This window comes from Sinorhizobium alkalisoli (assembly GCF_008932245.1).
Taxonomy (GTDB): Bacteria; Pseudomonadota; Alphaproteobacteria; order Rhizobiales; family Rhizobiaceae; genus Sinorhizobium; species Sinorhizobium alkalisoli.
Window position 1 is genome coordinate 3370870 of record NZ_CP034909.1, and the last position, 44131, is coordinate 3415000.

Genomic DNA, 44131 nt, shown 5'->3' on the forward strand with positions numbered 1-44131 from the left:
CGCGTCGCCTCGCACATCCGCACTATGCTCACCCGGTCGGCACAGGCCGCGATGTGATTGCGCGCCTCCTCGATCAATGGCGCAAGATGCGGCGCTCGTCCAAGCATCGCCTTGTTGAAGAAGGCGGAATCCGCCTTCGGCTTGCCGCCGCCGTTGAAGAACAGCTTCAGCAGTCGGGCGAAGCGCTCTTCCGCATCATCGAGCCCGCAAATGGCCTTCAACCCTTCGGCGATCTCGATGGCCTTGACGCCGCCAAACTCGAGCGCCAGCGCGACATACTGATCGAGTGTCGCGCCGTTGAGGCCGGCGAGCGGCCAGACTTTGGCCATGACGCTTCTGGTCGTCTCGCCCGGCGCAACCCCGAGGGCGCTGCGAAGAGCCGCTTCAATTCCGCCCTCATCGGAAGCGCGGTCGAGAAAGCCGCGGATCTGCGTGCGATTGGCAATGATCGCCTCGAGCAGCTTCTCAAGACCGGTATCGTCGGCAAGGTCGAGCGCGGTGGCGAAGGCCGCCGCGAGCGCCGCCTCGCCCGGCCTGGCGGTGGCCGCCAGAAGCGCGCGCCGCGCATCGGCAAGCAGGACCGCGGCGGCGCGCTCGTCGAGCACGGAAAAGTGCCCCGCGACGTTTGCCTCCAGCGGGAACTGGTGCAGCAGCGCCTCGCAGAACGCGTGGATCGTCTGGATCTTCAGGCCACCGGGCGTTTCCAATGCCTTGGCGAAGAGCCGCCGCGCCTCCTGCATTTTTGCGAGCGTCGGCCGCGTTCCCTCGATCGCCGCGATCCGCTGTTCCAGCGTTGCGTCGTCGAGCGTCGCCCATTCGGCAAGCCGCTCGAAGATGCGGTTCGACATTTCGGAAGCCGCCGCCTTCGTATAGGTGAGGCAGAGGATGGCGGAAGGCCGGCAGCCGGCAAGCAGGAGCCGGATGACGCGCTGCGTCAGGACATGCGTTTTGCCCGAACCGGCATTTGCGGAGACCCAGGCCGAGCGGACCGGGTCCGAGGCGAGCGCCTGCTGTCCGGTCGTCCAGTCGATCCACGCTTTGGGCGTCCCGTCGGCGGGTCCGAAACGGTCACTCCTCATCGTCGTCCTCGCCGTCCGCCGTCGCCCATTCGGCGACGCGCGCCAGATGGTCGTATTCGCCGCCGTAGTCCCGCTCCTTCTGCACGATCAGCCGCGAGGCAAAGCCGTATCGGCCGCTTAACAGCGCGCCGAGAAGCTTTCGCAGTTCGGCGAGCGATTCCTCTGCAAGCTGGTCGGCCGTCTTCGTGTCCCTCGCCTTGCTGCTCTCGTTGTTGACCGTATCGACTGCAAAGCGGCTGCCGGGCTTCAGCCGCACATAGCTTAACGAATGGGGCGTTTCCGGACCGAGCGCTCCGAAAGCGCCAGCCTTGAGAGCGGCTGCTTCCAACGCCAGTTGCGGGTCGAGGAGGGCTCGCGCTTCCTTCGCCGAGGGGCTGGAACCGGTCTTGTAATCGATGATGTCGACAGTGCCGTTTCTCAACCGGTCCAGCCGGTCGGCTATGCCCGTCAGCATTATGTCGGCAAGGCCGATATCCATTGCCGCCGCAACCTCGGTAAAAGACTTGGCGATGCCGGGGCGGCGCTCCCGCTCCCAGAACAGGAACGCCCGCGCGACCGCTTCGAAGCGCGGCCGCCAGACCGTATCAATATGGGCGGGCAGCCTTTCCTCGTCGAAAGCTTCCTTGATCAGGCGGGCCATCGCCTCTTCCCCCTGGGGGGAAGAGGCATCGAACCCGCCCTTCACGAATCGCTCGACGATCCGGTGATAGAGCGAGCCGCGTTCGGCCGCGTCCGGATCGCAGTTGAACGGATCGAGCGGCGTAAGCCGCAAAATGCGGCGGGCATAGATCGAATAGGGGTCGCGGCGCAGGCGCGACACTTCGCTGAAGGAGTATTTGCGCGGCTGCAGATCGGCCGGAGGCTTTGGCTGCGGCCGTTCGGCAAGCGGCTGGCGCGAGCCCTCGTCGAGCATGCGCATCCATTGCAGATAGCTGGCGCCATTCGCCCTGAGCCGGCTCGCCAGCGCCTCGCCGCCGAGCGCCTGCAGGCGCTGCAGCCATCTGGAGGCCACCGTCGGTGCCGCGCCTTGGCGCATCGCGCGGGAGAAGATCAGCCGGCGGGTGCCGCAGGCCATCTGGAAGTCATGGGCGAGTTGGCCGATCCGCCGTTCTGGGGGTTCCAGGCCGATGCCGGATTTCATCGTGCGCGACAGGAAGGGGTCGTTCGAGGTCTGGCCCGGCCAACTGCCCTCGTTCATGCCGCCGAGCACGACGAGATCGACGCTTTGCAGGCGGGATTCCAGGGCGCCGAAGATGAAGACACGGGGATTGCGCATCGACCGTGGCTTCACTGCTTCGCTTGCGGCAAGCGCTTCGACGATGTCGCACCATTGCGATCCGTCCGCCTCCATCTGTCCCTCAGTCCCAATGATGCCGCTCAACAGCGCTGCCAATGCTTCGCCGGCTTCCGGTCCCCAAAGTTCGGCCAGGCTGCCGCGTTCGTCGATGACGACGGCTTCGAGCGCCCGGCCCGTCCGCTCGGCCCAATCGGCCAATGTCAGCGTCATGGAGCGCGGTCGGCCCTCGACAGGACGCGAGGTCAATGCGCCCGTCAGTGGAGCGACGGCGGAGGCAATCCGTCGGGCGAGAGCGCGTGCCAGGGCGATTTCATCGCCGCCCATTCCCGCTCGCCAGGGCGGTGGATGACGGTCGACGGTGTGTTGCGCAAGCGCCTTGTCGAGCACTTCTTCCAGCGCTGAAATCTCGGCGACTGCGGTGCTGCCGCGCAGTGCCAGGAGTTCCAGAGTGTCGGCGGCGCGGCGCGCCTCCTCTACGGCGTAGCCGAAGCGCGCCAGCGGGTGCTTGAGAAGGCCGACGAGCGGCACGGGATCATTCGGCCTGAGCGTCGCCTCTATCAGCAGGCGGGTAAGCGTGCCCGCCTGGGTCGCCGAAAGCGGGACGCCGGCGGAATCGTCGGCTTCGATGCCGAAACGGGCAAGCTCTGCGCCCACACGGCGTGCCAACCCGCGGTCCGGCGTGATAAGCGCCGCCTGGCTGTCCTCGTCGCCTTCGAGCGCGAGCCTGAGCGCAATGGCGATTGCCGTTGCCTCCTCGCGCTCGTTCGCGGCCTCGATCAGCGCTACGTCGGCAAAGGCCGCAAGAAGCCTCTCGCGGTCGAACTCATCGCGCGTCTCAGTCCAGCTGTCGGTAGCCTTCGCCGGCAGCAGCGCCCGTGAGAGGATGGCACTGCGATCATCGAGATCGCGAGCGACGTTCCCGAGCACCGGCACCTGGCGGCGCTCTGTCGCCATGCGCTGCAAAAGGCGCTGCAGTCCGTATTGGGGATGGGTGCGGCTGGCCGGATCTGTCGTGATGGAGCGATCTCCGGCAATCAGCCCCCATTCCTCGTCGCTCATCGCCTGGTCGAGACCGGGAAGCACGATGGTGCCGTTCGGCAGCGCCTTGACGGCCGCAATCAAGGAGGCAGTCGCGGGAATGGAGCCGGTCGAGCCGGCGATGATGATCGGTCCGGTTACCATTCCGGCGGCCATGCGCTGCGTTTCGGCCTTAAGCACCGCATTCCTGTGGCGCGCCGGCGAGGAATGCTTGATCTCCGCAAGCCGGTCCGGCCAGTAGGTTCGGGCGATCTTCAGGAAGGCGAGCGTCAACTGCCACCAGAGCGCATGTTCGCCGGCGTCGAGCCCGTCCAGCGCCTCCCAGTCGAGCTCCTCCGTTTCGATCGAGTCGATCAGTTCGGCAAGGTTGCGCGCCAGCCAGATGGCGTCGGCAGGGCTTGCCGGCGCGATCAGCGGACTTTCTGCATGGATCTCGAGCACCACCTGGGGCAGGCGATTGCGCCAGGCAAGGATCAGCCGTCCGAGTTCGATCAGCCGCGCCGTGCCGGAGAGCGGCGGCGCAAGATCGAGGATCGCCGGCACGTCCGCGTCGAAGAAGCCGCTGTCGTCATCCGTTTCGCCGAGAGCACGGATCGTCGGCAGGATTGCAGAGCGGCCGCCGAGCAGGTCCACGAATTCCGAGCGCAGCACGCGTGCCGCGCGCCGGGTGGGCAGAAAGATCGTCACGCCGGCAAGGCCGAGCGGGTTTGCTGGATCATACGCGAAATCCGGCATGAGCGTGCCGTCCAGGAGCGTTTCCGCCAGCGTTTTCAGAAAGGGCAGTCCGGGAGGAATCGTGTAGACGTTTGGTTCGCGTCCGGACACCCTATCCTCCAGGATGGAAGCGCCGGACGATCGCCTCGGCGTCCGCGATCGCCTCGGGCGTTCCGACGGTCATCCATTGGCCGTCGAGCATCAGACCGAAGAGGCGCCCCTTCGCGATGGCCCGGTCGAAATAGATGTTCAGGTTGAAGGCCTCTTCGGGCGCGTCGGCGAGTAGCCGCGAATCCATCGCGATCGCACCCGCGTAGATGACGGGCCGTTCCATGCCTTCCTCGTAACGCCTGAGCCTGCCCTCCGCGGTCAGCGAGAAATCCTTCTTGCCATTGTGGCCGGTCGTGTCCTCGATGCGCACACAGAGCAGCGCCATGTCCATGTGCTCCGGATCGTAGAATTCGGCGAGCCGCTGCAGGTTGCTCGGCCCCCCCGCTCTCTCGCCAACCCAGAAGAGATCGGCATTCATGACGAGGACCGGTCCGTCGTCGAGCAGCCTCAGCCCCTTGGCGAGCCCACCGCCGGAATTCATCAGCGCATCACGCTCGTCGGAAATCAGGATGCGCGGTATCGCCCGGCGCCTGAGATGCGCTTCCATCTGGTCGGCGAAGTGATGCACGTTCACCGCGGCCGTCGTGACGCCGGCGGCGGCGAGCAGGTCCAGCACGTAGTCGATCATCGGCTTGCCCGCGATCGGGACGAGTGGCTTCGGCAGCGCATTTGTGATCGGCCTGAGGCGTGTGCCCAGTCCGGCTGCAAGCACCATGGCATTGGTGATGGGCATCGTGTCCTAGTTGGCTGATTCGGGTGCCAGGATTCCAGCCTTAATGCACCATTCGCGCAAGGGTGTCAGCACCTCATGTCCGAGCGCCTGCTGTAGATAGGTGAAGGTGCGCGGCATGTGCTTCATATAGCCGGGCTTGCCGTCGCGCTGCATCAGCCGCACCCATATTCCCGCAAGCTTGCAATTGCGTTGCGCCGCCATCAGGTGCCAGTCGCGAAGGAACGCCGTTTCGTCGAAGGACCCGAGAACCTTGCGTTCGCTCATATAGCCGTCCATGAGGCGAGCGGCGAGATCGGTATCGATCGTCACGCGGGCATCCTGGACGAGCGAGGCGACGTCGTAGGCCGTCGGCCCGATCATCGCGTCCTGGAAGTCGATGAGGCCGATCCGGTCGAGTCCGCCGCGATCCCCCCGCCAGAGAACGTTCGGCGAGTGGAAATCGCGCAGCAGCAGGTTCTTCTCGCCGCCGCAAAGAATGTCGACGAGCTGGTCCCAGATGGCGAAATATTCACTGCGCTCTGTTTCGGATGCGGGCGCGCCGCGCTGCCACGGCAGATACCAGTCGATGAGCAGGCTCGTTTCGATCTTGATCGCCGTGCGGTCGAATTCGGGAATGTGATGGACGATGCCTTCCGCGATCGCAACCGCGCGCTCGGTCGGCTGCGCGTGAAGATGGGCGAGCAAGCGGGCGCTTTCGAGATAGCGCTCCGCGATCGGCCGGCCCTCGGCGTCGAGAATGCCTTCCGAACCCAGGTCTTCGATCAGGAGCAGGCCCTGGTCTAGATCGCGCGCAAAAATCGCCGGGGCGACGAACCCGCGCCGGCGCAGGAGCTCGGAAACGGCAACGAACGGAACCGCGTCCTCGGCGATATGGGCGAGCTGCTGGTAATATTTGCCGCCCTGGAGAATGGCCCCGGGCCTGTGCCTTGGCGCGTCCATCAGGATCGTTGTCGGCGCATTCTGCGCATGTATGCGCTCATAGGCCCGCACGGAAGCATCGCCGCTCAGGTGCCGCCGCCGCGCGTGCGGACGCCCGGCATCGGCCAGGAAGGCACGGATTGCGAGCGAGCGCGTGATCCGCTCGAAGGCCCCTGCGGGCGCCGATATCCGCACGCGGCGGCCGTCGCCCTCATGCGCGAGGGTCAGGGTTATGCGGTCGGCCGGCAGCGCACCCTCCGCCTTTTCGGGCCATTCGACGAGGCAAATACCCTCCGAGAGGGCTTCGTCGAATCCGAGCTCGGTGAGTTCGGAGGCATCGCCAAGTCGGTAGAGATCGAAATGGGCGACGGGAACACGAAGCTCGTAGCTCTGGACCAACGTGAAGGTCGGACTCGGCACCTCGAGTGCCGTGTCGTCCGCCATCGCCCTCAGGAAGGCGCGCGCAAAGGTCGATTTCCCGGCTCCGAGATCGCCCGAGAGGCCGACGCAGTCGCCGGCCTTCAGCGCCAGCGCCAGGTCTTCGCCGAGCTCGATCGTGGCCGCTTCGTCCTTCAGCAGGCGGTCGAGGGATCTCATCTATTCCGCCGCGATGATCTTCGGCATTTCGGCAGACGGAATGCGGCAGGTGACCTCCGTGCCTTCGCCCTCCTTGCTGCGAATGGAAACGGTGCCGTGATGCAGGCTGACGAAGCTTTCGACGATCGAGAGCCCGAGACCGGCGCCGCCGCGCTGGCCGTGGCTCTCGAAGCGGTTGAACACGGTGTTCAGAACGTCCTGAGGAATGCCGGGCCCGGTATCCGTGACCGAGAACATGAAGTCGCTGCCGTCGCGCCGGCATGTGAGGCCGACGACGCTCCCGTCGGGCGCGAAGTTGGCGGCATTGGTCAGAAGCTTGATGAAGATCTGCTTCAGCCGTTGCTGGTCGGCGACGATGCCGCCGAGATTGTCCGGCGCGTCGATCCGGAGCGTGATACCGCTTTCGACGAGGCGCTCGGCCATCTGCTGCGCCACGTCGTCGAGCAGGTCGAGTAGCTTCACCTCGGTGAGGTCCAGTTCGACGATGCCGGCGTCGACTGTCGCCAGGTCGAGGATGTCGTTGACGATCGTCAGGAGCAGCGACGAGGATGTGGCGATGTGGTCGACATATTCCGCCTGGCGCGAATTGAGCTCGCCGAAAGCCGGCGTCCTCAGGAGATCGGCGAAGCCGATGATGTTGGTCAGCGGCGAACGCAGCTCGTAGGAGACGTGGTGGACGAAGTCGTTCTTCAGCGCATCGGCCTTGCGCAAGGCGTCGTTTTTCTCCGTCAGCGCGCGTTCGACGCGTACGCTGTCGGTAATGTTGACGAAAGTCAGCATCGTCTGCGCGTTGGGAAGCGGAATCACCGCATAATCGAGGATGAGACCGGTACGCAGCTCCAGTATGCCTCGGCTTGACGGCCGCTCGTCGTCGAAGCTGGTGATGATGTGGGCGAAGCGCTTCCAGCCGTCCGGCTGGTCATAGGAGGGCAGGCATGCCTGCTCGACCGCGCGGATATGAGTGCCGGGCTTGGCCTCCGCTTCGCTGACGCCCCAGAGCGCCCGAAAGGCCGGATTGGACAGCCGGATGCGGCCATCCGGCCCGAACACGGCCACGCCTTCGGCGAGATGGTCGATGGTCTCGCCCTGGACCTGCACCAGCGTGTTGTAGCGGGTTTCGAGATCGACCTTTTCCGTAAGGTTCTCGAAGACCCAGGTCGCGCCGCCCTGCGGCCGTGCCGTGGCGAAGACGCGCAGCGTCTGGCCGTTTGGCAGGTGCCAAAGGTCGCTCTGGGTATCCGGCGCCTGGTAGACCGAAAGCGCATTGGCTTTCCATTGTTTCCAGTTGAGCTGTTCCGGCAGTTTCGCGCTGGCTCTCAGCCGGTCGAACAATTCGCCATTGTCGGGCTTGCGCTCCAGGAAGCCCATGTCGAGGTCCCAGAGGCGCTGGAAGGCCTGGTTGTAGAACTGCAGGCGCTGATGGCCGTCGAAGATCGCGACGGGCGTCGCCAGATGGTCGAGGGTTTCGGCGTGGCTCTTCAGCGTGCGTGCGAGTTCCTCGCGCACGGCCTCGATGCCGGAGACGTCGATCGCCATGCCCGCCGAGCCAGCAGGGCTGCGGGCGTCGACCACGTCGAAGAAGGTACGGTTGCCGCGCACCACGGTCGACACCTTGTCGCGGAACGGCGTGTCGAAGGTGGAGACGGAGCGGATCTTTTCGCGCGCCGCGGTCGCCAGCAGCTCGCGCCCTTCCGCCGTGGCCGCGGCGGGGCTGCGGGCCTCGACCGCCTCGGCATAGGCCTCGTTCACCCATTCGAGCTTGCCGTCGGGACTGCGCTGCCAGACGGGAAGATCGACCGCGTCAAGCAGGGTGCGGAAGGTGGAAAGCGAGGTATGCAGCCGGTCGCGTTCGAGCTTCAGCTCGGCAAGTTCGGCTCTCAGATTGTTGAGCGCGATGAAGCGCACGAAGGCCCGGCCGCCCGAAACGCGGCCCTGGGCTTCGAGGACCTCGTTGCGTTGCGTCTCGAGCACGAGATCGAAGCTTTGCGCATGCGCCCTTAGCATTTCGATCGCCTTTTCGAGATCGCTTGCCGATTGCGGCTTGATCCAGCGTCCGAAGGCAAGAAAATCGCGATCCTCCTGTGGCGCGCCGGTCTCGATGGGAAGCTGCCCAAGGAATTCCGGCCGTTCGGCAAGCCCGTCCCAGATGACGATGCGCCGGCTCTTGTCGGCAATCAGCGCCTGGAAACGGGAAATCCGCTGGTTGGCATCCGAGAGGTCCGACCGCAGCTGGCGGTTCTCCGCTTCGATATTCCCCCGCTGCCGGATAAGCCAGATCGCCGAAATCATCGCGGCGGAGATGACACCGATCAGCACGGAGAAGGTGACGACCTCGGACGAGCCGAAGATGGTTCTGGCCACCGGGGTCGACACCTCGGCCGCGGCATCGCTCGCCGCGAACAGCGCCGTGCAGGCGAGCAGCCGGAGCACCAGCCGCGGAGCCCCCTGCCACGCGGCTTTGGTCATGGATCGTTGCGTGATCATCGCGCCGCCGTCCTCAGGACGCCCGGCGAATTGGTTTTCAGCGCAATTGTGCGAAAAAGGGTTCGCGTCCGTTCCGTTTGCATCCCCGGTCTGTCTCCGTCTGTTTGCCGCATGTCCGACAAGACATCCCCACGCGCAACGCCGAGGACGGAACGGGAAGAAGTGCCATGCGGTCAAGTTTGACCGCCTTCACTTCTCGCGAACTAAGGCCGCACCAGCGTCACGAATCAATGAGTTAACCATACTTCTTTGACGATTCGGCGGAAAGTCTACGGTCCAAAAAAGCGGCCGCGATCTCTTGTCAAGATCGCGGCCACAAGATGTTGTGGATCGCCCGGGTAATGATTAGTACCGGTAGTGTTCGGCTTTGAACGGACCCTGGGACTTCACGCCGATATAGGCGGCCTGCTCCTCCGAGAGCTGGGTGAGCCTGGCGCCCAGCTTGGCGAGATGCAGGCGTGCGACCTTCTCGTCGAGCTGCTTCGGCAGCACGTAGACTTCGTTCTTGTAGTTCTCGCCCTTGGAGAAGAGCTCGATCTGTGCCAGGACCTGGTTGGAGAAGGAGGCGGACATCACGAAGGACGGATGGCCGGTGGCGTTGCCGAGGTTGAGCAGGCGGCCTTCCGAGAGCAGGATCATGCGATTGCCCTTCGGGAATTCGATCATGTCGACCTGCGGCTTGATGTTCGTCCACTTCAGGTTCCGAAGCGCGGAAACCTGGATCTCGTTGTCGAAGTGGCCGATATTGCCGACGATCGCCATGTCCTTCATCTCGCGCATGTGCTCGATGCGGATGACGTCCTTGTTGCCGGTCGTGGTGATGAAGATGTCGGCGGTGGAGACGACGTCTTCGAGTTGCACCACCTCGTAACCGTCCATGGCGGCCTGCAGGGCGCAGATCGGGTCGATTTCGGTTACCTTGACGCGGGCGCCGGCTCCCTTGAGCGAGGCGGCCGAGCCCTTGCCGACATCGCCATAGCCGCAAACGACAGCAACCTTGCCGGCCATCATTACGTCGGTGCCGCGGCGGATGCCGTCGACGAGCGACTCCTTGCAGCCATACTTGTTGTCGAATTTCGACTTGGTGACGCTGTCATTGACATTGATCGCCGGGAAGGGCAGCAGGCCTTTCGCCTGGAGCTGATAAAGCCGGTTGACGCCGGTGGTCGTCTCTTCCGTCACGCCCTTGATGGCATCGCGCTGCCTGGTGAACCAGCCGGGCGTTGCGGCAAGCCGCTTCCTGATCTGCGCGAAGAGGATTTCCTCCTCTTCCGAGCCGGGGTTCGACAGCACGTCCTCACCCGCTTCAGCGCGGGCCCCGAGCAGGATGTACATGGTCGCGTCGCCGCCATCGTCGAGAATCATGTTGGATACGCCGCCATCGGTCCACTGGAAGATCTTGTCCGTATAGGACCAGTAGTCCTCGAGCGTTTCGCCCTTGACCGCAAAGACCGGAATGCCGCGCGCGGCGATCGCAGCGGCGGCATGGTCCTGGGTCGAGAAGATATTGCAGGAGGCCCAACGCACTTCCGCGCCGAGCGCAACCAGCGTCTCGATCAGCACCGCGGTCTGGATCGTCATGTGCAGAGAGCCGGTGATGCGGGCGCCTTTGAGTGGCTGCGACGGACCGAACTCCTCGCGGCAGGCCATCAGACCCGGCATTTCCGTTTCGGCGATCGCAATTTCCTTGCGGCCGAAATCGGCAAGCCCGATGTCGGCGACGATATAGTCCTGAGTGGCGGTCATGGAGTTCTCCAGGCTGATCTTTTCGGCCGCACCGGCGGACGGGCCGTTTGGCGGCGTGGCATTGCGCCCCGCATTCAGGCGGGGAGCGTCCGTTTGGTCTATCAGGAATCGCCTGGCAGGGCAATGGTCATATAAAGAGGTCTTTATATGTTTATATCGGCGGCGGGCAGCATTCCAGAAGCCGAAGTCTTACATTTCCTCGCCGAACTTGTCGCGCACCAGCGCATCGAGGGCGTTGAGGGCCTCTTCCGCCTGCGAACCGCTGGCGCTGACGCAGACGCTGCAGCCGGTGCTCGCGGCAAGCATCATCAAACCCATGATCGACGTTCCGCCAACGGTCATGCCGTCTTTGGAAACGGTAATCTCGGCGTCATAGGCCTCGACCGTCTGGACGAACTTCGCCGAGGCGCGTGCATGCAGGCCGCGCTTGTTGATGATGAGCAGCTCGCGCGTCAATACCGTATCGGAAAGATGGTCCATCATTTTCCACTCAGCACGCGGCTGGCGACATTGATGTATTTTCGCCCCGCTTCCGAGGCTTCGACAAGAGCCTTGTCCATGTCGCTTTCGCCGCGCACGCCGGCGAGCTTGATCAGCATCGGCAGGTTGGCGCCGGCGATCACCTCGACGCTGCCGCTACGCATGACCGAAATGGCGAGATTGGAGGGCGTACCGCCGAACATGTCCGTCAGGATGATGACGCCGTCGCCCTCATTGGCGCTGTCGACGGCGTTGATGATGTCCTGACGCCGCTGGTCCATGTCGTCCTCGGGGCCGATGCACACCGTCTCGATTGCTTTTTGCGGACCGACGACATGTTCCAAGGCATGCCTAAACTCATCCGCCAGCTTGCCATGGGTGACAAGCACAAGTCCGATCATGGGTATCTTTGCTCCAACTGAATCCGCAACTCGTCGATGGGTGAGATATCGCAATGCAGCAATTTCGTCCACCTGTTGGGGCGGCCATCTTGGCAAGGAAAAGGCGAAGTGCAAGCCTAAAATGCCGAAAAAGCAGCCGTTTTGCTGTCGCATAGGGCTAAATGCCTAATTTTTCGGGCAGTATCGCGAGCAGCGCGTCGAGCGGCGAGAGAGGGCCTTCAACGGGAAGGCGTATCATTGGCAGGCCATTGCCAACTTGTAGATGCAATCGCTCCTGCTCCGGCGGCAGGCGGGGGTCATGCGGTGCCTTCACCGGCAGGATAGCCCAGTCGAGAATGCAGGCCGGGACGATGTCCACTGCGGCGATGCCGGCGCCGCGAATTTCGATCAGGCCGCGAATGGCGGCCGGGCAACGCGCCACGACGCGGCCGTTCTCCAGCGACAGGTCGACCCGGTCGTCGGCAACAAGTGCCGCAAAGCGCCCGCGGCGCCGCACCTGCGAAATCAAGGAGAGCGCCAGCGCCGACTTTCCCGAGCCGGAAGCGCCGGTCAAGAGAAAGCCGGTCGTGCCAAGCACGATCGCCGTCGCATGGATGTTGCAGCCGGCCGTCACGCGCTCTGCTCTGCAGGTAGCGACAAGACGAAGCGGGCACCAGTCACGCGACCGTCCTTGCCGACGATGTTCTCGGCCTTCAACGCGCCCCCGTGGGCCTCGGCAATCTGGCGCGAGATAGACAGGCCCAGGCCGGAGTTCTGGCCGAAATCCTCGCCCTCCGGCCGGTCGGTGTAGAATCGCTCGAAGATGCGGTCGATGTCCTCCGCCTGGATGCCGGGTCCGTTGTCCTCGACCGTGACGATGCAGCGCGACCGCGAGCGGCTCAGCCGCAGGATGATGCGACCGTTCGGCGTGGGCACGAAGGAGCGCGCATTCTCGATGAGATTGGTGATGATCTGGCTGATGCGCAGCTCATAGCCGCTGACGAAGAAATTCGCCTTCGGATTGTCCTTTCGGTCGATGACGAAGTCGAGCAGTACCGCTTTCTTGCTGCCGCGGACCTGCCGCGAGATGTCGACGAGGTCGCCGAGGAGTTTTTCCAGGTCGATCTTCTTCGCATCGCTCCGGGCAAGCTCGGCGTCGAGCCGGGAAGCGTCGGAAATGTCGCTGATCAGGCGGTCGAGGCGCCTGACATCGTGCTGGATGATGTCGAGCAGCCGCTTCTTGGAATCCTCGGTGCGCGCGAGCGGCAGGGTCTCCACCGCGCTACGCAGCGAGGTCAGCGGATTCTTCAGCTCATGGCTGACATCGGCGGCAAAATTCTCGATCGCGGCGATGCGGTCGTAAAGTGCCGTCGTCATTTCCCGCAGTGCAATCGAGAGATTGCCGATCTCGTCCTGGCGGGAGGAGAAGTCCGGGATTTCCTCGCGTTCCTTGGCGCCGCGGCGCACGCGGATGGCTGCCGCCGCCAGCCGTCGCAGCGGATTGGCGATGGTCGAAGAGAGGAGCAGCGAAAGGATGACGTTGACGAGTGCGGCAACGCCGAACACGCGGATGATCGCCAGGCGCTCGGCGTGCACGATCTTGTCGATGTCGCCCGCCTGGGTGGAGAGCAGCAGCACGCCGAGCACCGCACGGAAACGCTGCACCGGTACCGCCACGGATACGATCAGTTCGCCCTTTTCGGTGACGCGCACGACCGCGCCGCGCACGCCGGTCAGCGCGTTCATCACTTCCGGATAGACCGAGCCGTTGCCGCCGGGCGGCTCCTTGTAGAGCGGCAGGTTGCTCGGCTGCAAGAGCCGGTTGAACCAGGTACTGATTGTCTCCGTGATGCCGGGCGTTTCCGGATCGACGGGCGGCAGATCGAAGCGAAGCACCTGGCCACCGCTATAGAGATGGCGCGAGTCGAGTAGCAGATCGGCATCGGCGTCGAAGAGACGGGCGCGCGTGCGCGTCGGCGAGATGAGCCTTCGGAGAACCGGCGCGACCCGGTCCTGGATAATCGGGAATTCCAGGTCCTCGTCACTCGGCAGCGGCGTGATGCTCTCGCCGGCCTGAAGTTCCAGCAGCTTTTCCGGATCGATGGTGATCGAGTTCGTGTCGACCGATGCCGATGCGGAAATCGCGCCGGCGATGATTTCGCCCTGTGTCAGCAGGCTTTCCACGCGGGCGTCGATGAGCCCCTCGCGAAACTGGTTGAGATACATGATCCCGCCGACCAGCACGATGAGCGCGACGAGGTTGAAGAAGACGATTCGCCGCGTCAGACTCGAAAAGACGGCGTTGCCGAACAGGCGGCGGATCAGCGTGAAGGGGTGCGCCCAACGACGCTGTCCGCGCAACGCAGAGGGCCTCCCGTCCGAGTCGTCGATCTCGCCCCGCAAGACTTCTACCAAGCCTTCTGCTCCCGCGACGAAACCTTCGTCGCTTTTGTTCCTCTTCGCCGGCCAGTGGGCCACGATGTCGTTTGCGCGGTCCGACCTTCTCCAACAACCGCGGCGGCCGGATTTCTGCACATTTTCCGCGGGCCGAATCCGACCCGCGGCACGCCAGTGATTCAGGCGCTGTAGCGACCTTCGCTTGCGGCCGCAGGGGTCGGAGTGCGGCATGAACCGCTGACCTGCGCCTTTTGCCGCGCCCACGGCCCGGCGGCGGTTTCGCACCGCGGCAATCTGCGCCCCGCCTCTCAATGCGCCACAATCGGTGTGATGGCAAGTCCTGCCTGGAGCGCGAGAACTCTTGGGGTCAGGCCGTCTCGCGGAAGCGGTAGCCGACGCCGTAGAGCGTTTCGATCATGTCGAACTCGTTGTCGACCATCTTGAACTTCTTGCGGAGCCGCTTGATATGGCTGTCGATCGTCCGATCGTCGACATAGACCTGCTCGTCATAGGCGGCGTCCATCAGCGCGTCGCGGCTTTTGACGACGCCAGGGCGCTGCGCCAGCGAGTGCAGGATCAGGAATTCCGTTACCGTCAGCGTCACTGGCTCGTTCTTCCAGGTGCAGGTGTGACGCTCCTGGTCCATGACGAGCTGACCGCGTTCCAGCGAGCGGGCGGGCGTGTCGCCGTTCTTCGGCGTGCCGGCGGCGCCGGCAGCCACGATCTCGCGGTTGGCCGCGCGACGCAGGATCGCTTTCACTCGCTCCACCAGCAGCCGCTGGGAAAAGGGCTTGGTGATGAAATCGTCCGCGCCCATCTTGAGTCCGAAGAGCTCGTCGATCTCCTCGTCCTTGGAGGTCAGGAAGATCACGGGCAGATCCGATTTCTGTCTCAGCCGGCGCAACAGCTCCATGCCGTCCATGCGCGGCATCTTGATGTCGAAGATCGCGAGCTGCGGCGGGCGTGCCAGCAGGCCCTCGAGCGCGGATGCGCCGTCGGTGTAGGTTTCGACCTTGTACCCCTCGGCTTCCAGCGCGATGGACACGGATGTCAGGATGTTGCGGTCGTCATCGACAAGCGCGATGGTCTGCATCGTATTCAACTCCGTCTTTTGATGTCCGGTGGCCGGAACCGCTCGAAACGGCGGCAACCGCGAGTCACGGTCGCGTTACATGAGTATAAAGGTGGAACAAATTGTGGCGAAGTGCAAAAGCCATTGCTCCGTCGCTCCCGCGGCGGGGCGGAAACACGACGCAGAATGGCGCGATTTAACCGATTAAAAAAACACAAAATTTCTTTAAATCGATTAATATACTGAAATCATTACTCTTTTCGGATAGGCTATCTTGTTTTCAGAATTCCGGATCAGTATGTTCCGGCCAAATTCAACGCCGTCGGCAAACACGAAGGAAGCTTGACCATGGAGCAGCTTGGCAGCCGCAACCCCTCGAACGGTCTCGAAACGATCGGCTTTTCCGACCTCGCGGTCGTTCGCTACAACTTCGAGGCAGCGGAGCTTTACGAAGAAGCCCTTCGCCGCGGCGAGGCGCAGCTGACGGCTGAGGGGGCGCTCTGCGCGCGCACCGGCCAACACACCGGCCGATCGCCGAAGGACAAGTACATCGTGCGCGATGCGGCGACCGCCGGTGAGATCTGGTGGGACAACAACAGCGCCATGACGCCGGAAAACTTCGATCGCCTGCACCAGGACATGCTGGCGCATGCCAAGGGCATGTCGCTCTATGTGCAGGATCTGATCGGCGGTGCCGATCCGGAGAACGAACTGCCGACGCGCGTCGTCACGGAATTCGCCTGGCACTCCCTGTTCATCCGCAACCTTCTGATCCGGCCCGAGCGCGAAGCGCTTGCGAGCTTTGCACCCCAGCTTACGATCATCGACCTGCCGAGCTTCAAGGCTGATCCGGAGCGCCACGGTTGCCGCAGCGAAACCATAATCGCCTGCGATTTCACCAAGGGTCTGGTGCTGATCGGTGGCACCTCCTATGCCGGCGAGATGAAGAAGTCGGTCTTTACCGTGCTCAACTACCTGCTGCCGAAGAAAGCGGTAATGCCGATGCACTGTTCGGCCAATGTCGGCCCCGACGGCGATACGGCCGTCTTCTTCGGCCTCTCCGGCACCGGCAAGACGACGCTGTCCGCCGATCAGAGCCGGACGCTGATTGGTGACGACGAGCACGGCTGGGGCGACAAGGGCGTCTTCAACTTCGAAGGCGGCTGCTACGCCAAGGCGATCCGCCTGTCGGAATCCGCCGAGCCTGAAATTTTCTCGACGACGAGGCGCTTCGGCACCGTCATGGAAAACGTCGTCCTTGACGCTCGGCGCATGCCGGATTTCGATGACGGCTCGCTGACGGAGAACACCCGCATCGCCTACCCGCTGCATTTCATTCCCAATGCGAGCAGGACCGGCACGGCGCCGCAGCCGCGCACCATCATCATGCTGACGGCGGACGCCTTCGGCGTGATGCCGCCGATTGCCAAGCTGACGCCGGAACAGGCAATGTACCACTTCCTCTCCGGATACACCGCCAAGGTTGCCGGTACGGAAAAGGGGGTGACGGAGCCGGAGGCGACTTTCTCGACCTGCTTCGGTGCACCCTTCATGCCGCGCCATCCGTCCGAATACGGCAATCTTCTCAAGGAGCTGATCGCCAAGAACGGCGTTACCTGCTGGCTCGTCAACACCGGCTGGACCGGCGGGGCCTACGGCACGGGCAGCCGCATGCCGATCAAGGTCACGCGTGCCCTTCTGGCGGCGGCGCTCGATGGCTCCTTGAACAGTGCCGCATTCCGCACCGATGCGAACTTCGGCTTCGCGGTACCGGTGTCGGTCCCGGGCGTCGACGACCGTATTCTCGATCCGCGCTCCACCTGGGCGGACGGCAAAGCCTATGACGTCCAGGCGCGGCGGCTGGTAGACATGTTCATCGCCAACTTTGGGAAGTTCGAGAGCCATGTCGACGGCAGCGTGCGCGACGCCGCCCCCGGCCCCCGGCTCGCTGCCGAATAGGTTCGAGCCCCTGATTCACGTGAAACCCGGCTCTACAGCGCCGCGCGTCTTACGAGACGCGCGGCGCTGTAGCACTTTGAAGTGCTGCATGTCTTTGTCCTTAAATCCAGGTCGATTAAAGGAGACATGCAGTAGCGGCCGGGTATTCCATGGCGCTGGGACGCCGCAAGCTCCCTCCTATCCGGTGCCGGCTTCCTGCCGCGCCCATCAGGTCGCAACGGCGAGAGGATGAATAGGCGAACGGAAAGTTGCTTCACACGTTTCCCTCCTTCGTGCGATAGGGGGCCATGGCAAGCGAACCGCTTTACATCAATGAGACGATCGTGATCGCCGGCTGGGAGCTGACGGAGCAATTCGTGCTGGCCGGCGGCCCGGGTGGTCAGAACGTCAACAAGGTGTCGTCGGCCGTTCAGTTGTTCTTCGACGTCGCGGCGTCCCCGTCGTTGCCGGAGCGCATCAAGACGAACGCGCTGAAGCTTGCCGGCCGCCGCGCCTCTAAAGACGGCGTGCTGATGATCGAGGCCAATCGCTTCCGCAGCCAGGAGCGCAATCGCGAGGATGCCCGCGAAAGGCTGAAGGAACTTATAACGAAGGCGGCCGAGCCGCCGCCTCCGCCGCGCAAGAAGACAAAGCCGACGCGCGGGTCAGTCGAGAGACGGCTGAAAGAGAAATCCGGCCGCGCCGAGATCAAGAGGCTGCGTACGCGGCCGGAAGGCGACTGAGGCGCCGATGCTGTTTCGGGTGGTCGCGCGCGGCGCCGGGCGCTACTCCCCTTGAATTGTTTCCACACTTCGTCGTCTTTTGTGTCGAAGACGCGCGACAATCCAGTGCGACCCCGGGGTCGGGGCAATGCGACACGGTTCGTGCAAGACGCGCGCGTTGGTCCAGGCCCACAGGAGAGACCCCGATGCAGGTGCTGCCGAATGGCGTCAGGCATATTCCCGGCTTTCTCGACCGGAGCCGGCAGGAGCAACTGGTCGAAGCGATTCGCGACGTCGTCGCCGAAGCGCCGCTTTATGTGCCGCAAATGCCAAGGACAGGTAAGCCCCTGTCGGTGCGGATGACCAATTGCGGTGCGCTCGGCTGGGTGACGGATCGCCAAGGCGGCTATCGCTATCAGGAGAGACATCCGCTGACCGGACGCCCTTGGCCACCGATGCCGGACCAGCTCCTGGAGATCTGGCGCGCAGTTTCGGCAAGCGACAAGGCGCCCGAAGCCTGCCTCGTCAACTTCTATTCGGCCGACGCCCGCATGGGCCTGCACCAGGATCGGGACGAACTCGACCTCGAGACTGCGGTCGTGTCGATCTCGCTCGGCGACAGCTGCATTTTCCGGGTGGGTGGGACGAGCCGTGGCGGCCAGACCATGTCCTTCAGGCTCGAAAGCGGCGATGTCGTCGTGCTCGGCGGCGATGGCCGGCTCGCCTTCCATGGCGTCGACCGCATCCATCCGAATACTTCGACCTTGCTCAGGGACGGCGGCCGGCTGAACCTGACGCTGCGGCGGGTCAATCCTTGAGAAGCGGACGGCAAGTCCGCTGCCGAGATCACGTTTTTGGACGACTCAGGCCCCTCCTCAACCCCTCCTCACAAGGGGGAGGGGCCTCCCCAAGCCGCACCGCGCGTGCCCCATCTTGTGCTTCAGCGAAAGGCATAAAGAATTGAAGTTGCAGACGATTACCGCGAGCGCCAAGCCCCTCACCATTGTGGGGAGGGTATTTTCCGCAACACGTGGGAGGATTACCTTCGGGCGGCTCAGAGCTTCCTCAGCGCCACCGTTTCAGTGAGGTGATTGGGGCCCTTCTGCAGGATGAGGTCGGCGCGCGGTCGCGTCGGAAGGATGTTCTGGTGAAGGTTCTTCAGGTTGATGTTGTGCCAGAGCCCTTCTGCGATCGCCAAGGCCGCCTGCTCGCTGATCGTCGCATAGCGGTGGAAGAAGGATTGCGGGTTCTGGAAGGCCGTTTCGCGCAGGCGCATGAAGCGGCTCACATACCAGCTGTGGATGAGGCTTTCCTCAGCGTCGATATAGATGGAAAAATCGAAGAAGTCGGAAACCATCGGCACGATCTTGCCATCGGCGGGCAGGTCGCGCGACTGCAGCACGTTGATCCCCTCGAAGATCAGGATGTCCGGCCGGTCGATGATCTGGAACTGGTCGGGAATGACGTCATAGGTCAGATGCGAATAGGTCGGCGCCATGACGTTCGGCCGTCCGGCCTTGATCGCGGAGAGGAAGCGAAGTAGCGCTCCGATGTCGTAGCTCTCCGGGAAGCCCTTGCGGTCCATCAGGCTTTCCCGCTGCAGGATCGCGTTGGGGTAGAGAAAGCCGTCGGTGGTGATGAGATCGACCTTGGGGCTCGACGGCCAGCGGGCGAGCAGTTCGGCAAGAATGCGGGCGGTCGTCGATTTGCCGACGGCGACGGAACCGGCAATACCGATGACGAACGGGGTCTTCGTTTCGTCCGACATGCTGAGGAAGCGCTTGCGTTGCTGAAACAGGATCTGCGACGCCTCGACATGGGCGGAAAGAAGCCGCGACAGCGACAGATAGATGCGGCGCACTTCGCCGAGATCGACCGGATCGTTGAGCGAGCGCAGCCGCTGTACCTCGTCGGCCGTCAGCGTCAGGGGCGTATCGGCGCGAAAGCGCGACCATTCCTCGGCGGAGAAGACGTGATAGGGCGAATACTCGCCCCCCTGTAGAATGCCCGGAATTTCCGCCGGCTCGGTATCGTTCGCGGCGATGCTCATGGATTCTGCCGGTTTGCCTTTTCCTGCAAGCCGGATTGCCCGGTCCGGCGCGCAAGTTCACTCATCACATCCTGCAACGGGACGGCGGCGATATTCAATACGACCATAAGATGATAGAGGAGATCGGCACTCTCATCGACGAGATTCTTGCGGTCGTCGGTCAACGCCGCGATGACCGTTTCGACCGCTTCTTCCCCGAGCTTCTTTGCCGCCTTTTGCTGGCCGGCGGCGACCAGTTTGGCGGTCCAGGAGTCCTCCGGCGCCGCCCTGGCGCGGGTCGCGACGATCCGTTCGAGGTCGGAGAGCGTGAATTCGGTCATGACGGGCTCCCTCTGGCTTGGTCGAGCCGCATGGCGACGCCGTGTTCGGCCATATAGTGCTTGGCTTCGCCGATGCTGTAGGTACCGAAGTGAAAGATGGACGCCGCAAGCACGGCGGTCGCGTGGCCGTCTCGTATGCCTTCGACGAGATGGTCGAGCGTGCCGACGCCGCCCGAGGCGATGACCGGCGCACGCACGGCGTCCGCTATCGCCCGCGTCAGCGGGATGTCGTAACCGGCCTTCGTACCGTCGCGATCCATCGAGGTCAGGAGGATTTCGCCGGCGCCGAGATCGACGACCCTGCGCGCGAATTCGATCGCGTCGATGCCCGTCGGCTGACGACCGCCATGGGTAAAGATTTCCCAACGATCTTCCTCGTTTGGCGCCGAGACCTTTTTTGCGTCGATGGCGACGACGATGCACTGGTTGCCGAACTTGTCGGCGGCCTCGGCGACGAAATCCGGGTTCTTCACCGCCGCCGTGTTGATCGATACCTTGTCGGCGCCGGCAAGCAGCAGCTTGCGGATATCGGCCACCTGGCGCACGCCGCCGCCGACGGTGAGCGGCATGAAGCATTGCTCGGCAGTGCGGGCGACGACGTCGAAGATCGTCTCGCGATTGTCCGACGAGGCGGTGATGTCGAGGAAGCAGAGCTCGTCGGCACCGGCCGCATCATAGGCTCTCGCCGCCTCGACCGGATCGCCGGCATCGATGAGGTCGACGAAATTGACACCCTTGACGACGCGGCCGTCCTTGACGTCGAGGCAGGGAATTACGCGGGCTTTCAAGGTCATGGGTTCATCCCTCTTCGCGCTTTGCGGATCAAGGCCAGCGCCTCCTTCGGGTCGATCCGCCCGTCGTAGAGGGCCCGCCCGGTGATCGCCCCTTCGAGCTTGTGCGCATCCGGCTCCGTCATCCGACGGATGTCGTCCATCGAGGCAAGACCGCCGGAGGCAATGACCGGAATGGAAACGGCGTTGGCGAGCTTGAGGGTCGAGTCCCAGTTGATGCCGGTCAGGATGCCGTCGCGATCGATATCCGTATAGACGATCGCCGCAACGCCTGCCCCCTCGAACTTCTTCGCCAGCTCGATCACGCCGAGTTCGGAGGCCTCCGCCCAGCCCTCGACGGCCACCTTGCCGCCCTTGGCATCGATGCCGACCGCAACCCGGCCCGGGAACTTGTGGCAGGCCTCGATCACCAGCGCGGGGTTGCGAACGGCAATCGTGCCGAGGATGACGCGGGCGAGCCCCCGCGAGAGCCAGTTCTCGATGTGGCCGAGCGTGCGGATGCCGCCGCCGAGCTGCACCGGATTGTGCGTGGCCCCGAGGATGGCATCGACCGCAGCGCCGTTCATCGTCTCTCCGGCAAAGGCGCCGTTCAGGTCCACGACATGCAGCCATTCGAAGCCTTGCTCCTCGAAGGTGCGCGCCTGGGCGGCCGGATCGGTGTTGTAGACGGTCGCCTGGTCCATGTCGCCGAGCTTCAGACGCACGCATTGGCCGTCTTTGAGGTCGATGGCGGGAAAGAGAATCATGAATTCGTCCGATCAGAAGGGGCGCAGGCGAAGCGTCACGGCTTCCAGCGCAGGAAGTTCGAGATGAGGGAGAGGCCGAGCGCCTGGCTCTTTTCCGGATGGAATTGCGCGCCCGCCTTGTTGCCGTTGGCAACGAAGGCCGTTACCGGTCCGCCATAGTCCGTGACGGCAACCACATCCGCCCCGCGCGCGGCGGCCAGGTGGTAGGAATGCACGAAATAGGCATGCAGACCGTTTGCGCCGGTCGGAATGCCTTCGAAGAGGGCATGCGGCCGGGTAAGCTGCAACGTGTTCCAGCCAATCTGCGGGATCTTCAGTGACGGATCGCCGGGCTGCATTTCGACGACATCGCCCGGGATCCAGCCGAAGCCTTGGGTGATCGTCTTTTCGAGCCCGCGCGAGGACATGAGCTGCATGCCGACGCAGATGCCGAGGAAGGGCCGCCCGGCCGTCTCGACCGCCTGCGTCAAAGCCTCCTCCATGCCGGTGACGGCTGCGAGGCCCCGGCGGCAATCCGCATAGGCGCCGACGCCCGGCAGCACAATGCGATCGGCCGAGGCGACCCGTTCCGGCCGGTTCGTCAGGTCGATCTCCGCGGCAATGCCGGCTTCCCGTGCAGCCCGCTCGAAGGCCTTGGTGGCCGAGCGCAGGTTGCCCGATCCATAGTCAATGATGGCGACCCGCATCAGCGCTCTCCATAGGATTCGAAGAAGTCGGGCCCGGTGGAATTCCCCGTCCGTCTCCTGCCGGACCACTCGACAGACTGCAACGGCGTTGCTTTTTCGGGTTGACCGGTCGCGCTCGAATAATAGATCCGCTCCGCCGTCTCGAGGTCTTGCGCAGGAACGATCCTGCGCAGCGTCCAGTCTTTGGCCGAGAGCAGCCAAGCTACAACAAGCGGGCCCTCGAGTGAGACCAGCAGGCTAAGCGCAAGGTGCATGAGGAACGCGGGGACGAAGCCGCCGGGGAAGGTCGAGAGGGAGATTAACAGAACTTGCAAGACAGCAACCGGAATTCCGAGGAGCCATGCCCGCTTGGCGAACAGCCAGAGCGCGGGAAAGAAGAAGGCGGTCCAGGAAAAGCCGTCCGCGACGAAACGCGCCCTTTCGTCGTCGGCGGCGGCACCCGGCGGGGTCATGATGAGATAGGAGGCCATAGGTCTTCAAGCCAGTATTTAGCCGGCTCAGGCGAGCGTCCCCTTGGTCGAGGGAACGCGTCCAGCCTGGCGCGGGTCGATTTCGGTTGCCGTGCGAAGCGCGCGGGCGACGGATTTGAAGCAGGTCTCGGCGACGTGGTGGTTGTTTGCGCCGTAGATGTTCTGCACATGCAGCGTGATGCCGGCATTCTGGGCAAGCGCCTGGAAGAACTCGCGTACGAGCTCCGTGTCGAAGGTGCCGATCTTCGGCGACGAGAAAGGGACGTTCCAGACGAGGAACGGCCGTCCCGAGACATCGACGGCGGCGCGCGTCATCGTCTCGTCCATGGCGAGGTCGATCGAGGCGTAGCGCGCAATGCCGCGACGGTCGCCGAGCGCCTTGGCAATCGCCTGGCCGATGGCAATGCCCGTATCCTCGACGGTGTGGTGGTCGTCGACATGCAGGTCGCCCTCTGTGCTGATTTCCATGTCGATCAGCGAATGGCGTGCGAGCTGATCCAGCATATGATCGAAGAAGCCGATCCCGGTGGCGATCTTCGATAGGCCAGTTCCGTCGATATTGACGGAGACGGAGACGTCCGTTTCGTTCGTCTTTCGCGAAACCTGGCCGGTTCGGCTGGGCATGACGTCTGCCATCAGGCTCTCCTGTCTGCGCGCGACCTCGGAACTGCACCGAGGCAAGGGAGCGCTATTCAATACTTGCGGGTCGGAAAGCGGGGGTAAAGCGCTTACATAGTGCCCGTTCCGTCTTCTGCATGTCTTCTTCGATCGATCTCGATTCAAGGAAGAAACATGCAGCCAATCAAAGTGCTACAGCGACCTTTGCGCGTCTGACGAGAGGCGCGGCGGCTATAAGAGCCGCTCCATATCAGGCGGGACGCGAAATATCCAGAACTGCAACGGAAATTCGCTCGGTCCGGCCGGCAAGCGAAGCCACGGAGGTGATGACGGCAGCGGCGCATTTGCAATTGTGGCGAGCCGACTTACATAGGCGCCAAGCAACCAGGCTCGTGTCGGGCCGCAACGCCTCGGATCCGCGGGGCCAACAGGTAGTTTCTCATGAGCGAACACAATCCCTACGGAACGATGCACGCGACCACCATCATCACGGTTCGCAAGGGCGGCAAGGTGGTGATGGCCGGCGACGGCCAGGTCAGCCTTGGCCAGACGATCATGAAGGGCAATGCGCGCAAGGTCCGGCGTCTGTCGAAGGGCGACGTGATCGCCGGCTTCGCCGGCGCAACGGCGGATGCCTTCACGCTTCTCGAACGCCTCGAAGCCAAGCTTGAACAATATCCCGACCAGCTGATGCGCGCGGCCGTGGAACTGGCGAAGGATTGGCGCACCAACAAGTATCTGCGCAACCTCGAGGCCATGATGCTGGTTGCCGACAGGACGGTGACGCTGGCGATCACCGGCAATGGCGATGTGCTCGAGCCGGAGCACGGGACGATCGCCATCGGTTCCGGCGGGAATTACGCGCTTGCGGCCGCGCGCGCCCTGATGGACAGTGACAAGTCCGCGGAAGAGGTTGCCCGGCGTGCGCTGGAAATCGCCGGCGACATCTGTGTCTATACCAACCACAGCATCGTTGTGGAGACACTGGATGCCGACTGACCTGGCAGAGTTGAGTTTCGAGCCGGTGGCCGAGCGCCACCTGCCGATGCTCCTTGCCTGGCTGTCGGAGCCGCATGTCCGCCAATGGTGGGGCAACCCGGATGTGGAACTCGGATCGATCCGCGACGGTTGCGAGAGTGGCGACATCGATGGTTTCATCTTCCATGTCGCAGGTGAGCCGGCCGGATACATCCAATCCTGGATGCCCTCGCAATATGACGAGGAACCCTGGGCAAAGGAATTGTCGGCCGACACGCCCGGCGTCGACATTCTCGTCGGCCCGCCCGAAATGACCGGCAAGGGCGTCGCAGCGCTCGCGCTCCGATCCTTCGCGGCAAGGCTGTTCGAGAAGGGTGCCAGGCGGATCGTCATCGATCCGGATGCCGGCAATCACCGCGCGGTCAGAGCCTATACGAAGGCTGGTTTCGTGCCCTTCGGCGAATGGATAGACGAGTCCGGCCGGACACTCCTGATGGAGCTGACGCGGACCGAGTTTGAGAGGAATTGATGACCAACTTTTCACCCAGAGAAATCGTGTCGGAGCTCGACCGCTACATCATCGGCCAGAAGGACGCGAAGCGCGCGGTGGCGATCGCCCTGCGCAACCGCTGGCGCCGTCAGCAGCTCAGCGATGAGCTGCGCGACGAAGTCATGCCGAAGAATATCCTGATGATCGGCCCGACCGGCGTCGGCAAGACGGAGATTTCCCGTCGCCTCGCCAAGCTCGCCGGCGCTCCTTTTATCAAGGTGGAGGCCACCAAGTTCACCGAAGTCGGTTATGTCGGTCGCGACGTCGAGCAGATCGTGCGCGATCTTGTGGAGGTCGGCATCGCGCTCGTGCGCGAGAAGAAGCGCGCCGAGGTGAAGACCAAGGCGCATCAGAATGCGGAAGAGCGGGTGCTGGATGCACTCGTCGGCGCGACGGCTTCTCCGGCAACGCGCGAGTCCTTCCGCAAGAAGCTGCGCGCCAACGAGCTCGACGACAAGGAGATCGAGATCGACATCGCCGAAGCGGGCATGCCGGGCACGTTGGAAATCCCGGGCATGCCGGGTGCCAATATCGGCGTATTGAACCTATCGGAAATGTTCGGCAAGGCGCTCGGCGGCAGGACGAAGAAGGTCAAGACGACGGTCAAGGAGTCCTACGGGATTCTGATCAACGACGAGTCCGACAAGCTGCTCGACAACGAACAGATTCAGCGCGAGGCGGTTGCCGCCGCCGAAAACGACGGCATCGTCTTCCTCGACGAGGTCGACAAGATCGCGGCCCGCGAGGGCGGCTTCGGCGCCGGCGTTTCACGCGAAGGGGTCCAGCGGGACCTGCTGCCGCTGGTCGAAGGCACGACGGTCGCGACGAAATACGGGCCGGTGAAGACGGACCATATCCTCTTCATCGCGTCCGGCGCCTTCCATGTGTCGAAACCGTCGGATCTGCTGCCTGAGCTGCAGGGCCGTCTGCCGATCCGGGTCGAACTGCGCGCTTTGACCAAGGAGGACTTCCGCCGCATCCTGACGGAGACAGAGGCCAGTCTCATCCGCCAGTACAAGGCGCTGCTCGAGACGGAGGGCGTGGTCCTGGACTTCACCGAGGATGCGATCGATGCGCTCGCGGAAGTCGCCGTCCAGCTGAACGCCAACGTCGAGAATATCGGCGCCCGGCGACTGCAGACGGTGATGGAGCGCGTCCTCGACGACATCTCCTTCGACGCGCCGGATCGCAGCGGGCATACGATGATGATCGATGCGGAATATGTCCGAAAACACGTGGGCGACCTTGCCGCCAATACCGACCTGTCGCGCTACATCCTGTGACCTTTCTGCCGGTTTTCAGGGAAAAGCCGCGCATCGCTCGATCGTACAGGCGCCCGTCACTCGACAGGCGCCTCCATTTTTTCTAGAGCGGAGGCGATCAGCTGAAACGGGCATGATTCCGACATGATTCTGCCTTACGGGCCCGCGCCGACCCGGATCGGGTCCGTCCGGGAAAGAAGTTCACAGGAATACAGATGGTGCGTCTCACCGCTTGTCTTTTCGTCATCGCCACGCTCTGCCTCGCCGTCGCCAGACCGGCTGCGGCCGAGATCCGCATGGTGCCCGAGGGCAACCGGCACGCCGAGCAGCCGAACGTTCCCGGCGCCTCCGTTCGCCGCACCAAGGCCGGCCGAACTTCTTTCGACGCAAAATACGAGAAGGTGCGCGATCTCCTCGCATCCGACCGCATCCTGATTGCCAAGATCAAACAGGTTTCGGCCGCCTACGGCATAGAGCCTATTCACATGATTGGTGCCATCGTCGGCGAGCACACTTATAATGTCGACGCCTATGATCGCCTCCAGGCCTACTACGTCAAGGCGGCCGCCTATGCCGGCAACAGCTTTCGCTTCGGCTACAACGACGAGTCGGTCGGGGAATTCGTCCAGCGCCCGCAATTCCATTCCTGCGCAGGCGAGAAGACGTCCTACGCTCTGTGGAACTGCCGCGAGCGGGTGTGGGAACGCGAGTTCCGTGGCCGCGTCGTCGGAGGCAAGGCCTTCCCGAACAATCGCTTCGGCGCGGTGTTCTTCCAGCCCTTCTTTGCCGGCCAGACCTTCGGCCTCGGTCAAATCAATCCGCTGACGGCGTTGATGATGACGGATATGGTGTCACGCATCTCCGGCTATTCCCGGCTCGACGAAAACAATGCGGCCGGCGTCTATGCAGCAATCATGGATCCCGACGTCTCGCTCGCCTACATGGCCGCGACCATCCGCCATTCCATCGACGCCTATCGCACCATCGCCGGCGTGGATATCTCCAACAATCCGGGGATCACGGCAACGCTCTACAATGTTGGCAATCCTGATCGGCGGGCCGCTGCGCTTGCGGCAAGGAATGCGGGCGGCGAGATCTACTGGCCGGAGGAAAACTACTACGGCTGGCTCGTCAACGACCGGCGCGCGGAGCTCGAAGCGCTGCTCTGAACCGGCCGGCGCGATCGGCGTGCTTCACGTGAAACCTGCCCTTGATTGCGCTGCCAAAAGCTGAAACGCTGTTGCATGAGATCAGCAAAGGCACCTCGTCATGGACACGCGACCGGAGCCCTTCGAACCGCCCGCGCCCGTCCCGCGGACCGGCATTCCTTCGCGGCTGCAGATCATCCGCACCGTGCTTCGAAACCCGCTTGAGCTCTGGGGCGAACCATCCTACACGCTGCCCTGGATCGAGACGAAATTCATTAATCAGCGCACGCTGATCGTCAACGATCCCGGCCTCATCCGCTATATCCTCGTCGAGAACGCCGCCAATTATGAAATGTCGGAAGTGCGGCGGCTGATCCTGCGGCCGATCCTGCGCGACGGGCTCCTGACGGCGGAAGGGGAGGTCTGGAGGCGGTCGCGCAAGGCCATGGCGCCGGTCTTCACGCCGCGCCACGCCAACGGCTTTGCCGGCCAGATGCTGCGGGTCTGCGATGCCTTCGTCGAGCGCTACCAGCGCGCCGCGTCGGAGCCCTTCGTCAGCAATATCGCCGTCGACATGACGGAGCTCACGTTCGAGATCCTCGCCGAGACACTTTTTTCCGGCGAGATCGCCGTCGCGAAGGAGGGTTTCGCCGCCAATGTCGAAGAATTGCTGCAGCGGATGGGCCGTGTCGATCCGATGGACCTCCTCGTTGCTCCTAAATGGGTGCCGCGGCTGACCCGGATCGGTGGGCGCAAGGTGCTCGACCGCTTCCGCGGCGTCGTCTCCGAAACGATGGCGCAGCGTCGGCGGCGGATGGCGGAGGAGCCGGAAAGGGTCCCGAACGATTTCCTGACGCTGCTTTTACAGCTCGAAGGTCCGGAAGGGCTTTCGACCGACGAGATCGAGGACAATATCCTGACCTTCATCGGCGCCGGCCATGAGACGACGGCTCGCGCGCTCGCCTGGTGTCTCTATTGCATCGCCAATACGCCGGACTATCGCGAGGTCATGGAGCGGGAGATCGATGCGGTGCTCGCAAGCGGAGCCGATCCCGTCGATTGGCTTGGGCGCATGCCGCACGTGCTCGCCGCCTTCGAGGAGGCGCTTAGGCTCTATCCGCCGGCACCGTCGATCAACCGCGCCGCAATCGAGGAGGACGAGTGGACCTCGCCCGAGGGCGAGCATGTAGCGATCCGCAAGGGCATCTCGGTGCTTATCATGCCCTGGACGCTGCACCGTCACGCGCTTTACTGGAAAAAGCCCCGCGCATTCATGCCCGAGCGCTTCCTTCCGGAAAATCGCGAGAAGATCAACCGCTTCCAATACCTGCCATTCGGAGCGGGACCGCGCGTCTGCATCGGTGCGACCTTCGCGCTGCAGGAGGCGATCATCGCCCTTGCCGTGCTCATGCGCCGCTTCCGCTTCGATCCGACCGCGGCGACCGATCCCTGGCCGGTGCAGCGGCTGACGACCCAGCCGAAAGGCGGCCTGCCGATGCAGGTGTCGCTTCGCGCGAGATAATCCCCGCGTACCTGCGACGGCGGATGTCCATCACGCGATGGCCAATTCCGGCAATTTGTCCTATCACCGGCGATCTCTTTACTTCCGGGAATGTCCCCGCTCTCAACATGGACTGAGCAGAAATTGACCGCGCATCTCCTTCTCGGCATCGACACCGGCGGCACCTATACCGATGCCGTTCTCTTCAGCGAAGCAACGGGCGTAATCGCCAAGGCCAAGGCGCTGACGACCCGGCATGATCTTTCCGTCGGCATATCCGGAGCGGTCGAGGCCGTTCTGCAAAAGGCGCAGGTGCCGGTTTCGGCGATCAGCCTCGTCTCGCTTTCGACGACGCTGGCAACCAACGCCCTGGTGGAGGGCCAAGGCGGCCGCGCCGGCCTCATCATGATCGGTTTCGGGCCGGAAGACCTGAAACGCGATGGCCTGATCGAGGCGCTCGGCTCGGATCCGGTTCTGTTTCTGCCGGGTGGTCACAATGTCCATGGCGGTGAGACGCCGCTCGACATGCGCGCACTTGACGAGGCGCTGCCGGAACTCGGGCGGCAGGTATCGTCCTTTGCGATCGCGGGCTATTTCGCCGTGCGCAACCCGGACCACGAGAAGCGGGTGCGCGAGCGCATCCGCGAGGTCTCGCACCTGCCGGTGACCTGCAGTCACGAACTGTCCTCGAAGCTCGGCGGCCCGCGCCGGGCGCTGACGACGCTGCTCAACGCGCGCCTCGTCTCGATGATCGATCGGCTGATCGGCTCCTGCGAGGATTTCCTGAAGGGCCGCGGCATCGACGTGCCGATGATGGTGGTGCGCGGCGATGGCGCCCTCATTTCCGCCGCCGAAGCGAGGCTGCGGCCGATCGAGACGATTCTCTCCGGCCCGGCGGCGAGCCTGGTCGGCGCCAGGCATTTGACCGGTCTCGAAAACGCCGTCGTTTCCGACATCGGCGGCACGACGACCGATGTCGCCGTTCTCGAGGGGGGCCGTCCGCGGCTCGATGCGGACGGTGCCGTCGTTGGCGGCTTCCGCACCATGGTCGAGGCGGTTGCCATGCGAACCTTCGGGCTCGGCGGCGATTCGGAAGTGCGAATCGACGATCGCGGCCTGAAAGCAAAATTCGAGCTTGGGCCCCGCCGTTTCCTGCCCTTGAGCCTCGCCGCCCATCTCCATGGCGAGGCGGTTCTCTCCGTGCTGGAGAAACAATTGCGCTCGCCCCATGCCGGCCGCCATGACGGCCGCTTTGCCGTGCGCACGGGCCTGCCCGATCATCTGGCAAGCGGCCTCCAGCCGCAGGAACAAGCGCTTTACGATCGGATCCGGCTGGTGCCGGTGGCGCTCGCCGACCTGCTCGTCACCACGGCGCAGCGGGCTACCCTTGACCGGCTTGTCGCACGCGGGCTGGTGCATATCTCCGGCCTGACGCCATCCGATGCCATGCATGTGCTCGGGCGCCAGTCGCAATGGAACGCCGAGGCCGCCCGTCTCGGTCTCGAGCTTGCCGCGCGCGGCAGGGACGGATCGGGCCAGCCGATCGCGATCTCGGCCAAGTTGCTCGCCGAAATGGTCGTGGACCGGCTGACGCGGCAGTCCTCGGAGGTGATCCTGCAGGCCTGTCTTCATGAGGACGGGGCCGGGGCGATTGATCCGGCCGCGTCGCTTGCCGTCGACCGGGCGTTGAAGCGCGAGCCGGGCATCGTCCGCTTCTCGATCGGCCTCGACCGGCCGCTTGTCGGGCTTGGCGCCTCGGCCCCCGTCTATTATCCGGTCATCGCCGACATGCTCGGCACCGCGGCCTCGATTCCGGGGGAGGCCGATGTGGCGAATGCGGTGGGCGCCGTGGTCGGCCAGGTGCGCGCCACCGTGACCGTCTTCGTCACGACACCGGAGGAAGGTATCTTCGTCGTCAACGGCGCGGGCATCAGCGAGCGATTCCTCAAACAGGAGCACGCGTTCGACGTTGCCCGCCTCCGCGCCGAGACGATGGCGCTGGAAACGGCGCGGGCAAACGGCGCAGAGCAGCCGGTGGCAACGCTGCATGAAGAAATCGATGCGCCCGAAATCGAGGGCGGACGCAAACTGATGGAGGCCCGATTCATCGCCTCCGCCAGCGGTCGGCCTCGAATCGCGCATTTCTGACTATTTCCGTTCGCGAAAAGTTAAGACCGCTGTAACTCTTTGACTCTGCGCACGGAGTTTCCGAAACCGAGCGCGATCTTCGGGTCGATGCGCTTGAACTTTTGCAGAATTGACAGCGGATGATTTGATGAGAGACTGCGCCCGCTTGCATGGCGGGTGTGCGCGGTCATTTTCCGCATGTATTCTGTTTCAAGATTCGAGCTTGGTGATTGAAATTCGGGAGTTGCGGCATGGATCGCGTTGAGAAATTTGGTTTGAACATCGATGCCGGACTGCACCGCTTTCTGGTCGAGGAGGCGATGCCGGGCACTGGCATCGAGGCCGAGCAGTTCTTTTCGGCCCTGTCGGCGCTCATGCACGATCTCGCGCCGAAGAACCGGGCGCTTCTCGCCCGGCGCGATGACCTGCAGGCAAGGCTCGATGCCTGGTATCGCGAGCACGGCGCTCCTGTCGACCTGGACGGTTATGAGGCCTTCCTCAGGGAGATCGGCTATCTCCTGCCCGAAGGACCGGATTTCTCCATCTCGACCGCCAATGTCGATCCCGAGATCGCAACCATCGCCGGGCCGCAACTCGTCGTGCCGGTGATGAACGCCCGCTACGCCCTGAACGCCGCCAATGCCCGGTGGGGCTCGCTCTACGACGCCCTCTACGGCACCGACGCGGTTCCCGAGACGAATGGCGCCGAGCGCGGCGAGAGCTACAATCCGGTCCGAGGCGAAAGGGTCATCGCCTGGGTTCGCGATTTTCTCGACGCCAGCGTTCCGCTGGCCGAGGGCCGTTGGAGCGGAGTGAGCGGGCTTGCAATCGAGGGCGCGGCGCTGGCGGTGACGCTGACGAACGGCACCAGAACCGTTCTCCGGAATCCGGCTCAATTCGCCGGTCATGCCGGCGCTGCGGATGCTCCGTCCGAGGTCGTGCTTTCCCGCAACAACCTGCACGTCGTAATCGTTCTCGATGAGAAGACGGCGATCGGCAAGGCGGATCCGGCGCGTATCTCGGATGTCGTTCTCGAATCGGCGATGACCGCGATCATGGATTGTGAGGATTCCGTTGCCGCCGTCGATGCCGAGGACAAGGTCGTCGCCTACCGCAACTGGCTCGGATTGATGAAGGGCGATCTCGAGGAAGAGGTCGCCAAGGGGGGGCGGATTTTCACGCGCAGGCTCAACCCCGATCGGGTCTATACGAGCCCGGACGGCGCGGCGCTGACGCTGCCTGGCCGGTCGCTGATGCTGGTGCGCAATGTCGGTCACCTGATGACCAACCCGGCAATCCTCGACCGCGACGGCCGCGAGGTCCCCGAGGGCCTCATGGACGCAATGATCACGGCGCTGATCGCACTGCACGACATCGGCCCTAACGGCCGTCGGGCGAATTCGCGTGCCGGGTCGATGTATGTCGTCAAGCCGAAGATGCACGGGCCGGACGAAGTGGCCTTCGCCTGCGAGATCTTCGCGCGCGTCGAGGCGGCGCTCGGGCTTGCGGCCAATACGATGAAGATGGGCATCATGGACGAGGAGCGGCGCACCACCGTCAATCTCAAGGAGTGCATCCGCGCGGCCCGCGGACGCGTCGTCTTCATCAATACGGGCTTCCTGGACCGCACCGGTGACGAGATCCATACCTCGATGGAAGCCGGGCCGATGATCCGCAAGGGGGACATGAAGCAAGCGGCCTGGATTGCCGCCTACGAGAACTGGAACGTCGACATCGGCCTTGAATGCGGACTGTCCGGACGCGCACAGATCGGCAAGGGCATGTGGGCCATGCCGGACCTGATGGCGGCGATGCTCGAACAGAAGATCGCCCATCCAAAGGCGGGCGCCAATACGGCCTGGGTCCCCTCTCCGACGGCTGCGACCCTGCATGCGACCCACTACCATCGCGTCGATGTCGCAGCGGTGCAGGCGGGCCTCAAGAGCCGACCGCGCGCCAAGCTCGCGGACATCCTTTCGGTGCCGGTGGCGGTGCGGCCGAACTGGACCGAGGAGGAGATCCAGCGCGAACTCGACAACAATGCGCAGGGTATCCTTGGCTATGTGGTTCGCTGGATCGATCAGGGCGTCGGCTGCTCGAAGGTGCCGGATATCAACGATATCGGCCTGATGGAGGATCGCGCGACCTTGCGCATTTCCTCCCAGCACATGGCGAACTGGCTGCGTCACGGCATCGTCAGCGAGACGCAGATCGTCGAAACGATGAAGCGCATGGCGGCGATCGTCGACCGGCAGAATGCCGGCGATCCGAGCTACCAGCCGATGGCCGGCCGCTTCGACGAATCGATCGCCTTCCAGGCGGCCCTCGACCTCGTGCTCAAGGGGTGCGAACAGCCGAACGGCTATACCGAACCGGTGCTCCACCGCCGGCGGCTGGAGCTGAAGGCGAAGCAGGCGGGGTGAGCGCCGCGTCCTACGCTTACGAGCAGGAGAAGACCCTTCCCAAACCCTTCCCACAAGAGGGAGGGGCTCGGCACTCGCGGCGCTCGCTTGCCCATTTCAGCCCTTCCGACTCACGCAAGGGTTGAGTACGTTGTAGTGAATGCATGGCTCGGTAAGCCCCTCCCCCTTTGGGGAGGGGACTTCCGGCGCTATTCCACGCAAGCGAATGAAAAGGCCGCCGGCATCGACCAGCGGCCTCTTTCGATAGACGGATGTTCCAGCGTTACTGCTGCACGACGACGCGCGCGCCGCGGCCCGGGCGAACCCGTGCATAGAGATCGATGATGTCCTGGTTCATCAGCCGGATGCAGCCGGACGACGCAGCGGTACCGATCGAAGACCATTCCGGCGTGCCGTGCAGGCGGAAGAGCGTGTCGCGGCCTTCCTGATTGAAGAGATAGAGCGCTCGGGCGCCGAGCGGATTGCTGAGACCCGGGCCCATGCCTTCCTCGACATATTTGGCGACTTCCGGCTTGCGCTCGGCCATCTCCTTCGGCGGATGCCAGGTCGGCCATTCCTGCTTCCAGGCGACATAGGCCTCGCCTTCCCAGGCGAAGCCGGCCTTGCCGACGCCGATGCCGTAGCGCACCGCCTTGCCGCCCGGCAGTACGTAGTAGAGGAAGCGATTCGGCGTGTTGACGACGATGGTGCCGGGGCGCTCCTTCGTCTGGTACTCGACGATCTGACGATGGAAGCGCTTGTCCAGTCGGTCGATCGGGATTGCCGGCAAGGGATAGCCGTGGTCCTCAACCGCGCCGTAATTGGTCGTAAAGATTTGATTCGTCGCCAGCTTTTCGCCCTCGGTGGAGGAGTCGGCGGTGGACGTCGTTTGAGAGCAGCCGGCGATGAGGACCGTCGCAGTCAGACTGCACAGAAGGAGAGCGTTGCGGAAGCGCATGAGGGTCTCGTAAAAGGAAGGTGAGGAAGTGCGGGGGAGGGTGCCCGGCCGTCAGCTTATTTGCGATTGCATGGCGCTTAGCAAGGGACGGAGGTGCCGCAATTCGGCCGCGAAGTGTAAATTCCGCGACGATTGCTTTTTTGCAACAAGCGGCCGGAGCGGCGCCCTGCGCCGAAGTCGAACGATGACGATTCTATCGATCCATGGCGACAATCCGCTCGCCGACGGGCGCCAGTCGGAGCGGGCATTGAAAGTGCGCCGCGGCGTTCAGCGCCTGCTTGCCGAGATGCGCCATGCCGTGTTGCCGGAACTCACGCTTGCGAGCGGCCGGCGGGCGGACCTCATATCGCTGTCGGCGAAGGGCGAGATCTGGATCGTCGAGATCAAGACTTCGATCGAGGATTTTCGCGTCGACCGCAAATGGCCGGACTACCGGCTGCATTGCGACCGGTTGTTCTTTGCGACTCATGCAGAGGTGCCGCTCGACATCTTTCCGGAGGAATGCGGACTCATCCTTTCCGACGGCTACGAAGCGCATATGTTGCGCGACGCCCCGGAACATCGCATTGCCGCTGCAACGCGAAAATCGGTAGTCCAGGGCTTTGCCCGGGCGGCGGCACAGCGCCTGATGCTGGCCGAATGGGCGGCTGAGAGAAACGGCGAATTCGGCGAGTCGATAGGCGATATCCTCGCCGGCAGCCGTGATGCGGAGTCCTGATTACTTTGGCGCCCGCTTCGCCAGGATGCGCTGCAGCGTGCGGCGGTGCATGTTGAGCCGTCGCGCGGTTTCCGAGACATTGCGTTCGCACATCTCGTAGACCCGCTGGATGTGCTCCCAGCGCACACGGTCGGCGGACATCGGATTTTCCGGCGGCTCCACCCGTTCGCCGGAACGCTGCACAAGGGCGGCGAAGATGTCGTCGGCGTCGGCGGGCTTCGAGAGATAGTCGACCGCCCCGAGCTTCACCGCGTTCACCGCCGTGGCGATATTGCCGTAGCCGGTCAGCATGATCATTCGCGTGTCGTCGCGGCGTCCCCGGATCGCCTCGATGACGTCGAGTCCGCTGCCGTCGCCGAGCCTCAGGTCGATGACCGCATGTTTCGGCGGATGCGTCTTTGCCTTGGCGATGCCTTCGGCAACCGATTCGGCGATCTCGACCGTGAAGCCGCGCGCCTCCATGGCGCGCGCGAGTCGCCGCAGGAACGGTCCGTCGTCATCGACGATCAGGAGCGTCCTGTCGGGCCCGATCAGTTCGGCATCCGACTGCGTACTTTGTCCAGCCGCTGATTTATCCGTCATCCTTCAACCCTCGAGCCCTACAATTCCGTTGAAATTACGTGGGTTTTTCTCCGCTGTCTTCAATAATCCGCCAATATTCATTTCGCCAGTTTCGTATCCATCAATGCGCGCGGCCATTCGACGCTGACGCGGGCGCCCGGATTGCCGTTCTCGAAGCGCAGCCGGGCGCCGGATCGCTCGAGCAGCGTCTTGGCGATGAAAAGCCCGAGCCCGAGCCCGCCGGCGCTGTCTTCCTTCTGTCGCCGGGTGACGTAGGGCTCGCCGATCCGTGCCAGGATGTCCGGTGCGAAACCATCGCCATCGTCCTCGATCGTCACCCTCACGCGCTCGGCCGTGTGCTCGACCGTAACGGTCACGGCCTTGCGAGCGTAGTCGACGGCGTTTTCCAGAAGGTTTCCGAGACCATAGAGGATGCCTGCATTGCGGGTGCCTACGGGTTCGCCGGCACGGTCGCCCTTCTCAACGAGCTTGATTTCGATCCCGAATTCGCGGTGCGGCGCCATCACCTCCTCGATCAGCGAGGAGAGCGGCAGGAGCCGCATGTGCTCCTCGCTTTCGGACGAGAGCGTCGTCAGGCGCTTCAGGATATCGCGGCAGCGCTCGCTTTGGCTGCGCAGCAGATGGACGTCCTCGCCGAAACGCGGGTCGTCGCCAAGCTCCCGTTCCATTTCCTTGGCGACGACGCTGATCGTCGCGAGCGGCGTCCCGAGCTCATGGGCGGCGGCGGCGGCGAGGCCGTCGAGCTGCGACAGGTGCTTTTCGCGCTGGAGCACGAGTTCGGTGGCCGTCAGCGCTTCGGATAGCTCGCTGGCCTCGAGCGAAACGCGATAGGTGTAAAAGGCGGCGAAGGCCGTCATCGATACGATCGCGAACCAGATGCCGACCGTCAGCACGCTCGGCATCAGCAAAACGGTTCCGGGATACCACGGCAGTGGGAAGGGGGAAAAGGCAAGGGCCGTGATACCCATGACCGCAAAGCCCGCCAGTACGATACTGTGTGGCTTCGGCTGCGAGGCCGACGAGATGATCACCGGCACGCAAAGAAGCGGGGCGAAGGGATTGGCAAGTCCGCCGGTGATGAAGAGCAGCGCCGTCAGTTGCGCCAGGTCGAGGCCGAGCAGCACGAAGGCGGCCGGCGCCGTCAGCCGGTGCGTCGGCGGATAGCGCACCGTCAGAAACGCATTGAGCAGCGCCAGGCTTGCGATCAGAGCCGAACAGGAAACGAGCGGCAGGGGAAATTGCAGCCAGAGCGCCGTGACGATCACGGCCACGGATTGACCGCCAACCGCGAGCCACCGCAGCCGCACGAGCGTCTGCAGCCGCAGGCTGCGATTGCCGTTGAGATTGTCGAGTGCCATTGCCGCCATGCCGGTCCTTTCGCGCTGCGGCTCAAGTCTATCGCCAGATCGGCACGATAGACCAGCCCTCGCGCATCGGCCCGAAAACCGGAGCCGATTTTCGGAAAGCGCCATGCGCAGATTCAAGGAGTCAGCGAGCTTTGCGAGCACGGCGCTGTATAGCAGGTTCAGCAAACTGTCCCGTGAATATCCGCCCGGTAGCTGCTCTACGTCCCACGCGGTTTCGCCCGCGTCGTCGGCGCGGCATTGGCGGGATCTTCCGGCCAGGGGTGTTTTGGGTAGCGCCCACGCATGTCCGCGCGCACGTCCTTCCAGGAGCCGGCCCAGAAGCCCGGCAGGTCGCGGGTGGTCTGGATCGGGCGGTGGCCGGGTGAGACCAGCTCGAGAAGCAGCGGCAGCCGCCCGTCGCCGATCGTCGGATGCGTCTTTAGCCCAAAGAGCTCCTGCACGCGGATCGACAGGAGCGGCTCGTCTCCGTCGTAGCGGATGGGATGCCGCTGTCCCGTCGGCGCCTCGAAATGCGTCGGTGCGAACCGCGCGAGATCGCGCTGGAGATCGTAAGGAACGAGGGAGAGAAGGCCTTCGGCCAGATCGCCACCCCGGATGCCGTCGATGCCGCTGGCCTCCCCCTGATAGGGCGCAAACCACTCGTCGAGGCGCTCGAGGAGTGCCGTATCGGACATGTCGGGCCAAGGCTCGCCGAGCGAGCGATGCAGGAAGCCGATGCGGTGGCGCAGCTGCGCCACGTCCTTCGGAAAGGGTACCGCAGCGAGCCCCAATTGCCTTACGCCATCCGCGAGCGCCCTTGCGGCCGCCTCGCCGCTCGGCCGGGGCAGAGGTGTCTCCTCGAAGATGATGGCGCCCAGCCGCGTCACCCGGCGGGCCCGCACCTGCCGGCTCGTCCAGTCGAAGAAGCTCTGCTCCTCGCGGACGATTGCTCCGGGCATATGCGCCTCGACGTCCCCCCGGTTGATCTCCGCGGCCGCAAGGACGCGCTGCGCGCCCGCCCGTCCCGTCAGATCTGCGATAACCAGCATTTCGGCCGCTGCCAGTCTTTCGGTTGCCGACACTTCTGCGCCCCGCCCATTGGCCATCACGAAGCGGCCGCGGCCGCCACGCTGAAGCGCAATGCGATCGGGAAAGGCGTGCATCAGCAGCGGCCCCGGCAGGGCACGCGAAGCATCGGTTCCTGCTCCGCAGAGATCCGCAGCCATGCGTCTGGCGAGTCGGCGCGCGGCCTCGGCCCTTTCGCCGCGATCGCTTCGAAAGCGCCGCAGCCGCTCCTCGATGTCGAGACTGTTGCCGCCGAGGCCCTGCTCCGTCAGCATCACGGCGATGAGGCAGGCTTCCGATGCCTGGCCCTCCTCGGCGGCCGAGGCCGCCATGGCGGCGAGCCGCACGGGCAGGGCGAGGTCGCGGACCTTGCGGCCCCTCGGCGTCAGCGCGCCCTGGGCATCGAGCGCGCCGAGTTCGACCAGAAGGCTGCGTGCCTCGCGCAAGGTCGTCTCCGGCGGCGGGTCGATGAAGGAAAGCGACGAAGGATCGGCTACGCCCCAATGGGCGAGATCGAGCAGCAGGCCGGAAAGGTCGCTTGCGAGAATCTGCGGCGGCGTGAAGGCTGCGAGCGCTGCCGTCTGCCCGGCGTGCCACAGCCGGATCGCGATGCCCGGCTCGGTTCGCCCGGCGCGTCCGGCGCGCTGGTCGGCGGAGGCGCGCGAAACGCGAACGGTTTCCAGCCGCGTGATTCCCGTCGAGGCTTCGAATACGGGCAGCCGCTGCAAGCCGCTGTCTACGACGATGCGCACGCCGTCGATGGTGATCGAGGTCTCGGCAATCGATGTCGCGAGCACGATCTTACGGGTGCCCGGCAGTGCCGGCCGGATCGCCGCATCCTGTTCCTTCTGGCTGAGATTGCCGAAAAGCGGCACGACCAGGGTGTTCTCGCTGAAGCGCACGGAAAGACGTTCCGCCGTGCGGGCAATCTCGGCCTGGCCGGGGAGAAAAGCGAGGATCGAACCGGCTTCGGCGCGGTGCGCCGTGGTGATCGTGCGCACCACTGTATCCTCGACGCTTTCGGACAGGTTCCTGGTTTCGTGGCGGATTTCCACCGGAAAGCTGCGGCCCTCGCTCTTGAGCACCGGGGCGTTGCCGAGCAGTTTCGAAACGCGCTCCACGTCAAGCGTCGCCGACATGACGATGATCCTCAGGTCGTCGCGCAAGGCCGACTGCACGTCGAGGGCAAGGGCGAGACCGAAGTCGGCGTCTAGCGATCGCTCGTGGAATTCGTCGAAAAGAACGGCTGACACGCCGGAAAGCTCGGGGTCGTCCAGGATCATGCGGGTGAAGACGCCTTCGGTCACCACCTCGATCCGCGTTTTTGCGGAAATGCGGTTGTCGAGCCGCATGCGATAGCCGACGGTCTCGCCAGGCTTTTCGCCGAGGAGTTCGGCCATGCGGCTCGCCGCGGCCCGCGCCGCAAGGCGGCGGGGCTCGAGCAGGATGATCTTGCCGTTCTTCACCCAGGGCTGGTCAAGGAGGAAGAGCGGCACCAGGGTCGTCTTGCCGGCGCCGGGAGGCGCCGAGAGCACGGCCGAACCTGCCTGATCGAGCGCCTCGGCGAGCGCAGGCAGAATATCGAGAACCGGAAGGGGCGGAAGCGGTCGCATCAGCCGTCCACCTCGCGTCCGATCTCGATGACCGGTCCGCCGGCGGCCTCCGCGTCGGCACGGTCGTGGGTGACGAGAACGGCCGGCAAGCCCGAAGCGCGCGCCTTGGAAAAGACGAGGTCGCGGGTTTGCTGGCGAAGGGCCATGTCGAGTTTCGAGAAGGGCTCGTCGAGCAGCAGGAAACGCGGCGCCGAGGTGAGCACGCGCTGCAGGGCAACGCGGGCCTTTTCGCCACCTGAGAGCGTTTCCGGATCGCGATCGAAGAAGCCGGAGAGCCCGACCTCGTCCAGTGCCTGCTCGGCCAGTTCTCGTCGTGCCCGGCGGCCTCTGATCGATTGCGGGATGGCGAAGAGGATGTTGCCGCCGACCGACAAGTGGGGAAAGAGCAGCGGATCCTGGAACAGGATGCCTGCATGGCGCCGGTCGGCCGCAAGCCTGGTCAGATCCTCGTCGCCGATAACGATCTGTCCGCTGGCCACGAATGCCGGATCGAGAAAACCGCCGGCAAAAGCCAGCAAAGTGGATTTGCCCGACCCGGAGGGGCCCATCACGGTCAGGATCTCGCCCGGCATCACCGTCGCTGAGAGCGCAAGCAGCGTCCGCCCTGCGAGCCGGATCCGAACATCCGACAGCATCAGCGATTTCGACCTGGTTGCCGGGATTGTGTTGGCGATGTCCTGCATTCACGTCCTCATGGCGCGCCGGTTGCGAAATAGCAACTGCGGCCCGAGCGACGCAACGAGAAATGCGAGGAAGGGCAGAAGCGCCTGGACAAGCGCATAGACGCCGATGACCCGCCGGTCGCCGCCGGAGGCCAGCGCGACCGACTCGGTCGCAATCGTCGTCAACCTTCCCGCGCCGATGAGCAGCGTCGGCAGATAAAGGCTGACCGATACCGAAAAGCCGACGGCAAAGGCCGTGAGGCAGGCCCGCAAGAGCATCGGCAGGCGGACCGTGATCAGGATCCGCAAGGGGGACTTGCCGAAGCCGGCGGCAATCCGCTCGAAGCGCGGGTCGAGTGCGCGCCACGGCGACGAGAGCGACAGCAGCACGTAAGGCAGCACGAACAGAAAGTGCGCCGCAAGCACCGTCGGGAAGACAGGCTTGAAGCCGGCGGCGACGATGAGAATTTGCAGGCCGAAGATGAAACTGATCTCCGGCAGCAGCAAGGGAAGGTAGAGCGATTTGTAGGCTATTGCCTTGCCGCCCCCTCCTGCGGTGCCGTTTCGGTTGAGAAGCATGATGGCAACGAGCAGCGCGAGCGAGGCCGCCGAGATCGCAAGCGCGAGCGTGGTGCGAAGCGGCGGCCCGAGTTGCGGCAGGCTGCGCACCCAGGTCTGCGGCGTGAAATGCGTCGGGAAACTATTTGGGAAGGGCCAGAGGCCCGCGATCGACCAGAGGCCGAGAGCTGCAAGCCCCAAAAAGATGAGAACGGCTGAGGCCGCCATTGCGATCGCCGACGCCAGCCGCAAAGGGGTATCGTTTCGAATACGTCGACCGGATGCGATCACCCGGGTAAGCGCGATCTTGCCGAACCGCTCGATCAGGAACCACGATGCGATCGCGACCGCAACGACGGCAAGCTGCAGCAGGGCGGCAGCCGAAGCGAGAAAGCGCGCGCTCAGCTCGTGATCAGCCGTCCAGAGGGCGATGCGCACCGGCAAGGTGGCCGGCAGTTGCGGCCCGAGAATGATGGCGACGTCTACCACCGAAACGGAATAGACGAGTACCGCAAACACGGCGAGCCGGATCTGCCGGTAGAGCGCGGGCCAGAGGGTGACGAAGAACCCGCTTACATGACCATGGCCTAGCGCCGCGGTCAGTTGCCGCGACTGGCGAAGCGGTAGCTGCGGCAGGGCAGCGAGTGCGACCAGAAAGAGAAAGGGAATTTCCTTCGCGACAAGCCCCGCGATCATCGAGAGCGCGAGCGGATCGTTCGGCACCAGCCATTGCGGCGGCCGGGCGAAGCCCGTCAGCTCTGGCGAGACCAGCCGGGGCAGAAGGCCCGAGGGCGCGATGAGGAAGGCAAGCGCAAAGGCGACGGCGGCGTGCGGAACCGCTAGCAGTGGCGAAACCAGGTGCTGGATGCGCGAAAAGGCCGGCGTGCCGGCGAAGCCGGCCAGGAAGGTCCCGACGATCGCAACCGAAATCGATGTCGTCGCCAGGCCGGCGGCAAGCCCCGTAAGCGTCGAGCGCAGGATATGCGGTTGCCTGGCTAGCTCGGCAAAATGGTCGAGCGTGAACCGGGATTCCCCGAGCGCAGGAAGATAGCCGAACGCTGGCAGTGCAATTCCCGCCATACCGGCAAGAACCGGTAGTCCGAGAATGAGGACGAGCAATCGGTTCGCGTTGAAGAGAGTGCGGGCACCCGTCTCAGTTGGCAGCGCCATAACGCCGGATCCATGCGGCCTCGATGTGCGTCATCCAGCTCGGATGCGGTTCGTCGAGCGCGGGTCCGAGCTCAGTGGGCTTGAGCGTTGCCACGCCCAGATCGAGGCCTTCGAAGGCCGATCGGTCTCCTGCCGGAAGTTTATCCAGCGAAAGAACCGTCGGATCGCCCCAGACTTTCGGATCCTGCTTGCGCAATTGCGCCTCCGGCGAGAGCAGAAAATTCGCGAAAAGCAATGCGCCCGCCTTCGCCGTTGCATTGTAGGGAATAGCGAGGAAATGCGTATTGCCGAGCGTACCGCCGGAAAAGACGAAAGATCGCACCGTCTCCGGCAGCTCGCCATTGGCGATCGCCGACGAGGCTTCCGCCGGGTTGAAGGCGAAGATGATGTCGAGTTCGCCATCGGCAAGCTTCTGCTTCATGTCCGGATAATTCTGCGGAAAGGCCTTGCCGTGCCGCCACAAAAGCGGCTTCAGCCGATCGAGATAGGCGAAGAGGGGGGCGGCATCCGCGGCGAAGCTCTCTTCATCGACCGGTTTCTGCAGCTTGCCCCTGTCGACGGTCAATTCGATCAGCACCTGTTTCAGAAAAGACGAGCCGATGAAGTCCGGCGGCTGCGGATAGGAAAAGCGCTCGGGATTGGCCTTGGCCCATGTGAGCAGTTCCACAGCTGAGTCGGGCAGCGCGCTTGCCGCCGTGCGGGCCGAATCGTAGAAGAACACGAGCTTGGCGCCGCCCCAAGGGCTTTCCAGCCCCTCGGTCGGGATGGTGAAGTCGGTCAGCACCGTCGGACTGGTCTCGAAATCGACGTAGCGCCAATTCGGCAGTCTCGTCGCCCAGTCGGGCCCGAAGAGCAGATTCTGCCTCTTCATCGCCGCGAAGTTCTCGCCGTTGATCCAGATGAGGTCGACCGAGCCGCCGTCATCCTTGCCCGCCGACTTCTCGGCGACGACCGTCGCCACTGCCTTCGCCGTATCGTCGAGCTTCACATGGACGACGGAGACGCCATAACGGGCTTTCATCTCCTCGCCCGCCCAACGGATATAGGCGTTGATGTTTTCGGAACCGCCCCAGGCGTTGAAATAGACCGTCTGCCCCTTGGCCTCGGCGACGACCTTGTCCCAATTGCCGGGATTGGCGGCGACCGCGCCGCCCGCAATTCCGCAGGCCAAGAGTAGCGCCGCGGCGATTTTCCCTGCCCATCCGATCATGCCGTTCCGCTCCCCCTTGCTGTCGGCGAGGGTAAGGCACTGATATAGGGCGTCAATCCGGGTTGCTGATGGCGGCCGTCACGATTCGGTGAGGCGGCCGCCCGATGCGACGAATTCCTTGCGAAGCTTAGGTCCTGACCCTAGGCCCGGCTCGCCTCGAAGGCGAGCACGGCGCCGGCGAGATCCTCGAGGGCCGCGCCGACCGACTTGAAGAGGGTGATCTCGCCGGACGCGGTGCGCCCGCGATGCGAGCCCCGCGCAAGCTCGAAGAGATCGGCGCGGATAGCATCTTCCGTGATCACGCCGGCGCGCAGCGGCTGGACGATGTCGCCGCCTTCGCCGAGAGCGCCTTCGCGCGTGTCGACGAAGATGCTGGCGCGACTGATGGCCTCATCATCCGACTCCCGCATGCTGGGCTTGAAAGCGCCGACGAGGTCGAGATGAGCGCCCGGTTTCAGCCAGCCGCCGCGGATCAGCGGCTCGGTGGAAAGCGTTGCGCAGGAGACGATGTCCGCCTCGCGTGCGGCCGCTTCGAGATCGCTCGCAACCGCGACCTCGACGCCTTGGAGTTCGAGCTCTTTCGCCGTCGCGTCGGCCTTCTTCGGGTCGCGCCCCCAGATGGTCACGTGGCGGATCGGGCGCACGGAGGTGTGGGCCTCGATGAGGTTTGTGGAGAGCCGTCCGGTGCCGACCACCAATAGCCGGCTTGCATCCTCGCGTGCGAGATACCGGGCCGCGAGCGCGGACGCCGCGGCGGTGCGGCGGGCGGTGAGCTCTCCGCCGTCGACGATCGCCAGCAATTCCCCGGTCTTGCCGGAAGACAGCAGATAGCTGCCGTGGATCGCCGGCAGTCCGCGCGTCTGGTTTCCCGGAAATACCGACACCATTTTCACG

37 protein-coding genes (2 of these 37 running past the window's edge) are annotated in these 44131 nt (G+C 64.1%); 11 read left to right on the forward strand and 26 right to left on the reverse strand.

Features of this window, described 5'->3' with window-relative positions:
• The 11 genes from addA to chvI form a co-directional block, all read right to left on the reverse strand.
• Positions 1-1079, reverse strand: partial view of a double-strand break repair helicase AddA gene (gene addA, locus EKH55_RS16080; RefSeq protein ID WP_151611810.1) — the beginning only. The gene continues 2491 nt to the left of window position 1, outside the view; 1079 of the gene's 3570 nt are visible here — the first part of the coding sequence; the start codon lies at positions 1077-1079; its stop codon lies beyond the left edge, outside the window.
• A complete protein-coding gene (gene addB, locus EKH55_RS16085) occupies positions 1069-4239 on the reverse strand; it encodes a double-strand break repair protein AddB (protein WP_151611811.1) in 3171 nt (1056 codons plus the stop codon). The genes addA and addB overlap by 11 nt, the downstream gene beginning before the upstream one ends.
• Before the next feature lies 1 nt (position 4240).
• Positions 4241-4972, reverse strand: coding sequence for a nucleotidyltransferase family protein (locus EKH55_RS16090; RefSeq protein WP_151611812.1), 732 nt, complete (start codon positions 4970-4972; stop codon positions 4241-4243).
• 6 nt (positions 4973-4978) lie between these two features.
• Positions 4979-6487, reverse strand: coding sequence for a tRNA (adenosine(37)-N6)-threonylcarbamoyltransferase complex ATPase subunit type 1 TsaE (gene tsaE, locus EKH55_RS16095; protein WP_151611813.1), 1509 nt, complete (start codon positions 6485-6487; stop codon positions 4979-4981).
• On the reverse strand, positions 6488-8971 hold the full coding sequence (locus tag EKH55_RS16100; RefSeq protein ID WP_151611814.1) for a PAS domain-containing sensor histidine kinase: 2484 nt from the start codon (positions 8969-8971) through the stop codon (positions 6488-6490).
• A gap of 345 nt (positions 8972-9316) precedes the next feature.
• Entirely contained in the window at positions 9317-10717 is a 1401-nt protein-coding gene (ahcY, locus tag EKH55_RS16105) for an adenosylhomocysteinase (protein WP_151611815.1), read from the reverse strand.
• Between the two features lie 189 nt (positions 10718-10906).
• A complete protein-coding gene (locus EKH55_RS16110) occupies positions 10907-11200 on the reverse strand; it encodes an HPr family phosphocarrier protein (protein ID WP_069458917.1) in 294 nt (97 codons plus the stop codon).
• A complete protein-coding gene (locus EKH55_RS16115; RefSeq protein WP_069458918.1) occupies positions 11197-11598 on the reverse strand; it encodes a PTS sugar transporter subunit IIA in 402 nt (133 codons plus the stop codon). The genes EKH55_RS16110 and EKH55_RS16115 overlap by 4 nt, the downstream gene beginning before the upstream one ends.
• 157 nt (positions 11599-11755) lie before the next feature.
• The gene (locus EKH55_RS16120) at positions 11756-12211 is read right to left on the reverse strand and encodes an HPr kinase/phosphorylase (RefSeq protein ID WP_069458919.1); all 456 of its coding nucleotides are present in this window, start codon (positions 12209-12211) and stop codon (positions 11756-11758) included.
• Complete coding sequence (locus tag EKH55_RS16125) at positions 12208-13938, reverse strand: sensor histidine kinase (protein ID WP_225192307.1); 1731 nt, start codon at positions 13936-13938, stop codon at positions 12208-12210. Before EKH55_RS16125 ends, EKH55_RS16120 begins: the two co-directional genes overlap by 4 nt.
• Positions 13939-14341: 403 nt before the next feature.
• A complete protein-coding gene (chvI, locus tag EKH55_RS16130) occupies positions 14342-15067 on the reverse strand; it encodes a two-component system response regulator ChvI (RefSeq protein ID WP_069458920.1) in 726 nt (241 codons plus the stop codon).
• A 327-nt stretch (positions 15068-15394) separates the two neighbouring features.
• Between chvI and EKH55_RS16135 the strand changes: the two genes are divergently transcribed.
• From EKH55_RS16135 to EKH55_RS16145, 3 genes are all read left to right on the forward strand, one after another.
• Entirely contained in the window at positions 15395-17005 is a 1611-nt protein-coding gene (locus EKH55_RS16135; RefSeq protein ID WP_069458921.1) for a phosphoenolpyruvate carboxykinase, read from the forward strand.
• A gap of 287 nt (positions 17006-17292) precedes the next feature.
• Positions 17293-17727 (forward strand): alternative ribosome rescue aminoacyl-tRNA hydrolase ArfB, encoded by a 435-nt coding sequence (arfB, locus tag EKH55_RS16140; protein ID WP_069458922.1) that lies wholly within the window; start codon positions 17293-17295, stop codon positions 17725-17727.
• Positions 17728-17912: 185 nt separating this feature from the next.
• Positions 17913-18524 (forward strand): alpha-ketoglutarate-dependent dioxygenase AlkB, encoded by a 612-nt coding sequence (locus tag EKH55_RS16145; RefSeq protein WP_069458923.1) that lies wholly within the window; start codon positions 17913-17915, stop codon positions 18522-18524.
• Between the two features lie 236 nt (positions 18525-18760).
• Here EKH55_RS16145 and coaA read toward each other — a convergent pair whose 3' ends face one another.
• Genes coaA through hisB form a run of 7 tightly spaced genes read right to left on the reverse strand, consistent with a single transcriptional unit; the run spans position 18761 to position 23405 of the window.
• A complete protein-coding gene (gene coaA, locus EKH55_RS16150) occupies positions 18761-19756 on the reverse strand; it encodes a type I pantothenate kinase (RefSeq protein ID WP_069458924.1) in 996 nt (331 codons plus the stop codon).
• The gene (locus EKH55_RS16155; RefSeq protein ID WP_069458925.1) at positions 19753-20076 is read right to left on the reverse strand and encodes a phosphoribosyl-ATP diphosphatase; all 324 of its coding nucleotides are present in this window, start codon (positions 20074-20076) and stop codon (positions 19753-19755) included. Before EKH55_RS16155 ends, coaA begins: the two co-directional genes overlap by 4 nt.
• Positions 20073-20870: an imidazole glycerol phosphate synthase subunit HisF gene (gene hisF, locus EKH55_RS16160; protein ID WP_069458926.1), complete on the reverse strand. Its 798-nt coding sequence runs from the start codon at positions 20868-20870 to the stop codon at positions 20073-20075. Before hisF ends, EKH55_RS16155 begins: the two co-directional genes overlap by 4 nt.
• Complete coding sequence (gene hisA / locus EKH55_RS16165) at positions 20867-21613, reverse strand: 1-(5-phosphoribosyl)-5-[(5-phosphoribosylamino)methylideneamino]imidazole-4-carboxamide isomerase (RefSeq protein WP_069458927.1); 747 nt, start codon at positions 21611-21613, stop codon at positions 20867-20869. Before hisA ends, hisF begins: the two co-directional genes overlap by 4 nt.
• Before the next feature lie 35 nt (positions 21614-21648).
• A complete protein-coding gene (gene hisH, locus EKH55_RS16170) occupies positions 21649-22299 on the reverse strand; it encodes an imidazole glycerol phosphate synthase subunit HisH (RefSeq protein WP_151611816.1) in 651 nt (216 codons plus the stop codon).
• A complete protein-coding gene (locus tag EKH55_RS16175) occupies positions 22299-22769 on the reverse strand; it encodes a DUF2628 domain-containing protein (protein WP_069458929.1) in 471 nt (156 codons plus the stop codon). Before EKH55_RS16175 ends, hisH begins: the two co-directional genes overlap by 1 nt.
• A gap of 27 nt (positions 22770-22796) precedes the next feature.
• Positions 22797-23405, reverse strand: a complete 609-nt coding sequence (hisB, locus tag EKH55_RS16180) for an imidazoleglycerol-phosphate dehydratase HisB (RefSeq protein ID WP_069458930.1) — start codon at positions 23403-23405, stop codon at positions 22797-22799.
• Positions 23406-23828: 423 nt separating this feature from the next.
• On the opposite strand from hisB, the gene hslV reads away from it, so the two are divergent.
• The 7 genes from hslV to EKH55_RS16215 all read left to right on the forward strand — a co-directional run bounded on the left by hslV (position 23829) and on the right by EKH55_RS16215 (position 33376).
• On the forward strand, positions 23829-24386 hold the full coding sequence (hslV, locus tag EKH55_RS16185) for an ATP-dependent protease subunit HslV (RefSeq protein ID WP_069458931.1): 558 nt from the start codon (positions 23829-23831) through the stop codon (positions 24384-24386).
• On the forward strand, positions 24376-24894 hold the full coding sequence (locus EKH55_RS16190; protein ID WP_069458932.1) for a GNAT family N-acetyltransferase: 519 nt from the start codon (positions 24376-24378) through the stop codon (positions 24892-24894). The genes hslV and EKH55_RS16190 overlap by 11 nt, the downstream gene beginning before the upstream one ends.
• Positions 24894-26198 (forward strand): ATP-dependent protease ATPase subunit HslU, encoded by a 1305-nt coding sequence (gene hslU / locus EKH55_RS16195; protein WP_069458933.1) that lies wholly within the window; start codon positions 24894-24896, stop codon positions 26196-26198. Before EKH55_RS16190 ends, hslU begins: the two co-directional genes overlap by 1 nt.
• Positions 26199-26395: 197 nt before the next feature.
• Entirely contained in the window at positions 26396-27346 is a 951-nt protein-coding gene (locus tag EKH55_RS16200) for a DUF1402 family protein (RefSeq protein WP_151612004.1), read from the forward strand.
• Between the two features lie 100 nt (positions 27347-27446).
• Complete coding sequence (locus EKH55_RS16205) at positions 27447-28847, forward strand: cytochrome P450 (RefSeq protein WP_069458935.1); 1401 nt, start codon at positions 27447-27449, stop codon at positions 28845-28847.
• A gap of 123 nt (positions 28848-28970) precedes the next feature.
• Positions 28971-30974: a hydantoinase/oxoprolinase N-terminal domain-containing protein gene (locus EKH55_RS16210; RefSeq protein WP_151611817.1), complete on the forward strand. Its 2004-nt coding sequence runs from the start codon at positions 28971-28973 to the stop codon at positions 30972-30974.
• Between the two features lie 230 nt (positions 30975-31204).
• Entirely contained in the window at positions 31205-33376 is a 2172-nt protein-coding gene (locus EKH55_RS16215; protein WP_151611818.1) for a malate synthase G, read from the forward strand.
• A 262-nt stretch (positions 33377-33638) separates the two neighbouring features.
• Here the strand turns inward: EKH55_RS16215 and EKH55_RS16220 are convergent, their stop codons facing one another.
• Complete coding sequence (locus EKH55_RS16220; RefSeq protein ID WP_069458938.1) at positions 33639-34313, reverse strand: L,D-transpeptidase; 675 nt, start codon at positions 34311-34313, stop codon at positions 33639-33641.
• Positions 34314-34497: 184 nt separating this feature from the next.
• On the opposite strand from EKH55_RS16220, the gene EKH55_RS16225 reads away from it, so the two are divergent.
• Positions 34498-35031 carry an MmcB family DNA repair protein gene (locus EKH55_RS16225; protein WP_069458939.1) on the forward strand — a complete coding sequence of 178 codons (534 nt, stop codon included), beginning with the start codon at positions 34498-34500 and terminating at the stop codon, positions 35029-35031.
• Here EKH55_RS16225 and EKH55_RS16230 read toward each other — a convergent pair whose 3' ends face one another.
• The 7 genes from EKH55_RS16230 to lhpI all read right to left on the reverse strand — a co-directional run.
• Positions 35032-35613, reverse strand: a complete 582-nt coding sequence (locus tag EKH55_RS16230) for an ActR/PrrA/RegA family redox response regulator transcription factor (protein ID WP_069458940.1) — start codon at positions 35611-35613, stop codon at positions 35032-35034.
• A 77-nt stretch (positions 35614-35690) separates the two neighbouring features.
• A complete protein-coding gene (locus EKH55_RS16235; RefSeq protein ID WP_069458941.1) occupies positions 35691-36980 on the reverse strand; it encodes an ActS/PrrB/RegB family redox-sensitive histidine kinase in 1290 nt (429 codons plus the stop codon).
• Between the two features lie 197 nt (positions 36981-37177).
• Positions 37178-39637 (reverse strand): ATP-dependent helicase HrpB, encoded by a 2460-nt coding sequence (gene hrpB / locus EKH55_RS16240; protein WP_151611819.1) that lies wholly within the window; start codon positions 39635-39637, stop codon positions 37178-37180.
• Entirely contained in the window at positions 39637-40320 is a 684-nt protein-coding gene (locus EKH55_RS16245; RefSeq protein ID WP_151611820.1) for an ATP-binding cassette domain-containing protein, read from the reverse strand. The genes hrpB and EKH55_RS16245 overlap by 1 nt, the downstream gene beginning before the upstream one ends.
• Positions 40321-42027: an ABC transporter permease gene (locus tag EKH55_RS16250; RefSeq protein WP_069458944.1), complete on the reverse strand. Its 1707-nt coding sequence runs from the start codon at positions 42025-42027 to the stop codon at positions 40321-40323.
• A complete protein-coding gene (locus EKH55_RS16255; protein WP_151611821.1) occupies positions 42011-43237 on the reverse strand; it encodes an ABC transporter substrate-binding protein in 1227 nt (408 codons plus the stop codon). The genes EKH55_RS16250 and EKH55_RS16255 overlap by 17 nt, the downstream gene beginning before the upstream one ends.
• A gap of 140 nt (positions 43238-43377) precedes the next feature.
• Positions 43378-44131: the 3' portion of a bifunctional Delta(1)-pyrroline-2-carboxylate/Delta(1)-piperideine-2-carboxylate reductase gene (gene lhpI, locus EKH55_RS16260; RefSeq protein WP_069458946.1), read on the reverse strand. Its footprint extends 188 nt past the window's final position; 754 of the gene's 942 nt are visible here — the last part of the coding sequence; the start codon falls outside the window, past its right edge — the gene reads right to left on this strand; the stop codon is at positions 43378-43380.

Coding starts and splice junctions, on each gene's coding strand:
- EKH55_RS16090 (WP_151611812.1), bottom strand. CDS start 4,972: ATGCCCATCACCAATGCCATGGTGCTTGCAGCCGGACTGGGCACACGC.
- tsaE (WP_151611813.1), bottom strand. CDS start 6,487: ATGAGATCCCTCGACCGCCTGCTGAAGGACGAAGCGGCCACGATCGAG.
- EKH55_RS16100 (WP_151611814.1), bottom strand. CDS start 8,971: ATGATCACGCAACGATCCATGACCAAAGCCGCGTGGCAGGGGGCTCCG.
- ahcY (WP_151611815.1), bottom strand. CDS start 10,717: ATGACCGCCACTCAGGACTATATCGTCGCCGACATCGGGCTTGCCGAT.
- EKH55_RS16110 (WP_069458917.1), bottom strand. CDS start 11,200: ATGATGGACCATCTTTCCGATACGGTATTGACGCGCGAGCTGCTCATC.
- EKH55_RS16115 (WP_069458918.1), bottom strand. CDS start 11,598: ATGATCGGACTTGTGCTTGTCACCCATGGCAAGCTGGCGGATGAGTTT.
- chvI (WP_069458920.1), bottom strand. CDS start 15,067: ATGCAGACCATCGCGCTTGTCGATGACGACCGCAACATCCTGACATCC.
- EKH55_RS16135 (WP_069458921.1), top strand. CDS start 15,395: ATGGAGCAGCTTGGCAGCCGCAACCCCTCGAACGGTCTCGAAACGATC.
- arfB (WP_069458922.1), top strand. CDS start 17,293: ATGGCAAGCGAACCGCTTTACATCAATGAGACGATCGTGATCGCCGGC.
- EKH55_RS16145 (WP_069458923.1), top strand. CDS start 17,913: ATGCAGGTGCTGCCGAATGGCGTCAGGCATATTCCCGGCTTTCTCGAC.
- coaA (WP_069458924.1), bottom strand. CDS start 19,756: ATGAGCATCGCCGCGAACGATACCGAGCCGGCGGAAATTCCGGGCATT.
- EKH55_RS16155 (WP_069458925.1), bottom strand. CDS start 20,076: ATGACCGAATTCACGCTCTCCGACCTCGAACGGATCGTCGCGACCCGC.
- hisF (WP_069458926.1), bottom strand. CDS start 20,870: ATGACCTTGAAAGCCCGCGTAATTCCCTGCCTCGACGTCAAGGACGGC.
- hisA (WP_069458927.1), bottom strand. CDS start 21,613: ATGATTCTCTTTCCCGCCATCGACCTCAAAGACGGCCAATGCGTGCGT.
- hisH (WP_151611816.1), bottom strand. CDS start 22,299: ATGCGGGTCGCCATCATTGACTATGGATCGGGCAACCTGCGCTCGGCC.
- EKH55_RS16175 (WP_069458929.1), bottom strand. CDS start 22,769: ATGGCCTCCTATCTCATCATGACCCCGCCGGGTGCCGCCGCCGACGAC.
- hisB (WP_069458930.1), bottom strand. CDS start 23,405: ATGGCAGACGTCATGCCCAGCCGAACCGGCCAGGTTTCGCGAAAGACG.
- hslV (WP_069458931.1), top strand. CDS start 23,829: ATGAGCGAACACAATCCCTACGGAACGATGCACGCGACCACCATCATC.
- EKH55_RS16190 (WP_069458932.1), top strand. CDS start 24,376: ATGCCGACTGACCTGGCAGAGTTGAGTTTCGAGCCGGTGGCCGAGCGC.
- hslU (WP_069458933.1), top strand. CDS start 24,894: ATGACCAACTTTTCACCCAGAGAAATCGTGTCGGAGCTCGACCGCTAC.
- EKH55_RS16205 (WP_069458935.1), top strand. CDS start 27,447: ATGGACACGCGACCGGAGCCCTTCGAACCGCCCGCGCCCGTCCCGCGG.
- EKH55_RS16215 (WP_151611818.1), top strand. CDS start 31,205: ATGGATCGCGTTGAGAAATTTGGTTTGAACATCGATGCCGGACTGCAC.
- EKH55_RS16220 (WP_069458938.1), bottom strand. CDS start 34,313: ATGCGCTTCCGCAACGCTCTCCTTCTGTGCAGTCTGACTGCGACGGTC.
- EKH55_RS16225 (WP_069458939.1), top strand. CDS start 34,498: ATGACGATTCTATCGATCCATGGCGACAATCCGCTCGCCGACGGGCGC.
- EKH55_RS16230 (WP_069458940.1), bottom strand. CDS start 35,613: ATGACGGATAAATCAGCGGCTGGACAAAGTACGCAGTCGGATGCCGAA.
- EKH55_RS16235 (WP_069458941.1), bottom strand. CDS start 36,980: ATGGCGGCAATGGCACTCGACAATCTCAACGGCAATCGCAGCCTGCGG.
- hrpB (WP_151611819.1), bottom strand. CDS start 39,637: ATGCGACCGCTTCCGCCCCTTCCGGTTCTCGATATTCTGCCTGCGCTC.
- EKH55_RS16245 (WP_151611820.1), bottom strand. CDS start 40,320: ATGCAGGACATCGCCAACACAATCCCGGCAACCAGGTCGAAATCGCTG.
- EKH55_RS16250 (WP_069458944.1), bottom strand. CDS start 42,027: ATGGCGCTGCCAACTGAGACGGGTGCCCGCACTCTCTTCAACGCGAAC.
- EKH55_RS16255 (WP_151611821.1), bottom strand. CDS start 43,237: ATGATCGGATGGGCAGGGAAAATCGCCGCGGCGCTACTCTTGGCCTGC.